Below are 52,616 nucleotides of genomic sequence, written 5' to 3'. Positions count from 1 at the left end.
AATTCGCTGGGGCGGCGGGAAACGTGATCTGGGCGATTTTCAAAAAATGGCGAGTCATTTCCTTGTTAGTGTCAAGCTGCGCGATCTGATCGAAGAGTTAGAACCGGGTGTTCACCAGTTTCAACCGATCGAACTCATTTGGAAAAAGGACGAGAGCCACGCCGCGGATTTCTTTTGGTTCAATCCGTGCAACCGTGTCGATGGTATTGATCGGACGCATTCCACTGCAAAGTTTGATGAAAAAACTGGCAAATGGAAATATGAGGGCGGGGAGTTTGTGGTGAACCTAGAGCAGGTTGCGGGTCATCACATTTGGGTCGATTCCCGGGCAAGTTTTGGCACCAACTGGGTTTCTGAAGCATTTTACAATGCAGCCCACCAAGCGGGCATCAAGGGTATTAAATTCACAATTCAAAAAGTGATCTAAGGGATCGCAGAATAAGTTTTTTACACGAGCATTTTCATTCAGCTCAAATTTCTAATTAAGGTATATTGTTATGGCATTTGATGGCGCCGGTAACGGGATAAATAGGCCCGAAACTTGGATGGGGATTGAAGAAATCCAACGTTCAAATGGCACACCTCGAACACCTTGGGACGCTGCGCACGGTGTCGGAGGTGCAATAAACAGGAGCCCCTAGATTTGTAGGCACTTCGTTTCTCAAAAGTCCGCACAGCCCACCTTCGGTTTCATAAGGCTCACCGCACCACCGTTATCTTCTCCGCCGCCCGCGTTACCGCCGTATACAAATGCCGGGCCCGGTCTTCGCGGAAAGCCCAGCTTTCGTCGAACAGGTAAACATTGTCCCATTGGCTGCCTTGGGATTTGTGCACGGTTAGAGCGTAGCCGAAATAAAACTCGTCATATTTTTGCGCTCGCCCCATCCCAATTCAGCTTCTTTGCCCTTGATAAAACATGAAACCATCCATAAGCTTTTTTTAGTTTAGAAAGTCAAATTATGGCATTTATATTCACGCTTGGTGTTTTAGCACTTATCCTGTTCATCATCGGCGTTTGGTTCATTTTTCGCCCTGCTTGGATGGGGTTCCGTGAACTAACTCTTTGGAGTTGGATTTCTATTTCGGTGAACTCAATCGGTCTTGGTATAGGAACGCTGGCCATTAGCATGACGGTAAATGCAGTTGAACTTCGGCGTTCAGAAGACATTCAAGTTCAAACATACATCGATCGCATCTCAGGAATTCTAACAAATAGCCAGGGTCAAACCCTCTCCCAAAGTGAACGTGCAATTGCCCGCGCGCACACAAATTCGGTCCTAAAATCAATTACTGGTGAACGTGCAGGGCGGGTGTTGAATTTTCTGAATGAACTCTCATTGATCCAAGGGTTGCAAGTTGAGCTGGAAGGTTTGAATTTGGCAGGTGTCACCCTCAAGGATGTGAATTTTGACGGCTTAGACTTTGAAGACAGTAACCTTGAGGGTGCCGACCTTGAAGGCAGTCAATTCAACAACGTCGATTTTGAGGGCACATTTTTGAAGAACGCTGACTTCAAACGCACAGATTTGCGCGGCGCAGATTTTACCGATTCAATCGGGTTGACCAAAAACCAACTGTCACTTGCGTGTGTCGATAAAACGACTGTGTTACCCACAAACATCTCGGGTTTTATTCCCGATGCAACACTTTGCGATGCAACTGATTAATCTGCCAAATGGCAGGTGTGCGCTCTGGTAAGAAATTATGTTTCCTGCCGCACAGTGCAGCCGCTCACCGCACCACCGTAATCTTCTCCGCCGCCCGTGTCACCGCCGTATAGAGATGCCGGGCCCGGTCTTCGCGGAAGGCCCAGCTTTCGTCGAACAGATACACATTGTCCCATTGGCTGCCTTGGGATTTGTGCACGGTTAGGGCATAGCCGAAATAGAACTCGTCATATTTTTTGCGCTCGCCCCAGCCCAGCTCTGCTTCTTTGCCGTGGAAGAATTTTTCGTGGGTGGTGACGTTGGCGCGGTTGAGGCGGTCGCCTGCATCGTCTGGGTTTAGCACCATGTCGAGCACGCCAAGGCCTTTATATTCAACGTCTTCTGCGATCCAGAGTTGACCATTCAGCAATTGCTTTTGATGGTTGTTGCGCAAGCAGATTAAGCGATCTCCCACAACTGGCGTTTGCGGCGGCAGGTTTTTCAGCGCCCGCACGCGGTCGTTATAGGAAATGCGGGTGGCGTTGGTGCCGCAAAGGATTTGCTCGGCCTCCAACACCTCTTCACGCGCCACCTGATTTTTGCGCACCACTTTGCTCTCGCCGTAGGTGCCATAATCTAGGCGGCCATTTTCACGGATTTCCAATGACAAGCGCACGATTGGGTTGTCTTCAGCTTGCCGATGGATTTCGGTCAGCATGAAATCTGGTTCTTGCTCGGTGAAGTAGCCCGTGTCGTGAATGGGGGGCAGTTGAAACGGATCACCCAGCACCAACACCTTTGTGCCAAACGACAATAGGTCTTCTGCCAATTGTTGGCCCACCATCGAAACTTCGTCGATTACGATCAGTTCGGCGTCACACACGTCGCTATCATCGTTCAGTTTGAATTGCGGGTCGCCTTGTTTGTCGTTCACAAACTTGTAAATCAGGCTGTGGATGGTCGATGCGCCTTCGCACCCGCGTCGGCGCATCACAAGGGCTGCTTTGCCCGTAAAAGCGGCAAACACAACGCTGCCCACCCCTTGCGCCAAATGCACCGCAAGGGTGGATTTTCCCGTGCCCGCCCAGCCAAAAAGCCGAAACACTTGCGGTCCGTTTTTGTCTTTTAACCAGGCATCAACAGCCAGTAGGGCTTTATCTTGTTGGGGTGACCATTGCATGAATGTTGGCTCAAGTTGGTGTTTAAGAAGCACCACCTTAGAGATGCAAAAGATTCGAGCCAACATTGGTTTTGCTATTTTGCTTCATCCGACAAACTTAAATCGCCAGATGCAACGTCAATACGCTGCGCGACGCAAATAATTTCAATGCGAATAAATGTTCCGTTGGCTTAGGAATTGACGCAAGGTGACCGCCAGACTCTGGTGAACTGCACGCAAGCCGACCAGATGATTGTTCAATTAAATGTAATAGATGTTGCGCATATTACAAAATTGTTAAGTAATATGTCCCATATGACACTACACGCATTGGCGCGGTAAAAGATTTGAAATTTGTAAAAGCTGTAAGTATCATGTTGCTCGGGCAAATCGGCCATACTGTCGATTGTTGGGCATCAAATTGGCGAAAGAGGGTGCCGACCAAACTTGCCATGAACATGAGTACGAGCCTTAATTATTGAAAGTATTTTATGAAGTTTACGACACCAGTAATGGGCCTATTTGTTGGAAAGGCCAAAGAACGTTGGCCGGGTAAGCCGCCGAGTGCGATCGCCAAGTTTGAAGCCAATGGCACGCAGCAGCTCATCGAAACGGGTTTTATGTCGGATGCTCAGGCGGATTTGCGTCTGCATGGGGGGCCAGACAAAGCGGTTCATCATTATCCGGCGGATCATTATTCAGCGTGGCAATCAGAAAAGTTTGAAACGTCATTTGCTTTTCGCGCTGGCAGTTTTGGCGAAAACATATCCACCGCAGGCATTGTGGAACACGATGTCTGTCTGGGAGACATTTTTGAACTCGGTACGGCCCGCGTTCAAATATCGCAAGGGCGGCAACCTTGTTGGAAACTCAACATGCATACCCGGGTGCCAGAAATCGCTCGCCATGTCCAACAAACCGGCAAGACGGGGTGGTATTATCGGGTATTGCAGCAAGGCGAGGTCAAGGTCGGGGATCAATTGAAGTTGATTGAACGGCCCGTCGAGCAATGGCCACTGGATCGCTTGATTAAGGCGCGGTTCGAACAAAATCTATCGCGAGATGTCGCCAAGGAATTGTCCAATATTCCAGAATTGGCAAAAAATTGGCGCCAGCATTTCTATAAACGTGCTTTCACAGAATTTGTGGAAGATCAGTCTCCTAGGCTGGTTGGTTAACACGACAAATGTTTGCCAAATTCCTACAAAATATTGGTGCCACTATGCCATATCGCATTGTAATAAAAAGATAAAATTGCATCCTCAAGTGTGATCAGTTTTCTCTTGGCAATTTCCAAAAGATATGCAAACCTAAAGGAGAACCACCATTTGGGCGGTCTTAGGTCGAGTTACCAAAACGTTTTGGAAATCCTTATTCAAGGTGAAAATCGGGTCTCGTGAGCTAGGACACAGCACAATGGAATGGTCGTGCAAATGAACTATTGAGTTATGCTCGACATGCGACGGGAGGAATGCATGAATAAAAATCTAATCACTGGTGTTTCAGCAGCGGTATTGTTGCTGGCAGGTGGCGCGGCAGCGTTTGCCGATAGCCACGTAATGGACCTGAAGGGTGAAACCATCAAAGTTTTTGGCCCGTGGCTAGGGGTCGATAAAGAACACATTCAAGCGGTGCTCGCGCCGTTTGAAGAGGCAACCGGCGCAGTAGTTGACTATGCCGGTTCCGACAGTTTTGAACAACAAATTGTAATTGATACGCAGGCCGGTTCTGCCCCTAATATTGCCATTTTCCCTCAACCCGGGTTGGCGGCAGATCTGGCATCTAAAGGGCTATTGGTGCCTTTGGGCACTCAGACTTCCGACTGGGTAAAAGAAAACTACGCAGCGGGCCAATCCTGGGTTGATCTTGGCACCTATGCCAATGCTGACGGAAACCCTGATTATTACGGGTTCTTCTATAAAGTCGACGTGAAAAGCCTTGTTTGGTATTCACCAGAAAACTTTGAAGATGCAGGCTATGCTGTTCCAGAAAGCATGGAAGACTTGTTGTCGTTGAGCGATCAAATTGTCGCTGATGGCGGCACACCTTGGTGTATCGGCTTGGGCTCGGGCGGCGCAACCGGTTGGCCAGCAACAGACTGGGTCGAAGATATGATGCTGCGCACCCAGCCACCTGAAGTTTACGACCAATGGGTGAAAAACGAAATTCCGTTTAACGATCCGCGTGTTGTGGCTGCAATCGACGAGTTCGGCAAATTTGCCCGAAACGACGCTTGGGTCGACGGTGGTTCAGCTGCGGTTTCTGCAACTGATTTCCGTGATAGCCCAAAAGGCCTCTTCTCAGTTCCGCCTAAATGCTACATGCACCGTCAGGCGTCCTTTATTCCGTCCTTCTTCCCTGAGGGTACTGAATTGGGCACAGACGCGGACTTCTTCTACTTCCCATCATATGCTGGGAAAGACTTGGGTAAGCCAGTTCTTGGTGCGGGCACATTGTTTGCCATTACCAAAGAATCAAAAGGCGCTCGTGCTTTGATCGACTACCTCAAAACACCTCAAGCCCATGAGATATGGATGGCGCGTGCAGGCTTCCTGACACCACACAAAGGTGTTGATTTGGACAAATATGCCAACGACACTCTTCGTGGCCAAGGCCAGATTTTGTTGAACGCAACAACATTCCGCTTTGACGGCTCTGATCTAATGCCAGGTGCTGTGGGTGCAGGATCATTCTGGACTGGTATGGTTGATTATGCCGGTGGTAAACCAGCTGCCGATGTCGCAAAAGACATTCAGGACAGCTGGGACTCGATCAAATAACTGATCCAAAGTAGATAGCCAGGTGGGTGCCAAAGCGGCTCCCTCCTGGCAACAAAGAAACTATCGGTGCACAATATTGGCGCATTTCGTGTTGATATTTTGGGGGGAGACCAAATGTTTGATCAAGTGCTGAGCGCACTCACCACAGTTGTCATTGGCGTTGGCGTCTGTATTTTTTATTTTTGGGGTGCAAACTGGGTCCTGGACCGTCTGCTGGGTGGAGACGATCAAACCTCTAAGCAAGACGGCCTTCGTACATCAATTCGCCCGTGGATATTTCTTTTCCCCGCGCTATTCTTTCTCTCACTCTATTTGATCTATCCGGTGTTCGCCACAGTGTGGCTGAGCCTGTTTGATTCAAGCGGAAAAGATTTTGTTGGCTTGGGTAATTTCATCTGGGCGATACAGGACGGCAACTTTTTGCAGTCGGTCTTTAACAACTTGCTCTGGCTCATTATCGTTCCGATTGGCGCCACTGTTTTTGGTCTTGTCGTCGCGGTGATGGCAGACAAGCTCTGGTGGGGAAACTTCGCCAAATCAATGATCTTCATGCCCATGGCCATCTCGTTTGTTGGGGCTTCGGTGATTTGGAAATTCGTTTACGACTATCGCTCAGGCGACAGCGAACAGATTGGCATATTAAACGCCATCGTCAACGGCATGGGGTTCGAGCCCCAAGTCTGGCTGCAAATTCCGATTTGGAACAGCTTCTTTTTGATGCTGATTTTAATCTGGATTCAAACAGGTTTCGCCATGGTGATCTTGTCCGCCGCTTTGCGCGGCATCCCGGAGGAAACGCTTGAGGCTGCGCGCATTGATGGCGCGAATGATCTGCAGATTTTCTTCTCCATCATGATCCCGCAAATCTTTGGCACCATCATCGTGGTATGGACCACCATCACCATCGTCGTGCTCAAGGTTTTCGATATTGTTTTGGCCATGACAAACGGCCAATGGGACACCCAAGTGCTAGCGAACCTTATGTTTGATTGGTTGACGCGCGGCGTGGATTTCGGGCGTTCTTCTACGATCGCATTGGTGATTATGATCGCCGTGTTGCCGATTATGATTTGGAATATTCGTGAAGCCAACAAAGAAGAGGGGACACGATAATGGCAAATGTCGCTGTTGCACAAATGCCGATTAACTCACCCTCCATATTGGCAAAAATTGATTGGTCAAAGCTGGCCACGCACATCGCACTTCTATTGCTGGTCATTGTCTGGACGCTGCCCACTGCAGGGCTGCTGGTTTCCTCCATCCGTGACAAAGATCAGCTTACCGTCTCCGGTTGGTGGTCAGCCCTTACAACCACCGAACGAACCGGAGGCGGCCGCACATTGGCAGCGGATGCTCAAATTGTTGAAAATGGCAAATTTGTCATTTTGGGCAACTTGCTGTCAGAAGATGAGCAGGGGCGCACAATTTCGGCGTTTGGCCTCACCAATAATAGTTTTGGCGACAACCCGGTTGGCACCAGCATCACGCCAAAAGATGGAGGCGAGCTGACGGTAAATGCCGACGGTTCCTACCGCTGGGTTTCTGACACAAAGTTTGATTTCTCGCGTGGCCAACGGGTGCTCTATATGGCGCAAATTCCACCGCGCTTCACGCTGGACAACTACTGGGAAGTGCTTGAATCTGAAGGCATCGATCGCTCTTTCATCAACTCGTTTACGGTGACCATTCCAGCGACCATTATCCCAATCCTTATCGCGGCATTCGCAGCCTATGCGTTGGCTTGGATGCAGTTCCCCGGGCGCGGCATAATTGTTGCGGTGGTTGTGGGCCTATTGGTTGTGCCACTGCAAATGTCCCTCATTCCGATCCTGCAACTCTACAATAATGTCGCGCCGTTCTTTGGTGTTGAAGCCAAATCCTATATCGGCATCTGGCTGGCACATACGGGCTTTGGTTTGCCCCTAGCGATCTACTTGTTGCGCAATTATATGGCCAGTTTGCCTAAAGAGATCATGGAGTCAGCGCGCATGGACGGCGCGTCGCATTTCAAGATTTTCACCACCATGGTGTTACCGCTTTCGTTCCCTGCGCTAGCAAGTTTTGCCATCTTCCAGTTCCTATGGACCTGGAATGACCTTTTGGTCGCAACGGTATTCTTGGGCGCTGGTGATAATGAACTGGTGCTCACAGGTCGCCTACGCGAACTGATCGGATCACGCGGCGACAATTGGGAAATCCTGACTTCTGGGGCATTCATTTCCATTATTGTGCCGTTGATCGTGTTCTTTTCCCTTCAACGCTATTTCGTGCGCGGCCTATTGGCCGGATCGGTCAAATAACATTGGATCAAATCAAACAAACCAAAAAGGCCCGGGAAATCTCCCGGGCCTTTCAATTGGTGTTTTGCGGGCAACTTAGTTAGCCCAAGTTGTATATCCCAACTTCATTGTGGTGCCAGTATAGCCGTTCAATCGGAACTGAGAGATGCGGCCTTGGTTGGTTTTCACACAAACATATGAGCCAACGGGCAGGGTCCAAATTGAGACCTGGGCAGTTGAGAATGCCTCAGTTTTACAGCCGGAAAATCCACGGTTTGATTTGTCGCCGACGGCCAGTTTCGCGCCATTGATCGGCTTGATGTACTTTTGTACAGCGGTTACTGCACGATACCAGATGTCTGCACCACCGCCACCAATTGCGCCATTGTCTAAGTTCGCAGTGTAAGTTTGCTGTAAGTTAATCGGACCGGTTGAAAAGGTCACCGGAGCAATTGGTAATACGGGAAAGACAGGTGGCACAACAATTCCAGTGAATACACGCACCGATGATGCCTTATTGCGAATAGTGTTCGGCAACACAGGTTTTGAACTCGTGTAGGTCTGGCATATACCTGTCAAATTTGCGTTTCGGCATAGTTTAGCCTTTGCGCTACCGTGTAATTTCACAGACGCAATATTGTCGTTAAATGTTGCGTCTAGTGTGTTCAGGGTAGCCGGACCATGGCAGAATTCGGAACCCGTAAAGTTTGTGCCAGTATAAAAGCACGCCACATTGCCGGCCGGTGGGGCTGGAGGTGGGGGCGTTGGTGTAGGCGTTGGTGTTGAAATTTCTGCATCACCGCATTTAAGCGTCAAGCTTGGACCTGACGGCGTAATGGTGAGTGCAAATGCGCAATCAGGGTCAGATGATCCGCCGCTACCGCTTGCCGGGGTCAAATAGTTTGAGCTCACCCAGCCATCAGGGCCTGTGTGCTCAATATAGCACCAGCCATTGGATACGCATTCATTCACTTCAACAGTCTCGCCCGGTAAAAGGGTGTCGACTACACCGTAAGATGTTCCCGGCCCTGAACGTACATTCAACGCAGCGGTCGATTGTGCTGAGGCGGCAAACGCTGCGCCACTTGTTGCGATAATGGCGGCTGCCACAATAACAGCGCTCATTGTAATTTTTAGAGTATTCATTTTCCTTGCTCCCAATCCAAATGTTTTGCCCGTTGTTGGGCTGCCCCGATGACAACTAGAAAAGCGAATTGCGCCTGAACGGTTTCTGAACGTGGGGTTCAGGCTTGTTCAGATAAACGATGTTGCTTCAATTTTGGGTGGAGAACTTGATGTAATCATTGGGAAAAATCGCTCGCCACACCCGCCATAGCAAAAGGCCATGTTGCTACTGTGTCGACAATTTCGACCACTTGAGGGGCGTTCTCTTTAATTAATTGGCGACGCAAGACCAGTTTGTCATGCAACAGAGGGTCCTGTCCACAAACGCTTTGTTAGTTTCTGGACGCATTATTTGTTCCATATGAAGGTGGCGGCGTGAACAATGAAACAACCAGCCAACTGTCCTGACACTTTGCCGCAAATGCCAATGTTTGGGCAGCTATTCTCTCACTTGTCAATTTCTTGATGGGTGACGAGACGGTGCAAATAGTGCTTATCGCGTTCATTATCGTACAATCTATTCTGGCGATTTTTTACACCAAAGCGCTAGAAATTCGATAAACAGCAAGTTCAGGTGTCTTCCACCACAAAGTGAGCGGGCACCAAGTTGCGTGGCAAGTTTGGCCGTAGACTGAAGCGGGCGGGGATCAGCTCACCTTCAGGTGGACCCTTTTTTTGAATCTGTTTCATCAACTGCCGCACCAAAGCGTGCCCGCTTTCATTCAGTGGTGAGCGTGCGAAACTGATTTGCCCTTCCAGCGAGGTGAGGTCCACATGGCGCAATTCGTCATCCATCGTGCCAACTTCTAAGTTTTTGCCGATTTCACGTCCCGAACTGGCGATGGCTGCTTGCCCTTCCACCGCCATAACGGCGGACGAGTACAGAATGGCGGTTACATGCGGGTCTTCCAGGGCCTTTTTTGTGAGTTGGTAGCCAGCATGAACCATCGGGTGCACGGCATTGAACACCGTTAAAGCGTCACGATTTTCCCCCATCATTTCAAGTCCATGCTCGGCTCCTAATCTGCGCTCAAGAGCAAATGTGTAATGTTCATCGCCATTGATGAAGGCGATTTTCTTATGCCCAGCACCAAGCATCAACCGGACGAATGTTTCAAAAATGCCAAAATTGTCGATGTCGACCCAGGCATATTGGTCAGCGCGTTGTTCGCTACCATGTACGACAAACGGCTGGCCCGCCTCCAATAAATAAGTGATGCGGTCGTCGTTTGGGCGGGGCAATTCAAGAATGAATCCATCAACACTCTGATCTTTGACGTACCGGTTGAAAAGTTGGGGGATCTCTTTGTGGCTGCCAGATGCGAACACCACATCATAATCGTAGTGCTTTACCTCGCGCAGCACCCCTGCAAATACTTCAACAAAATGCGGATCAACAAAATATTGTGCCCCATCTTCTTTTATCCACCCGATGGAATGGGACCGCTGCGTCACCAATCTCTGAGCATTCCGGTTGGGCGTATAGCCCATTTCTCTTGCAGTCTTTTGCACCCGTTCGCGCGTTTTTGCGCCCACATCGCTATAGCCATTTAGCGCGCGTGAAATGGTCGTTATTGACAAATCAAGCTTGCGGGCAAGGTCCTTTATTGTCACCTGATTTTGCTCTTTGTTGCTCAATTGACCTGCTTTGCGAATTTTTTCTCAAACGATTTTCCCAACTAATCCCGCCTCGGCGCGGTCTCTGGGGCAAAAACTCATTGCCAACTTCCAACAAATGGTTGACGAGGGCAATCCATGTTGGTTAGAAATAGTCTACCAAAACGTTTTGGAAGCCCTGAAACCAACGATAATCAACTTGGTGCAAAATGGCAAGAACGGCCATGTTCACCACAGGAAGTGGCAAGAAAGACCATTGATGAATCATATGACCCAGCCTGATTCTCACACCGCCGTCAGACTGACAAAACAAAAAGACTGGTGGCGCGGTGCTGTCATCTACCAGATTTACCCGCGTTCGTTCCAAGACAGTAGCGGCGACGGCATTGGCGATCTCAATGGCATTACCGCTCGTTTGGACTATGTCGCCAAATTGGGCGTTGATGCGATTTGGCTGTCTCCCTTTTTTACGTCGCCAATGAAAGACTTTGGCTATGACGTATCTGATTATCGTGGCGTTGATCCGATTTTCGGAACATTAGAGGATTTTGATGCGCTCTTGGCAGAGGCACATCGGCTTGGGTTGAAGGTCATGATCGACCAGGTCATCAGCCATACGTCTGATCAGCATGACTGGTTTAAGCAAAGCCGCACCTCGACAAACAATTCAAAATCGGATTGGTACGTGTGGGCAGATGCAAAGCCAGATGGGACGCCACCAAACAATTGGCTTTCGATTTTCGGTGGTTCGGCTTGGACGTGGGACCCGCGTCGCTGCCAATATTATTTGCACAATTTTCTGGTCAGTCAGCCTGATTTGAATTTCCACAATGAAGAGGTAACTGCTGCATTGCTCGACGAGGTGCGGTTCTGGCTTGACCGCGGGGTCGATGGTTTCCGGCTCGATACCGTGAATTTTTATGTGCACAATCAAAGCTTGGGCGACAATCCAGCTCTGCCAAAAGACCAGATTAACGCCACGATCGCGCCGGCGGTGAACCCCTATAATTGGCAAGATCATATCAACGATAAGAGCCGTCCTGAAAATATTGTTTTCCTAAAGCGCCTCCGCGCATTGCTCAACGAATATGACCACATCACCACTGTCGGTGAAATTGGTGACGCCCAGCGTCAGTTGGACATTATGGCAGCTTATACCTCTGGCGGGGATAAGTTGCACATGGCCTATACGTTTGATTTTTTAGGCGGCGATTTCAATGCCAAATATTTTGCCACTAAGATCACCGAACTCGAAGCCATTCTAACCGATGGTTGGCCGTGTTGGGCCTTTTCCAACCACGATGTGATGCGCCATATTTCGCGCTGGGGCATTGCGCCAGAACGCCAACGTGACTTTGCCAAACTCTCAGCCGAGTTGCTGCTTTCGTTGCGCGGGTCTGTTTGTCTATATCAAGGCGAAGAGCTGGCGCTGCCAGAAGCTGAGGTCGCTTTTGATGATTTGGTCGACCCATATGGCATTGAATTTTGGCCAAACTATAAGGGCCGCGATGGTTGTCGCACCCCAATGGTGTGGGAACATGAAGGTGGACAAGCCGGGTTTACCACCGCTAACCAGACTTGGTTGCCGATCCCGGTTGAACATCAACGCCGTGCTGTGAATGCGCAAGGCGATGGGTCGGTGCTTGAGCACTATCAATCATTCCTGCGCTTCCGCAGTGCGACACCTGCTTTACGCGAGGGCGATATACAAATTATCGAGGCGACAGAGCAGATATTGGCTTTTGAACGACAGCTCGGCAGCGTCAAAATATTGTGTATATTCAACATGAGTGACCAAACTGCCAGCATTGAATTGTCCGAACTTGCAGATTTTGCCAATGCGGCGCGCAGCACCAATGCAATAATTGATGGCAAGGTGATTTCTTTGCCGCCCTATTCATCCTATTTTGGCGAGAACGCCAGCTAATCCATCGTTTCAGGGGAGGGAACATGGCCGACATTAAGATCACAAATCTCAATAAGTCATATGGCAAAGTTCATGTGTTAAAGGACATCAATCTCGAAATCAATTCGGGTGAATTCATTGTGTTCGTGGGGCCTTCGGGTTGTGGCAAGTCGACGCTTTTGCGCACCATTTCGGGGCTTGAAACCATTACCGGCGGTGAGCTGGAAATTGACGGACGTGTCGTCAACGATGTTGCGCCATCCAAACGCGGCATCGCAATGGTCTTCCAGTCTTATGCGCTTTACCCGCACATGACGGTTTATGACAACATGGCTTATTCCCTCAAAATTCAGAAGCTGCCGAAGGCCGAAATTAAGGCAAAGGTCGAAGCCGCAGCGGCGAAACTGCAACTCACCGATTACCTCAAACGCCTCCCCAAAGCCTTGTCCGGCGGTCAGCGCCAGCGGGTCGCCATTGGCCGCGCCATTGTGCGGGATCCTAAAGTCTTCCTGTTCGACGAACCCCTTTCTAACCTTGATGCGGCGCTACGCGTGAAAATGCGTATGGAGATCGCTGGGCTTAAAGAGCAGCTGCCCGGCACCACCATGATTTACGTAACCCACGACCAAGTGGAAGCGATGACCATGGCCGACCGGATTGTGGTGCTGCGCGACGGCGTCGTTCAGCAAGTTGGCACCCCGATGGAGCTATATGAAACACCGCAAAGCCTGTTCGTCGCGGGCTTTATCGGCTCCCCGAAAATGAACCTTTTGACGGATCAACGTGCCGCCAAATTTGACTGCACCACTGTTGGTATCCGCTCTGAACATCTCGATATTGTTGAGAGTGGCGGCGATTGGGAAGGCGAAGTGGTTCATACTGAAATCCTTGGTTCTGATACATATATTTACCTCAATATTGGTGAGGAAGATTTGTTCGTAGTGCGCCAAGAGGGCAACGCACCTGTTAAGGTCCATACTAAAATCGGCGTCAAAGCGAAGGCGGGCCGCCTGCACCGATTTGATGCTGAGGGTAAGCCGATATAGGCTTGTCGCGCCCCGGACTCAATGCGGGGGTCTCATTGTAGTGAAGTACCCCCCCCACCCTTAATCCCTCCCCCTTGTGGGGAGGGATTAAGGGTGGGGGCTCTTAAGAAGATGGTCCCGCATCAAGTGCGGGACAGCCTATGGGTTTGGTAAACCTGTTGCTACAAACTCAGTGGCTTCCCCCGGGCTTGATCCGGGGCCAAACGGGGTCCCAGTGCGGCGACGGCGGCGCGAATTGTGCTCTAACTCACGGTTTTGGCAGCCGCTTCAAACAGCGTTTGCCAACCCACCCCAGCGGTAAAGATCGCCGCCAATTGCACCAAAATTGGTTTGTCTGGCGCGAAGCTGTTTTTGTAAACGCCGGGTAAAATCATGATGCCCATGACAATCGAAAACGCCAGCAGCGGGCCGAGCTGCCCTAAGTCCAAACCAAAGCTTTTGCTGGTAATATAGCTCTTAATAAACGGGTCCGCGACAATGCCCAATACAAGCGCAATATATTGCGGCCAAACGGGCGCAAATGTCGGCGGCGTTGACGCGGCTGGTGCACCGGGCGCTGCCGGATCAACCATGGTTTGCAACCCCAAATCTCGTGCTGTTTTTTGCTTTTTGCGTTCGTTGGATTGTAAATCAAAATACTCAAAAATTCCATTCATGGCGCCCTCCCAATGCTTAAATTATAGCTCAACTATAACAAGCGGGAATAAGTTCGCCAATGAGGTGCTTCAAATCCCGATATCGTAAAGCCCCAGCGCCGGGCCAACACTGTCCTCTTCATAGCCGAAGTGCGACAGTAGTAGTTTTTCAAGTCGTTCATGTGCCGCAACGGTGGTGTTGAACTGAGCTTCACCTGGATTGTTAATCAACTTTTCGGCTTCGTCCAACAGCGCCAGCAACAGGGCATGCACCACTTCATGCTCTTCGCGCAGGCGCGCAATCACTTTGTCCAGCGACCCATCTCGCCCTTCTAGCGCGGGGAACATGTGTGCGTCCTCAATTGAGTGGTGCCCATTGACCATTTGGCAATGCTGCCCGCACAGATTGCCGAACACACGATAGTTTTCAACAATTGGATTGTCCTTGATGTGTTTGTGCAATTCGCTGGCGCTGGTGTCGCCCTTTTGCACCCCTTCAAGCATGGTCCGCATCATGCGCATATTGCGCCGATGGTGTTCGTGAATAGCCCGCAAATGCCGCATCGGCTGGCGCTGCTGTTCGGTCAGGTCTGGCACTTCAGGAACGGCCGGGCGGGTGTTATCGTCAGGAATCATTATGTTGCTCATGGGTTGAGTTTAATGGGTTTGTTGCGCGCTTTCCATCTTTTCGCGCCGCCGGGGACGTGTCTTTATTTTGATCCCGGCTCGGGGCCGGGACGGCCCCAAAAGGAGTAGTGTAGCATTTCCTTCTGGCTTCCCCGGACTTGATCCGGGGTCTCATTGTAGTGAAGTACCCCCCACCCTTATTCCCTCCCCACAAATGGGGGAGGGAGACATTTCTGTTGTGCCGCTGGGTGATCGTGTCTTTGAACTGGTCCCGGATCAAGTCCGGGACAGCTGGAGGAGGGCCGACGCATGTCCGCGCGCTGAGCCTCTCCGGACAATTGGTTGGCGTTCGCGCTGCGCATACTGCCCGAGGGCGACGGGGGATGACGCTCGGATAGTGAGGTGGCGCAAGTGTGAAGGCCTATCCTCCCTCCCCCTTGTGGGGAAGGATTAAGGGTGGGGGCCAAGGCTGTCCTCACAGTGAGCTTGTTGAATCATGGAATTTGATCCCGGTTCGGGGCCGGGACGGTCAGATGAGGGGCGACGCTGCCCGCGCGCTGAGCCTCTCCGGACAACTGAATGGCGTTCGTGCCGCGCAGGCTGATCCGAGCCTATATATATAACCGTGCATCTAACAACCGCCGTGTGATTTCCGCCTGTGGCGCCTCAAACACATTGTCCACATCGCCTTGCTCGACGATCTTGCCTTTGTCCATCACCAACACTCGATCCGCCACGGCGCGGACCACGTCTAGGTCGTGGCTGACGAACAGGTAGGCAATGCCGTAGCGTTCGCGCAGGTCGGCCAGCAGTGCCAGCACATCACCGCGAATGGAGACGTCGAGAGCGGAGACGGGTTCGTCCAACACCACCAATTTTGGCCGCAGCACAAGGGCGCGGGCGATGGCGAGGCGTTGGCGTTGGCCGCCCGAAAAGGCGTGCGGGTGCCGGCCCAGCATGTCAGGGGCTAGGCCCACCCGTTCAAGCGCAATATGCACCCGTTCGCGTCGTTCAGTGTGGCCCAATTCGGGCATTAAATGCAGCGGTTCGTATAGTGATTGTGCCATGTTAAGGCGCGGGTCAAAGCTGCCAAACGGGTCTTGAAATACCATTGACAGTTCGCGCCGAGCCTTATTTGGCATGATGCCCAACTGGCGACCATAGGCGTGGCCATCAAAGGTGATCGTGCCGCGTTGTGCGGTTTGCAGCCCGGCAATAATCCGCGACAAGGTGGTTTTGCCACAGCCCGAAGGCCCCACTAGTCCCACGACTTCCGCTTCGCCAATTTCAAGGTTGATATCGTCCAAGGCTTGCACATATTGCTTTTGCGCCCAAAACGGGCTGGGCAGGCGGAACCGCCGCGAAATCCCGTTGAGCTGCAAAATCGGCTTGCCTGTTTGTAATGCGGTGGCGCGACGACGGGTAGGGCGGGCCGCCGCGATTAAGCGCTGCGTATAAGCTTGTTTTGGTGCACTGAGCAGCGTTTGGGTGGGGCCATCTTCCACATGTTTACCCTTCTCGAGCACGTACACATGTTCGCACAGGGCGGCCACCGCGCCCAAATCGTGCGAGATGAACAAAAGCGCCATATTGTGTTTGTCGCACACCCGGCGGATCAGCGCGATCACTTGCGCCTGGGTGATCATATCAAGGGCTGAGGTTGGCTCGTCCGCAATCAACAATTCAGGTTCGCCCGCCAAAGCAATCGCTAAGCCAATGCGCTGGCGTTGCCCGCCGCTGAGCTCGTGCGGATAGCGTTTGGCAACAGTTTGCGGCAGGTCAACTTCGGCCAATAGTTCGGCAATTCGCGCATCAAAATCCACGTTGGGCAGATGCAAATGCAGGGCCTCTTTGACTTGATCACCAACCCGCATCAAAGGATTGAGCGCTGTCATAGGTTCTTGAAACACCATACCGATATGCCTGCCGCGTACCATCTCCCCGGCGGGCCAAGTGCGCAGGATTTGACCGCGCATGCGCGCGCTATCAGGTAGCAGATCAATGATTGCCAGCGCGGTGAGGCTTTTGCCTGATCCGCTTTCACCCACCACGCCCACGCGCTGACCCGGCGCGATGGACAGGGAAATATTTTTCACTACCTCATAATCGCCGAATCTGACGACCAAGTTTTTCACCTCAACCAGCGACATCAATGCCTCCGGCTTTTGAGAGCTTCGGGTCCAGCGTGTCACGCAAACCATCGCCCAATAGGTTGAAACTGATCACCAACAGCACGATCGACATACCCGGAATAATCGCCTGCGTCGGGAAACCGAAAAAGAAGCTTTGCGCTTCTTTCAGCATCAGGCCCAAACTGGTGTCGGGCGGCTGGGTGCCCAAGCCGATATAGCTCAGCCCCGCTTCGGCCAATATGCCGAGTGAAAGTTGGATGGTCGCTTGCACAATCAACAAGCTTGCCACATTTGGCATGATATGCCGCATGCTGATCTGGGCGTTCGACAGGCCCGACAATTTGGCCGCGTCCACATATTCAAGCGTCCACAGGCTTAGCGCGCCGCCGCGGGCAACGCGGGCAAAAACGGGAATGTTGAATATGCCAATCGCCACCATCGCGTTGATCGCTGAGGGGCCGATTAGTGTGGTGATGATGATTGCGCTGATGATGGCAGGGAAGGCGAAAATGAAATCATTGAACCGCAAAATTATCGCTTCCAGCCATCCCCGGTGTGCCGCAGCGGCCAGCCCCAACGGCACACCGATTAACGCACCGATTGCTACGGCCAGCAAAGCGACTTTTAAGCTAGATGCGATGCCCCGCATCAATAGGGAGAGCTGATCGCGCCCCAGATAATCTGTGCCAAGCCAATTGGCAGCGTTGAAGGTGCTAAACCGATTGGGAATGTCCACAATGTCGGTTGGGTATGGTGTCCACATCAACGAGATTATCGCCAGTAGAATGAACGCCGCACTGCCGAACAAACCGAGCCGGAAACTGGGGTGGGCGAGGGCGCGGGAAAAGGTGGACTGTTCAGCCATCATCGCGCGATGCTCCTGTGCGAATGCGTGGATCAACCAACGCATAGGCCAAGTCGACCAAGAACATCACCAAAATCACCATCGCAACCAGCACCAATATTGCGCTGCGCACAACGATTAAATCGCGGGCGGAAATGGCGCTGAAAATCAACCGCCCAAGGCCGGGCAAATAGAATACGTTTTCAACAATGATGGTACCCGCGATCAGGAATGCAAATTGCAATCCCATAATGGTCAGCACCGGAAGTAAGGCATTGCGCACCCCATGTCGCCATATGGCTTGACCCTTTGTCAGCCCCTTAGCCCGCGCCGTGCGGATATAATCCGCCTGCATCACATCCACCAGCGCAGTGCGCATGACCCGCGCTAGGATTGCTGCTTGCGGCAGCGCCAAGGCAACAGCTGGTAGCACCAGCGACCTGATGGCGAGCAATGGGTTTTCGCCCCAAGGCACAAAGCCGCCGGGCGGGAATATCCGCCATGTCACCGCGAAGGCGATCACCAACAGCATGGCGAACCAGAAGTTGGGAATGGCGATGCCCACCTGTGCTAAAATCATCGCCAAACTATCGCTTAACTTGCCGCGATTTTGCGCTGCAAAAATACCGATGGGCAAACCGATCAATGTGGAAAGCACGAGCGCGCCAACCGCCAAGGGCAGGCTAACTTGCAAGCGCTCTGCCATGAGTTGCGATACGGGCATGCGTTGGGAAAAACTGATGCCAAGGTCGCCACGAAACAGGCCAAAAAGCCAGATGAAAAACCGATTAAAGGCGGATTGATCAAGACCCAATTCGGTGCGTAATGCGGCCACCGCGTCGTCGGTTGCGTTGATGCCCAGCATGAATCGCGCCGGATCACCGGGCAGAATATCCAGCAGAAAAAATATGATCGCCGCAGCCACCACCAAGGTCACCGCGACGCCAAATAAACGTTTTGCTGCAAAGCCAATCATAGGGGACAATCGGCCTTGCAATCAGATCAAAGTCAAGTTCAATTTGTCCAACGAACAGCGGTCAAATCATTGCCTTCCACAGGGGAGTTTGGCCACATGCCTTCAAGGTTGGCACTCCAAACACCCGTTTTGGCCAGTTGGAACAAATAGCCGTTCACAGCATCTTCAGCCAATATACGCTGAGCAGCCTGCGCTAGTTGCTTACGTTTGGTTTCGTCAGCGGTCACGTTGAGCTTCTCAATAATCGCTTGAAACACCACATTGTCATACTGGAAATAATAGTCTGGGTTCGCGTAAATCCCGATATCAAACGGCTCCACATGGCTGACAATTGAAAGATCATAGTTTTTGGTTTTGAACACGTCTTCTAGCCACTGGCCCCATTCCACGTTGATCAGTTCTAATTCAATACCGATCTCACGCAATTGCGCGGCAATGATTTGACCGCCACGACGCGCATATGTTGGCGGTGGCAGTTTGATCGTGGCTTTAAAGCCGTCAGGATATCCCGCCTCTGCCAACAAAGCTTTTGCTTTCTCAATGTCACGCGGATAGGTGTTAAGGAGATCGACATAAAACGGATGGTGCGGGGCAAAATGGCTGCCAATTGGCGTGCCATAGCCAAACATCGCGCCATCAATGATCGCTTGCCGATCGAGCACGTGGGCAATTGCTTGGCGCACTTTCAACTTGTTGAACGGCGCTTTGCCATTATTGGTTGATAAAATGGTTTCGCCTTCAGTTGAACCGCGCACCACTTGAAAGCGCGGATCCGCTTCAAAGATAGTCAGCGCCTCTGGTGCGGGGAAATTGGCAAAGCCGTCAACTTCCCCCGCCAACATGGCGTTCTGTGCGGCGTTCGGGTCTGAAATGAACACGAAAGTTGCCTTATCAAGTGCAACGGATTTGCCTTTGTAATTGGCGTTCTTTTCTAAAATTACGCGGCTGCCTTGGTCCCAACGCACAAATTTGAATGGGCCGGTGCCAACAGGGTTTGACTGGTTTGTGTCTGCGCTTTCGGGTGCAACAATAACCGCGTCGCCTCGACCAATGTTGAACAAGAAGTCGCCTTGTGGTTGGGCGATCTTGATCTCAACTGTTGCAGGGCCAACAGCGTTTACTGACGTGATCGGGGCAAAGATGCCCTTTTGCGCATTGGTACTGTCAGCTGCGCGGGCGCGGTTAAATGTGAACACCACATCGTCTGCGTCAAAGCCAGTGCCGTCGTGGAATGTTGCACCTGTTTTTAGCGAAAATATATAGGTCATTCCATCATCAGAAATGGTCCAGGACGTGGCAAGCGAAGGTTGCACCGCGCCATTTTGGTCAATGCGGGTAAGACCCTCAAATATATTGGCATAAACCACTTCATCAATCGCGGCGGCTGCGCCAGCGGTTGGATCAAGGTGTGGCGGTTCTAAAACCATGCCAACAGTAATTTCACTGGCGAACGCGCCAATGGTCGATAGTCCAATCACCATCGCTGCCAGCAGCGATTTTTTGAACGGTTTTTCAATAATTTGCACTGTCTTCGATCCTGATTTGTTGTGGGTCAGACCTAAGTCTAGTTCTATCGGAAATGTTAAGAAAAGCAAAAGCCAACTTTGGTTGGGGGCGGTGTGCCATGTGGACCCTCGGATCTCAATTGCGCGCTCGTGCCGCGCATGCTGGCCCGGGGGAGACAGGGGTGACGATAGCGGATGCGGAGTACGATGGGTGTTGGGGAGGGCCGCGAACCTACTTAGCTTCCCCGGACCTGATCCGGGGTCTCGTTGCGATGAATACCCCCCCTCCCTTAATCCCTCCCCACAGAGGGGGAGGGAAACATTTTTTGTGCCGCTGTCGGGTGTTGGTGCAATAGTTTTGGTCCCGGCTCGGGGGCCGGGACGGACAAAGTAGTGTTGTACATTGCGTTCACCATTGGCTTCCCCGGTTCATTTTTCGCGCTCGTGCCGCGCATGCTGGCCTGAGGGTCACGAGGAATGACGTTTAGATAGCGCGGCGGCGCAGTGCGAATGCCTATTTTCCCTCCCCCTCTGTGGGGAGGGACTAAGGGTGGGGGGCTTTAAAAAAGATGGTCCCGGCTCGGGGGCCGGGACGGCCAAGAACCATTTTGGCATCCCTAGACCTGATCCGGGGGCAGTCTGAATGAGTTAGGCTCAGCGTGAGGGGTGGTCAAACAATCGCCCCTACCGCTCACCGCTTTGCAATTTTCCACCCAAAATGGCGGGCACCAACCCGATAGCCACGATCAAAAGCGCGGGTACAGCGGCGGATTCAAAGTTCTCAAGGCTGGCTTCAGCGTAAACATAGGTCGACAACGTTTCCAAACCCAACGGCCGCAGCAGCAATGTTGCGGGTAATTCCTTGATGGATTCAACAAACACGAGCGTTAGTGCTGCAACAATCGCTGGGCGCAAAGTCGGTAAATCAATTTCAATGAGAGAGCGCCAGCGGCTTGACCCCAACACGTGCGCAGCCTCAAGTAAATTGACGCCGCGTTTTTTCATCGCGGATTCAAGCGAATTGTGGCTGACGGTTAAAAATCGCACCGAATAGGCATAAAGAATGGCGATGGGAGAGCCGGACAAGACCAAGCCGACAGTGACATTGAACCATGCGCGGGTCGCGTCGTTGATCACACCATCCAAAAATCCTAACGGCACCAAAACACCGATGGCCAGCACTGTACCTGGTACCGCATAACCAAAGGTCGCAAGATAGGACATGTTGCGGCTGCCGTCCGCATTGACCATGCGCCGGGCGGTGAAATAACCAATTGCCACACAAATTGTGGCGCCGACCAGGGCCAACCAAACAGTGGTCCAAAGTGCTTCAAATATTTCGACGCCAACCGCGCCGCGAATCACCCGCACCATGGCGGTGGAAAGCAGTTCAGCAACGGGGACCAGAAACCCAAGGCCGACGATGATGGCACAAAATGCTAACGCGCCGATCGCAACCATTGGCGGCAGTTTCAAACGTGAAGGGGGGACGCGGCTATCGCGTTTAGTCAGATAGTCAAGTTTGCGCCGCTCATGTTGTTCTAGCCAAATCAGGCCCGCAATAATCACCACCGTGGTGACCGCCAACTGTGCGGCACCGGGCAAGTTGGACTGGTTGAGCCAAGTGGCATAAACTATGGCGGTTATTGTGTTCACGCCGAAAAATTCCACCGCGCCTACGTCGTTGATCACTTCCATTAGGGCAAGTGAAACCCCAACGATTAAGGCCGGGCGCGCCAGCGGCAATATCACATCGCGGAACGTGCGCCATGGGCCGGCACCAAGGGTGCGACTGGCGGCAACCAGCACACCCGATTGCATCAAAAAGAACGCGCGGCAACTCAAATAGACATACGGATAAAGCACAAGGCTCATCACAAAGGCTGCGCCGCCAATGGTGCGAAAATCTGGAAACCAATAATCCTGCACAGACGTTGCCCCGGTCATCATGCGGATCGCGGTCTGCAGCGGGCCTGTAAAGTCCATCACTTCAACCCAGGCATAGGCAGAAATATATGTGGGAATGGCGATGGGGAGAATGAAAGCCCACTCGAACAATTTGCGGCCCGGAAACTCAAAATTGGACACAAGCCAAGCGCTAAATAGGCCGATGAAACCTGTGAAAACGCCGACCAGTAACAGCAAAAGGCCTGTCTCGCGCAAGGCGACGGGCAGCATGCGCGAGAAAAGGCCACCTTCGGTGCCAAAAGCACCAAGCGCTAACCAGCCAAGTGCAAGGGTGGGCAACGCCATCAAGAAAATGACCGCGAGCTCAACAAAAGACAGGCGCGAAAGCGCGCCTGTTAGAAAGTTGTGAGCTTTGTCGCTTTGACCAGCGATCATTCTTCTCCAATCAAATCCACATTTACGCTTCTTGGTATAGCGGATTTGGGGTTAGTGCAAAGCCTAGTTTTGTGGACCTTCGTCAAACTTGACTTCGTCCACCAATTTGCTGGCGTCGTCGCGCTTGTCTGCAATCGCCACCAAAGCCAGATCGTCAGCTTTCAGTTCACCCCAGCTTGCAACCAAGTCAGATGACGCAACGCCTGGTACAACAGGAAACTCAAAGTTAGTTTCTGCGTAGATTGACTGCGCCTGTTCCGACAACAAGAACGCTATGAATTTTTTGGCATTCTCAAGGTTAGGTGCATTTTTCGCCAATCCAGCACCGGTAATGTTGACATGGGTTTTGCTGTTTTCGGCATCAGGGTAAATTAGGCGTACAGATGCGGCCCAGTCTTTTTGCTCAGGTTCTTCCTCATTGGTGACCATTTTGCCCATATAATAGGTGTTGCCGATTGCAATGTCGCATTCGCCGGAAAAGATTGCTTTGACTTGCGCACGGTCATTGCCAGTTGGCTTGCGCGCGAGATTGTCACGAACCCCTTCAAGCCATGTTTTAGTTGTTTCTTCGCCATAATTAGCAATCTGTGCGGCAACCAAGCCAATGGTATAAGAATGTTGGCCTGAACGTGTGCACACGCGGCCTTTCCATTTTGGATCAGCAAGGTCTTCGTAGGTCATGGCAGTCTCATCGACACGGTCTCGCGACACATAGAAAATCCGCGCGCGCGCTGATAATGCAACCCAAGCCCCATCCGGATCAACAAAATTCGATGGCAAAACTGACGTCAAATCTGTAGGAATTGGTTGCCAAATGTCAGCCTTTTTCATCGCATCCAAACGCCCAACATCAACGGTGAGCAATATGTCAGCTGGCGAATTTTGACCCTCAGAACTCAACCGATCTACAAGACCATTTTTGGCAAACAAAACGTTTGTTTTAATGCCGGTTTGTGCTTCAAAAGCGTCTGTTAGTGGCTTTAAAAGTTCGGGCTGACGGTAGCTATACACATTGATTTCTTCGGCAACAGCAACCGCGCCAAAAAAAGATGTACCTGCAATCAAAGTGGCGGCAAGCGATTTGGAAAAGTTCATTTTATACTCCAGTGCTATGAGGAATTGTTTCCCTCCGTTGCAGCGGTTTTGTTGGTTTTTTGCGCGCCCGTCAACGGTAGTGGTCAAGTCAAAACGCCCATTTTGCGGGATGTTTTTGGAACTATTCTAAACTGGAGTAGAAAACTCTATATATTTAAGTAATTCGGCTTACCGCGTTAAAGTTGATGGGTGCGTCAAAATGTCGCAGTTAGTTTAGTGTTCCCGTAACCCGATCAGCGGGAATCGCAAGTTCCATCAACATGCCCGTGCGTCCAACTTGGTCAAGAGATAGTGAAAACGAATTGGCTTTGGCCAAGGCGTGAGTAAGCGAAAGTCCAACGCCAGAACGCACAAAGTCGGCCGGCATATGGTCGTTGCCTTCAGGCTCATGATAAACGATAAACTGTTCGTGCCTGTCTTGGCCGTGCTCTCCCATATCGCGCACATGGATCATCAAATCGTCCTTGTCATCACGCACAGCGCTCAACACCACATTGCCGCCCGCTGGGGTCAGGGTCACAGCACTCGCCAGCAAATTCATGATCGTCTGGGTGAGCAGTTTTTCGTCGGCCTCAACAAAATAACTTGTTTCGGGGATGGCGCTGCGCACGAAAACTTGTTGCGCGTTGGCTTGTCCCCGGATGCGCACGATGCAACGGCTCAGCAACAGGCCCAAGTCTATCTTGTTATTCGAGATTTCCATTTCGCCAATATTGAGGCGGCTAAGGTCGTCAATCTCACCAATCACTTGTTCAATTTGCCGGGTTGCTGTCTGAATGTCGCCAATATATTCCTTATATCGATCATTCTCCACCGGCCCATAAGCTTCATCCTTCATCAGGCTATTGAAGCCTGCAATGGAGGCCAAAGGTCGGCGAATTTCCCGACTTAAGATCGGCAAGACGCTGTTCAGCTCGTCTTTTTGGTGGTCGATTTGTGCTTGATCTGCTTTTTCAGCGGACAACAGGCCAAATACCGAACTGGATGGATCTTCTGCGTCTGACAAAAACAGCTTTATCTCGCAATGCTCGGCGCCAGCAAATACCCTGATGGTGCCAATGTCTGTCTCCCCGGCGAGCACATTAAGATATGCGCCGCGCGTGTCGGCTGAAACATATTCAAGGATTGGCCGATTGCGCAGCAGGTCAATGGACGGCCCAAACAAACGACTGCCCTCTGCGTCCATATCCAGAACATAACCCGCGCGATTAAACTGGATATAACCGTTGCCTAATGCAGCCGCAATTTTGGCGAATTCGATCCCAGCGCCGTCGCGCTCCTGCGCGATAATGCCATTATTGTTCCGCGATGTTTGCTCTTCACGAGCCGTGAGCATGTAGCAATTTTGGCCCTGCCATACCGTTGTTTGCAAGCGGGCAACAACATCAACGGTTTCGCCATCTTGGCGCTGAATTTTGGCAACTGGCCCAAAATTGTCACCAGCATCATCGGCACGTGGCAAAATCGCATCCAAACCAGCGTCACGCAAATCATTGGTGGTGTTGTATCCCGCAAGGTCTGCCATTGATCGATTGGCGAACAAAAGTTCTTGATCTCTGAAAATCAAAATACCCAAAGGCAACTTGTTTAACACAAGTGCTTCGTCGCTCAGCGCCACCAACGAAGATGTGCCCGTTGTTTTGAGTTGCTGTTTTGAATTCATTGAAACAACTTTGCCCGGTTCGATATTAGCCGGGGTCGGCTTTGTATCGCTCGCAACGCTGGTTGCGTCCTTTGACTTGCGGCTATCCTCTGTGTTTACGCGCTCGTGCAAAATGCGCGACAATTCATCAAAATTGTATTTTGTGGTTTTGTCCTGGGTGATTTTTTCCCCATCCAGCACGCCCTGGTCAGCCTCACGCATGACATGGCTTGCGCTGATGCTCCACAAACCCAAATTTGCATCCTGTTCGGCTTCGCCATCGTCAAGCGCTATCATTTCCTCGCGGACCGCGCCCAAAGGTTCGTCGGTCTGCTCTATATCGATATCCTTCAAATCAGTGTTTACAGTCTTGTCGACTTCAAAATCGTCTGGATCTGAAAAATCCTCGTCGGGATCGATCCTGTTTTCAGCCAAAAGATCAGGGTCTTCTAATTCTGAGGTGGTGATGTTGTCATTCGAATTGTATAAATGGTCGATCAGTTCAGTGAGGGCAGACGGCGCTGGATTGGCGTTTTCATTTACTTGTAGCGGCGTGTCGTCGGCCTCGATCGTTTGATCGCTGTCTGATTGATCAGTTGTCTCTTTAGCAACAATATCAAGCGTTTCCAGATGAGGTAAATCGTAAGTGTCGTCCTCGACCGTGTCCTCTTCTTGTGATGTAGTGTTATCCGAATGTGTGACATTCCCTGTATCAAGTTCGGTTACTTCCAAGACCTGAGGTGCAGGAGCAAGTGCGTGCAGATCAAGCATCAACAATGTCGCACCGGCTTTCAAACTGACTTCAAGCGAACTTGCTTTCGTCAGGTCTGCAAACGAAGTTGTCACAAGGGCTTGCAGTGCGTCCTGATCGCCCGAAGCTGTGCCACCAGCAACAATTTCGTTTTCAGCGTTTAGGATCACATAATCTTGCGCCGGAGTGAATAATTGCTCATTGGCAACCAGTGCAAACGCGTCGCCATCGAATAGCCCAAAATCTATCGCATCGGTGGAGATGACAAGGAGACCGATTGTGCCGTCCTGATTACTCAAAGGCACACAAGAGCAAGTTGCCGAAACTGGCTTTTTGCCCATTTGAAAACGCATACGCGAAATTGAAGCGCGGCCATCGTGACCAAGACGGATCAGGCGGGTCACTTGACCCTTCAGCGGCACCGGGCCTGGCAAAAATTTCAGACCCTTTTTCTTGAATTTGGAGCGGAACAATTTGGCCGCCAGATTGCGCCAAATGAGTTCGCTGCCGTCCTCGTTCCAGAACCAAACAGGACGCGGATCAAGCGCATAACTCAATACGCGTTGTCCAACATTGGTGTAAATCCAGTCCTGGTGCATAGCTACTCATACTTCCTTGTGCCAAATTGAAACAGATCGGCACACTTGTTTACCTATATTTAAATATCGCGCATGACAGGATTGGTCCATAAAAACCGTGTTTTGAACCCAAACAGTCCGGTTTCATGGTTAAGATGGTCAAGGTGTGGAAAAAAATGTAATTTGGCGCAAAAGCACTCTTGCAAACACGCCGGGTGCGCCGTATGTATCGGCGCACAAAATTGGTTATGCCGCCTTAGCTCAGTTGGTTAGAGCACTAGTTTGTGGAACTAGGGGTCCCCCGTTCAAACCGGGGAGGCGGTACCACTTCCCCGAAATACACATTGCAACAATGACCTATTTGGAAATCCGTAGATCGGAAAGCTGGTCCGCGATTGTCTCAAATGTGTCTTTGAGTTCGGTTGTGCTATTGGGGAAGAAATCGTGCGACGAACTTGTGGCGCACGCCGACAGCATCTTGCCGTTACTTGAGGTCGAGGAAATGCTTAGGCCGATTGTATAAACTTCGATACCAGCATCTTTGGCGCGCTCGCAAGAAAGTTTTGTGCGTTTGTCCATTTCCTTGATGGTACTGTAGTTTGACCAGCCGACGCCGCCCAATCGACCATTATAGGGCCATCCATACGCGCTATAGTAGTAGGCACCGTTGAAATTGCCCCATTGCGACGCATAGTTCGCCCCGTCGGTCATCAAAATCATGACTTTGCTGGCACCCTCATTATACCCAACACCCTCAGTAAACGGCGCGGTGGGCGAAAGGACACGCAATCCCCAAATTGCGCCTTGGTGGATGTTTGTGCCACCTTCTGCGACCATTGCGTTGATGCCGGATTTTACATCCGACATTTTGTTGGTGAGGGGTAAGACTTCCGCGTCGCCACAACCAGCGTTCGGGCCATCGCCGTTTTCTCCGCTGCCATAATCAACCCATTGGCCGTTATATTTGCACTCTTTTTCCTGCCGCACACGATCACTATTGTTCCAGCTGCACCCACCTTTGATGTCGCGCATGTAGCCACGTTGGTTCCAATAGCTCCAATCAGGCAAATCAGGTTCAAAAACCGGTACGAACAGGGTTTCGCCATAGTCATACCCGGGGACAGAACTATAACTTGGCTCAACATCATTCACATCAAGTCGACTAGCTTCAGGTTTGCTGGTGTCGTGGGAGCGCGCCTCAACACAGCCTTTCCAGCTGGCGTTTGGAATGGCGGCATATTTTGCCAGCCTGTTCAATCGATCACTTGGGTTCGTTGTGTCGTGCCCGGTTGAAGGATTGTTATCATCATCAAAATTGTCCCAACTCAAAGGGGATTGCCCGTTTGTGTCAACGCCTTTTGCCTTGCGATTGCTGTTGCCGATATTGACATATTGGGTGAAAGGAACAAGGCCAATAAAAACCTTGTCAGGGGTGCTCTCGCCGCCCGACAGAGTATCAACCGCAAGCGTGGCCGCGTCTTTTAGCGCGGTCATTCGACCGTAGGATTGCATCGACCCAGAATTATCGAGCACCATAACAACCTCAAGTAGGTTTTTTGCGCGGGTCGCCTCTGAAATAAGCAATGCGCTCATTTGATTGATGCCAACCAGTTTAACGAACAGGGTAGGGCGCGAAATACTTGCGCTAATATATAGCCGACCTGCATCCTTGTCGATTTGGACAGTTTCTATTGACATGGCAACGTCTGTGCCAGCAAGGCTCTCTTCAACCAAATCGTTTGCCCGGTTCTTAATCCATCCCATACTTTTCTTGTAGATTTCTGGCTGCAACGCCAATACAGTTGCATCAAGGCTAATCTGAGTGGTTTTTCGGGCTTGCTGGATATTGACAAAATCCACCGCAGAGCCGCCCGTGGCAATCAATACAATGGCTATTACGCCAAAAATCACCGCAAAAGCGCCACTTTCGTCGCGCCCAAACTGTTTAATTCGTGAGAGAATGAACTTCATTTGATTGGCCAAATTTGTTGAATATTCGACCGCAATTTTGCCCGTTAAAGGTAAATTAAGTCACAACCACGCGCGCACCAATTGAAACTCTTGTGTACAAATCCTTAATGTCTTCGTTCGTAAGCCGAATACATCCAGACGAGACTTTTTCACCTATCGTCCAAGGTTGTGCTGTGCCATGCAAACGATAAAGCGTGTTGCCGATATAAAGCGCCCGCGCGCCCAATGGATTGTCGATCCCCCCGGGCATATAGGCTGGCAAACTTGGGTCCCGTTTGCGCATCTCTGCGGGCGGCGTCCAGCCCGGCCATTCGCGTTTTGCCGTGATTTTATGCGTGCCGGACCATTCAAATCCCGATCTGGCGACACCCACGCCATAACGCAGGGCGCGACCGCCGCTCAGCACCAGATATAAAAAGCGCGCGTCGGTATCAACAACGATCGTGCCTTTTGCATATTCACTATTATATGCAACAACCTGCCGTAATAATTCGGGACGCTGGCCAAACTTATTTTGGACTTGGAGCATATTCTTGGGCGTGCCTTTGGTCACGCTCATGCCTTCAGGCGCAGCCACATATATTGTTTGGCCGAATCTGTTCTTGGATTTGACCAGCCCATCGCCTGCATTGGCAATCCCTGACATGGTCAAAACAAACGCACCAACAATGGCGGGCAACAGCATCAAGAACTTACGCATTACTTACACTCGCACTTTGCTTGCAAACAAATGCCTGCAGCTACAATTTGAGATAAATAATAGGCGATCACCAAGAATAAACGGTGAAAAAGCTTGGTAAGTAAGGGCTTAGCAAGAATGGTTTACGAACGATAAACGAATTGGCTAGAGGAGCGCGAAATCATCATTATCGTCATCATCCATTTGGCCAATTTCATCATTTGCTGGCGCGTCTGAATGCGGTTGTTTTCTTGTGAGGGCCTTGGCGATTGCCTTGCCAAGGTCCGTGCCGTTTGCAGGTTTGATCACCACTTCATCAGCGCCCAATGCCAGCGCACGTTCAATGTTGTCACTGCTGGCATAGGCGGTCATAACAACCACAGCAATGTTGCTGTTGCCCTTAAAGCGTTTGTCCCGCACAACGCCCAAAAGTCCGGCACCAGAAACATCAGGCATATACCAATCGGTCAGCAAAACATCATAGTCTTGCTCCATCAATTGCAGCAAAGCCTCGGCGCCTGAAGACACACTCTTGGTTTCGCCAATGCCGAGCTTTTTAAGTTGTGCTGTGGCCAACGCACATGCATATTGATTGTCATCGACAATCAATACTTTCAGTTGGTGTGGTGATTTGGTCGCTTGACTTGACAAAACTAAATCTCACTTAACGTGAATGTTAATGAACTGCCGTCAGAATTTAGCCAAAATCAAAAAGATTGCAACAGTTAAATATAACAATGAACGAATATGTTGGCCGTTGTTTCTGGGGAAGCAACGATGAAATGTACATGCAATACCATGACACCGAGTGGGGATATCCGGTCGACAACGATGTTCGGCTGTTCGAAAAAGTGTGCCTTGAAGGTTTCCAATCGGGCCTGTCTTGGCTGACCATCTTGCGCAAACGCGAGAATTTTCGCACAGCATTTGACGGGTTTGATTACCACAAAGTCGCCCAATTTGGCCCAGACGATGTAGATCGCTTGTTGCAAGATGCTGGCATTGTGCGCCATCGCGGCAAAATTGAAGCCACCATCAATAATGCGGCGCGCGCGATTGAACTTGAAAAAGAGTTCGGCACGTTAGCGGCTTATTTTTGGCAGTTTGAACCTGATGCATCCGCGCGGCCCGACAAAATGTCTGAGGCGGAAGTGCGCAAGCTCGCGCAAACCGAAATGTCCAAGAATTTGGCCAAAGACTTGAAAAAGCGCGGCTGGAAATTCTTCGGCCCCACAACTGCCTACGCTTTCATGCAAGCGATGGGTCTGGTCAATGACCATACGGAAGATTGCTTTTGCCGTGAAAAAGCATTGAACGCACGTGCCAAATTCACCCCCCCCAAAGCCAAAACTGTTTAGGGAATAAGCCTAGGCATAAGCATCGAATTTCGCCAATAGGCATGTCCCAACTTGTGTCCTATGGCATGATCGGCTAGGAACCCACTCGAAGCGCACAAAAAGCGCGCGAGTTTCTTTTCATTTCAGAGGCAATTATGGCCAAGAAAACCAAACGAATAGCACCAACTTTGCCCCGAGGCTTTGTCGACCGTGATGCGGTTGAAATCGCGAGCTTAGAGCAAATGTTCCATCGCATTCGTTCGGTCTATGAGCGCTATGGTTTTGACCCTGTTGAAACACCCTTGTTTGAATACACCGAAAGCTTGGGCAAATTCTTGCCAGATACTGACCGGCCAAACGCTGGCGTTTTCTCGCTGCAAGATGATGATGAAAAATGGCTGAGCCTACGCTATGATCTGACAGCGCCACTCGCACGTTACTTTGCGCAAAATTATGACGCATTGCCAAAGCCCTATCGCTCATACCGTCAAGGCTATGTGTTCCGCAATGAAAAACCAGGGCCGGGCCGTTTCCGCCAATTCATGCAGTTCGATGCGGATAGCGTTGGTGCGCCTGACCCGGCAGCGGATGCTGAAATGTGCATGATGATGGCCGATGTGATGGATGAATTGGGCCTAGGTGGCAAATTCATCATTCGTGTCAATAACCGCAAAGTGCTTGATGGTGTGTTGGCCGCTGCTGGTCTCGCCGATCAACCCGAAAAAGCGCTGATCGTATTGCGCGCAATCGACAAGATGGATCGTTTGGGCGAAGAGGGCGTAAAACTTTTGCTTGGCGCTGGACGTAAAGACGAAAGTGGTGATTTCACTGACGGCGCTGGTTTGGATGCGGTACAAATCGCGCGCATTCTCGCTTACGTGACTGCTGACGCAGACGCGGGTCAAATGTTTGACGTGCTGGCCAAGCAAGTTGAAGGCAACGAAGTTGGGGAAGCAGGGGTTGCAGAACTCAAAGAAATGCAAGCCCTGTTCGATGCCGCCGGATATGGCCGCGACAAGATCAACATCGACCCCTCCGTTGTGCGCGGACTTGAATATTATACCGGGCCGGTTTTTGAAGCTGAGTTGACCTTTCCCGTAACCAATGAAAAGGGCCAAACCGTTGTGTTTGGGTCTGTTGGCGGCGGTGGTCGTTATGATGGCCTTGTGTCGCGTTTCCGGCCAGAACCTGTTCCTGCGACAGGATTCTCGATTGGCGTAAGCCGTTTGGCCCATGCCTTGCAATTGGTCGGCGAATTGGATGTTACTGAAAAGCAAGGCCCAGTTGTCGTGCTGATTATGGACAAAGACCAAATCGCTTCTTACCAAGCCATGGTGTCAGATTTGCGCAAAGCTGGCATTCGCGCCGAGCTTTATCTGGGCGCGTCCAAGAACATGGCCAAGCAAATGAAATATGCGGACAAGCGCAACGCGCCAGCGGCGATCATTGAAGGTTCTCAAGAACGCGAAGCGGGCGTTGTGCAGGTCAAAGATTTGGTGGCGGGCAAGTTGGCCTCGCTTGAAATCACAGACAATGCTGAATGGCGCGCAGCGCGCCCGGCGCAGGTTAGCGTAAAGCGGGACGATTTGGTCGCGCATATCAAATCATTGCTTGAAACTGACAGTGCAGACGGGGCGTAATCCCGATGATGGATTTTACAAAGCAGCGCTCAGTGTTAGGCGCACGTATCGCGGCCGTTGCTGAACTTGTCTCGCCAGATATTTTGCAGCCCGCAGACCTGTTTTTTGATCTGGCGGGTGAAGATATTGGTCGACGTTTGATGTTGACCAACGGGCCGGACGGCACCACCTATTGTTTGCGACCAGATTTCACACTGCCAATTGCAGCGCAATATCTGGCGAGCAATGCGGTTGGGCAAACTCAAAGCTTTGGCTATCTTGGTCCTGTGTTTAGACAACGCGATCACGGGCCGTTTGAGTTTGATCAGGCAGGTTTGGAATTTCTTGCGCCAAAAGACAGCGACCAAACCTTTTCATCCATCATGCACTTCGCCATTGATGCTTGTGCGCTTTATGGCGAAACAGCGCCGCGCCTCCACCTGGGCGCAGTTGACCTGTTTGAAACTTTGCTCGCCAACTTAAAATTGCCCGAAGTTTGGCGCCCACGTGTGCGCGACCGTTTTGGCCATGACGCGGCAATGGGGCGGTTGCTGGACCGTCTAGCCGTGCCAGAACAGTTCAATGGCGAAAATGATCTGCCAACAGACGACAAAGAGCTAACGCAAAAAGTCGCCACCGATATGGAAGCGGCAGGGCTGTCGCCATATTCTGGTCGTCAAGCCGAAGAAATTGTGGCGCGCTATCGCGAAAAGCAAATGCTGGCGCAAGCCGCCGTATCACCCAAAACGGTGCGGGTACTGCGCGAGTTCTTGTCAATCTCCGGTCCCGCAGCAGAGCAAGCGTTTCTGGTCGCAGGTTTAGCGAAAAAAATCGGCATTAATCTGGACGCGCCGCTCGAAAAACTAATGTCTCGTTTGACTGAGCTCAAAGCGACAGCACCACAAATTGAAGTTGAGTTTGATGCTGGATTTAGCCCGCGCCTTGACTACTATACGGGCCATGTGTTCGAGCTGACCGCCAACAAAACGGGTGAAGTTTTAGCGTCTGGCGGTCAGTATGATCGCCTGTTGGAGCGCATGGGGGCGTCGGACCGAATATCAGCTGTTGGTTGTGCTATCTGGCTAGATCGGCTGGAACTGGGAGCAACGCGATGAGTTCGATATTGTTGGCAGTGCCCTCAAAAGGGCGATTGGAACAAGATACACGTAAGGCCTTTGAAAAGGCTGGTTTGACCATCGATCGCCCCGGCGGTGCGCGCTCATATTTGGGCACAATTGCGGCGCTGCCCGATGTTACGGTGCGGTTTTTGTCCGCAAGTGAGATTGCTCGCGAACTGATCAGCGGCAATATTGATTTAGGCGTGACGGGCGAAGATTTAATCCACGAAGTTGCGGCAAACGGGATCAATCAAGTGGTGATCGCCAAGCCGCTCAATTTCGGCCAAGCCGATGTGGTCGTAGCGCTTCCCAAATCGTGGATCGATGTGACTGCCATGCGTGATTTGGCAGATGTGGCCTCCGACTATCGCCATCGGCACGGCCAATGGCTGCGCGTGGCGACCAAGTACGTGAACCTAACGCGCCGCTATTTCGCGGCCCATGGCATTGCCGAATACCGGATTGTCGAAAGCTTAGGTGCAACCGAAGCCGCGCCCGCTTCAGGCGCCGCCGAACTGATCGTCGATATCACATCGTCAGGCTCCACGCTTGAAGCCAATCAGCTCAAAGTGCCAACCGACGGGGTGATCTTGAAATCTGAGGCAAATTTGGTGGTTTCAAAAACTGCCAACTGGTCTGTTGAAAAACAAGAGCACCTGAAGCGGCTGCTAGATCATTTCAAACCCGAACTGGGCGAACAAACGCTAGCGGCATTGAACGGATAAAAAGCCGCGTCCAAAACCAAATTTGGACGCGGCGAATTTGAAGCGGCGTCGGTTTAGTCTTTGTCGATCGCCATGCCGCTCGGACCATGAACCCACAACAACAAGAGCCCGCCTGCAAGCCCTAGATTTTTCAAGAACATAATCATCTGCGTCTGATCAGCAAAGTTAGTGTGTGCCAACAGTGCGCTGGCAATGCTGAATGCAGCGAGCAGCAACGCAGCATTGCGAGTTTGATAGCCAACAACAATTGCCAGCCCAGCGGCCAATTCAAAAATGCCAACCAAATAGACTGAGATGCCAGGCAACGGGATGCCGAGCGCGCCAAAATAGCCTGCCATGGCTTCGGCTCCAGTAAGCTTGCCGATGCCCGACATAATAAACAAAATTGCCAGAAGTACGCGTGCAATCAGCGGTGCCGCTTTTTTAAGTCCGTCCATTAATCTATCCTTATTGTTCGATGAAACGAAGCGCAACCTGCATTATTGTGGTCAATGTTTAAATATCGTGAATAATGACACCTTGTTTACCAATTCGATGCCAATCTGGTTGGGTTGAAAGCATCGCAAAGGATGTTTGCCGCATTGACGGATCAATGGGCTAGGACTAGCTTCCCAGCATCCTACCAATTTGAAAAAGCTAGACTACATTGGAACTTGATCTTTTCGCTTTGCTGTTTTTGGCTGGCGCCGGCTTTCTAGCTGCGTTTCTGGATGCAATCGCTGGTGGCGGTGGACTGATCAGTCTGCCTGCGCTTTTGTCGGTCGGTATACCGCCCATTGCAGCCCTTGCGACCAACAAGATGCAATCCGTAGTCGGCACCACTGTGGCCGCGATCACTTATTGGCGGCGCGGTTATATCAAATTCAAAGAACTGATTGTTCCGATCATTTTGACATTTGTGGGCAGTTTATTTGGTGCCGCCACCGCCAAGTCGTTGGATACAAACTTCCTGACGCTTTTGGTTCCAATTTTGCTGATCGGCGTATCGCTTTATTTTATGCTGTCACCCAAAATGACTGACGACGCGCGCGCTGAACGGTTGAAATTCGCCATTTTTGCGCCTGTGATGGGATTTGTCTTTGGGTTTTATGATGGGATTTTCGGACCGGGTACCGGGTCATTCTTTATTGCCGGTTTTGTCACACTATTCGGCCTCGGTTTAACCCGCGCGGTTGGAAACACAAAAGTTTTGAACGCCATTTCCAATCTCGCAGCACTTATGTTTTTCATACTCGGTGGCGACGTTGTTTGGTTGGCAGGCGGGGTCATGATTGTCGGTCAAATCGCTGGTGGCTATTTGGGAGCGCGAACTGGAATGTGCTTTGGCGCAAAACTCATCAAGCCGCTAATTGTGGTGATTTCTATGGCCATGGCCATTCGGTTGCTATGGCCGATTGTTTTTCCCGTTTAACAGGTTTTTGCCGCCTGAAAATGTTTATGGTTAATGCTGTCTTAAGCATGTTCTTCAATACTCGCGTTTGAATATATTCAGCTGATTCTGGCGTGCGCCGCTTCAGCAACGCCAGTTTGGAGTGTGGCATGCAGAACGATCAGGATCAAAAATCCGTCAATGAACGTCGCAGTTTAATGGAGTTAAGCGACGAGAGTTGTGATCGAATTGGAGCCGTAAAGTCCTCAATAATGGCGCACCTGCCCGCAGCGATGGATAAGCTTCATAGCAAAATCAGTGAGACGGATCATCTTGACCGCTTGTTTGCATCAAGCGAGCTGCGCAGCCATGCCAAAGAAAAACATCATGAACACTGGGGGTTAATCGCCAGTGGCAATATCGGGCAAGACTTTTTGCGCAGCAGCCGCCGTATCGGTGATGTGCATGCACAGATTGGTCTCGAGCCGAAATATCACATTTCCAGTTATGCGCTAATGGTTGGAACGCTTGTTGAAGGTGTAATCAAGGACCAATTCCAAGAAGCAAACCAGAAAAAAGGCATTTTCGGCCGTGGGAAATCTAGTGTTGATCCTGACGAATTGGCAAAGACCGTTTCTGCGATCATTAAAGCAACGTTCATGGATGTTGAACTTTCTGTTGGATCAATGTTCCACCACCGGCGTTTGGAAACCGAAAATGTGAATGCAGAGATTCAGCGCGTTGTCAAAGCAGCGCAATCTGGCGATTTCTCGCAGCGCGCAAAAGCTGAAGTTTCAAATGAATATTTGGTATCTTTGGTCGAGGGCACCAATGACTTAATGCGCACAGTGGGCGATGGCCTATCGCGTGCGGACGAAGTGTTGAGTGCGCTGGCCGAAGCCGACCTGACGAAGCGAATGGACGGCCAGTTTGAAGGCTCGTTTGGCCAATTGCAGGGCAACATCAACTCAGTTGCAGACCAGTTGTCCAAGCTTATCGTGCAAATCCAAGACACTTCTGGTTCGCTCAAAACGGCAACGCAAGAAATTCTAAGTGGTGCCAATGATTTGAGTGAACGCACCACGCGCCAAGCTTCAGCGATTGGCGAGACCTCTGAAACGATTAAGAGCCTGTCCGACACGGTTGGCGAAAACACAACTGAAGCCAACAAAGCCATGCAGCACGCCGACGATGTGCGCAAAACGGCTGAACAGGGCGGGGAAGTTATGGCCAATGCCAGTTCGGCAATGGAGCGCATTACAACATCATCGGAAAAGATATCCAACATCATTGGCATGATCGACGACATTGCCTTTCAGACCAATTTGCTTGCCCTAAACGCATCTGTGGAAGCCGCCAGAGCTGGCGAAGCGGGCAAGGGGTTTGCTGTGGTTGCTGTGGAAGTGCGCCGGCTAGCGCAATCTGCCGCTCAAGCCTCGTCTGAAGTCAAAGCCCTCATCGAACAATCAGCAACCGAAGTTGGTGAGGGTACGCGGCTCGTCACAGAAGCCTCACAAAAACTGCAAAAAATGGTCGAAGCAGCCCGCAAAAATAACGAGCTGATGGCTTCAATTGCGAAAAACTCAACCGCACAAACCAGCGCCATCGACGAGATTAAGGCCGCAGTGGCCGAGATTGACGAAATGACGCAGCACAATGTTGCGCTTGTGGAAGAAACCAACGCCGCAATTGAACAAACGGAACAACGCTCCACGGAATTGGATGGAATTGTTGAGGTGTTCAAAGTGGACGGCAACCAGATCAGCTACGCCAAACCCGTTAAAGTCAACGCCGCGCAACGCGCGCACGCACAAGACTTAAAAGCCAGCTACGGCGTTAGTGGCAATGCGGCCATAAAAGAAGAATGGTCTGAGTTTTAAGCGACAATCATTGAATAATTTTGGCAAGGGCGTAGTCAATTTGGCTGCGCCCTTTTTGTTTGTTCTTTGTGGTTCCCCCACAAGGGGGAGGGAAACTTGGTCCCGCATCACGTGCGGGACGGTGCAAGGGGCAAACCACGTTACAGCTGTACCGCCCCGCACTTGATGCGGGGTCTATCAAATACTCGTTTGATGCTCTTACTTGCTCAATATTCGCGTGGGCACCAACCGGCGGGGGTGCCGGGCCAGCCTGCGCGGCGTGAGCGCCAAAAGATGCCGAGCGCAGCGACCAACGGCGGCGCGAAAAAAAGCTGAAAAAGCTGGGAGAGTAGGCATAAGTTGGTCCCGGCTCGGAGGCCGGGAAGGCCGCAGAAAAGACGAGCACAAATTATCAATTGGGGCATCCCCGGACTTGATCCGGGGTCACTTCACAACTTAGCCTGACCGAGCCCCCCCACCCTTAATCCCTCCCCACCAGGGGGAGGGAGAAGCAGTCCGTGTTTTGTTCCGGCGAATATTTCACTCTTCACATACGCAGAATTACATATAAGTTTCGCCGCATTCCGGCATTGCAACTCTCCCTCTACCCATACTCAGCAAATCACATTAAAGTCGCTTTCAAGGTCAGCCCAATTGCTGACCCCGGGGTGTCGTAACTCCACCACTGGCGGCTGATGTCAGCCGAAATGATGTCTCTCCAATCCTTAGGGTCGGGGAGGCAATGGCGCATGTCCAAGGCTTCGGCCCAAAGGTCATTGCGGCTGTCCATCGACGGTCCATTAACTCCCCGGCTACCAGAGCTTTTTCGCTTTGGTGGCCGTTTTGTTTTTGACGCGCCGCCGTCGGCCCTATGGGCCTACCCCGGCATCCCCGCCGATTGGTGCCAAACATCGAGTTTGGTGAATTGGCAAAAACAAAAGGAGTTGCCAAATGGACACCGAAATCCTTAGAGAATTATTTAACGGCCCGTGGTTGCCCTATATTTTTGTTGGCGCCATCACCCTCGCCATATTCATTGCCCTTATCCCGTCGCTGATTGCCATTTGGACGGGACAGGTTTTGCTGCCAACCCAAAACCGTTCGCGGGGGGAAACACTTACAGATCAGCCAGAAGATACCCAAATGCGGGTGCTGTTCACCATTTACCAAGACGCAAAAGGCAAGGTGCGGGTGGTGAAGCATTAGCCCTGCCCACAGCCCTCATGGTGAGCTTGTCGAACCACGAGGGCGAGTGTTGTTGCGCCATCCTTCGACAAGCTCAGGATGAGGGTGGGGGAGTGGGCTTGGCTTGTATTTTTCTGCCTCACGGCTCGCACCGCAAATCGCATGACGCGCTAAACACACGAGTGTGTCCGCGCTAGTGTGTCCGCGCTATACGATTTACTGCACCTGCGCGGGTGCGGGCATTTTGTCCTCGTGCCGGGAGGCTGGAAATTGGCCGGGGTCCTCGGCATTATTGCGCTTCGCCTGTCCCTCACTTGCTCATAATTAATGCTGCTCCCCCACCCTTAATCCCTCCCCACAAGGGGGAGGGAAAAGAGGTCCCGCATCAAGTGCGGGAACAGCTACAAAGGTAGCGCATGCGAGGGACCTCCAATCGGCGGGGGTGCCGGGGAAGCGCTAAAGGCGCGACGGCGGCGCGTAAAATGCTCGGGGGTGCCGGGGAAGCGCCAAAGGCGCGACGGCGGCACGAAAAAGTGTTTAGGCACCTAAACAAGCCTTGGGCGGCTCAGCTCGAAACCTTTAGGTTTCGCGCCCGCGCAGGTGCAGTAATTTGCATTGACCGGACACACTAGTGTGTTTAGGTCGTCATGCAAAATTGCGGTACGCACCGTGAGCTAATACAAAAAAGGGCGACCCGAAAGCCGCCCTTAATTCAATAAACGTTAGAGTGCAGAGCTTAGAAGCCCATACCCCCCATGCCGCCCATGCCACCCATATCAGGTGCGCTGCCACCAGCAGATTTCTCTTGTGGAATTTCGGCAACCATTGCTTCTGTTGTGATCAGCAATGAAGATACAGACGCTGCATCTTGAAGTGCTGTGCGCACAACTTTAACAGGATCGATGATGCCCATTTGGATCATGTCGCCATATTCAGAAGTTTGCGCGTTGTAGCCGTAAGTTTCAGAAGAATTTTCCAAAACTTTGCCCACAACAACAGAGGCTTCGTCGCCAGAGTTGGTCGCGATTTGGCGAATTGGAGCTTGAAGCGCACGACGAACAATGCCGATACCAGCTTGTTGATCAGCGTTTGCGCCTTTAACAGTCAATGCAGATGAAGCGCGAAGCAAAGCAACGCCACCACCAGCAACAATGCCTTCTTCAACCGCAGCGCGTGTTGCGTTCAATGCATCGTCAACGCGGTCTTTGCGTTCTTTAACTTCAACTTCAGTAGCACCACCAACTTTGATAACAGCAACGCCGCCAGCAAGTTTGGCCAAACGCTCTTGAAGTTTCTCACGGTCATAATCAGAAGAAGTGTCTTCGATTTGCGCTTTGATCTGACCAACACGACCTTCGATGTCGTCTTTAGAACCAGCACCGTCAATGATTGTTGTTGTTTCTTTGGTGATGTCAACGCGCTTAGCAGTGCCCAACATGTCCAAAGTCACAGACTCAAGCTTAATGCCGAGATCGTCAGAAATCACTTGGCCGCCAGTCAAGATCGCGATGTCTTCAAGCATTGCTTTACGACGATCACCAAAACCAGGAGCTTTAACGGCAGCAACTTTGAGGCCACCGCGCAAACGGTTCACAACCAATGTTGCAAGCGCTTCGCCTTCAACATCTTCTGCAATGATGAGAAGCGGACGAGAAGACTGAACAACAGCTTCAAGGATCGGCAACATAGCTTGTAGGTTTGAGAGTTTTTTCTCGAACAACAAGATGTATGGATCTTCAAGTTCGGCTGTCATTTTTTCAGTGTTGGTCGCAAAATATGGTGAAAGGTAACCACGGTCGAACTGCATACCTTCAACAACTTCAACAGTTGTTTCAGACGTTTTAGCTTCTTCAACTGTGATAACGCCTTCGTTGCCGACTTTTTCCATTGCGCGTGCAATTTCTTCGCCGATAAAGACTTCGCCATTTGCAGAGATCGTGCCAACTTGAGCAACTTCTGCGCTTGTTGAGATGTTTTTCTTAGCTTTTGCAAGGTTTTCGATAACCTCAGAAACAGCCAAATCGATACCGCGCTTCAAATCCATTGGATTCATGCCAGCAGCAACCAGTTTCACGCCTTCAACCACGATTGATTGAGCCAAAACTGTAGCTGTTGTTGTGCCGTCACCAGCAACGTCATTGGTTTTTGACGCTACAGAACGCACCATTTGTGCGCCCATATTTTCGAACTTGTCTTGCAAGTCGATTTCTTTGGCTACAGTTACACCATCTTTTGTGATGCGTGGTGAGCCAAAAGATTTCTCAATAACAACGTTACGGCCCTTAGGACCAAGCGTTACTTTTACAGCATTGGCCAGAATGTTAACGCCGTTGAGCATTTTGTCGCGCGCGTCGGTGCCGAACTTTACTTCTTTAGCAGACATATTGTTTGCTCCTTAAGAATTTCAAAAAATGGGGGGTGAAAAAGGCTCGGATTAGCCTTCAACCACGCCCATGATGTCGCTTTCTTTCATGATCAACAGGTCTTCGCCGTCAATCTTAACTTCGGTGCCAGACCATTTGCCAAAAAGCACACGGTCATTGGCTTTCACGTCAGGCACAATGCGCTTGCCATCTTCGTCGCGGGCGCCTGGGCCTACTGAAACGATAACGCCTTCAGAAGGTTTTTCTTTAGCTGTGTCTGGAATAATGATGCCGCCTGAAGTTTTTTCTTCAGAATCGACACGACGTACGACTACTCGGTCGTGTAGTGGACGAAAGCTCATGCTCGTTCCCTCAATTTAGTTATTGTCTGTCAAAAACAAAGGCCATTAGCACTCTGTGATAGTGAGTGCTAACAACCAACGTTGAATAGATAGTAAGCCGACCCATTAGAGTCAAGGATAACTAAGTGAACTTTCTTCAGCCAAATTTGAAAAAACGATAATTTCCAGCCCAATACCACGTCATCGTGTCCACTTTGCCGAGGATAGAGTTAGCGAATTTGCCAATTCTTTGTGACAACAATTGCCTTTTTTTGCTCAGCCGCGTAAGCCTTTGCGCGATAAAAGAGGGATATGTCCTCTAAACGGCAAAACAATTGATCATGAGTATTGTGATGGACCGCACCAGCGAAACGCAAAGCCAACCTGACCACGTAAACACAGAGCCGCAACTCTCGCTTGTTGTGCCCACTTATAATGAGGCGGGCAACGTCGCTTTGCTAGTTGAAAAGCTTGAAGGTGTTCTGGCTAACATCCAATGGGAAATCACCTTTGTTGATGACAATAGCCCTGACGGTACCGCCGACGTGGTAAAACAGTTGGGCAAATCCAAGCCTTATGTGCATTGCATTAAGCGGATTGGGCGACGCGGGCTTTCCTCAGCCTGCATTGAGGGCATGGCGTCGAGCAACGCTGACATTGTTGCGGTGATGGACGGTGATCTACAGCATGACGAGACTGTTTTGCCGCAAATGTTCGCAATGGTTTCTGGTGGCAAAGATTTGGTGCTTGCATCGCGTTTTTATGGCGGTCAAACGGCGGAAGAAGGGCTGACAAAATTCCGTGAAATGGGATCAAACGCCGCCAATTGGATTGCAAATCTTGTCACCGGCACCAAAATTACTGACCCAATGACCGGCTTCTTTATGCTCAAACGCGAGCGGTTTGAGCATGTCGCGCCAAATCTGTCGAGCGAAGGGTTTAAGATCCTGCTCGATATTATTGCCACTGCCCGCAATATGGGTGCGCCGTTAGACATTGGCGAAGTTGGCTTTAAGTTCCGCGCGCGGCACGAGGGTGAAAGCAAAATGAGCCCGCTGGTGGCGTTTCAGTTTGTCGGCCTTGCGGCTTCAAAAATGACAGGCGGTCTGCTCCCGGTCAGTTTTTTACTCTTTGCCGCGGTTGGATCGCTTGGGGTTCTGGTGCATTTGGGCGCGCTAACGATTGCCAGCAGCTGGTTTGGGTTCAATTTCACCAACTCTCAATTGTTCGCAACAATTGTTGCAATGACGTCGAACTACCATCTCAACAACATTCTCACCTACGCGGATCGGCAGCTGCGGGGCGTAAAATACTGGCGCGGATTGTTAAGTTTTTACGCGGTGTGCGCAATACCAGCGATTGCCAACGTTTCGGTTGCCGCATTTTTGTTTGAGAAGAACTCGCTTTTCTATGTGGCCGCCATTGCCGGCATTCTGATTAGTATGGTGTTTAATTACGCCATGACCCGTATTTTTACATGGGGCGACTAATATGCAGCTAGACGTTGCAAATTTTCGGCATCGGCTATTGGCGCCCAAAGGGCAAATTCGGACCGCAGTGATCTGGTTGATCATAGTGACTGCGCTTTATCGGCTTTGGGGTGCGTGGGCCATCGATCTGGTGATTGGTGAAGCCTATTATCTAAGCTCTGCCCGTCAGCTCCATCTTGGCTATTTCGATCAGCCCCCGATTTTTATTTGGGTGATCTGGCTTACCAAAACCCTGACCGGCAGTGAAGCGCCGATTATTTTGCGCCTGCCGTTCATCTTGATGTTTTCGGGTGCCACATGGATGTTTTATCGCATCGGCGTGCGTTTTCATTCAGAGCGAGCCGGGTTGATGACGGCAATTATCGCGAACATCCCAATACTCTTTACACTTTCAATTGGCTCCTGGATGCAGCCTGAAGCGCCGTTGACATTGCTGTGGTTGGTCGTCGTCTGGCTGTTGATGGATATCTTTTGGACCCCTCAAAAACGCACACCGTTGCTGAGTTGGCTGTGGGTTGGGGCGGTGCTTGGTTTGACCTTCATGACCAAATATCAAGCGGTATTTTTGCTTTATGGGACGGGGTTGTTTGCACTTTTCAATAAGGACGCGCGCAAATGGATATTGCATCCTGGACCCTATTTGGCGATCGCGGTTTCTGTGGTCATATCGCTGCCCGTACTGATCTGGAACATGCAAAACGACATGGCATCTTTTGCTTTTCAAGGCAGCCGGGCTCTGGGCGATCAATTCAGACCTGACTGGTTGTTGCGTATGATCGTCGGGCAGATCATCTATATGACCCCGTGGATTGCGTTGCCTGCGCTTTGGGTTGGCGCAAAATCTCTGTTTAAAGGACCTGTCACCTCTTATCCGGAGAATACACCAGCAGGCATGGGCTTTTTCTTCGTGATGCTGGCCCATGGTCCAATCGTATTTTTCACCATGGTTGCTGCATGGTCAGACACGCAGTTTCATTTCCACTGGCAAGCCCCGGGCTATATGATGCTGTTCCCGATTTTGGGTGCCATATCGGCGATCCTTTGGGACAAACACCGTGCGGTCGTGTTGGGGTGGCTGGCCATAGGTGCATTTCTAAGCGCTTTGGTGATGACAGCCCTGATTTCCCACACCGTGACGGGTTGGGCGCGCGATTATTTTCCAGCAGGGGAAGACCCCACAAACGGCGCATTGCGCTGGACCGAGCTCGAGGATTTTTTCGTCAGTGAAGGCGTGTTCGAGCAAGAGAACACTTTTATCGCGGGCTACTTTTGGACCGAATGCGGGATGATCGATAATGTGGTGCGCGGCAAGCTGCCTCTGGCTTGTTTGAGCGATGATCCGCGCAATATTGCCTTCAATATCGATCTGGCTGCGCGCGAAGGCAATGACGCCTATGTTGCGGCTGTTATGCACAGCGACGCCGCAGTAATGGCAGGCCTATCAAAGGTTTTTGATAAAGTTGAGCGGGTGGGCGAAGTGACGCTGATGCGATATGGCGCAGCCGCGATGAAGCCGATTAGAATTTATAAGGGCAAGGGCCTCCGGGTTAATCGTCAGTTCACAGATTTGGACGCCAGCACTGTTGAATTGACATTGTTGCCCCGCACCCAAATTGCCAAACTCAGCGGCAAGATTTTGCAGACACCGGCCAGCACACCGCAAATTGTCGACGTGTTGATAGATGGCCGAGAAATTGGCAAGGTTGAATTGTCGGGTATTGAAACTGAATTTGAAATCACAGCCCCGCGCAATTGGGCTGTTGGCATGCGCGATGTGATGATTGAACTGAACTCACCAAGTGGTACGCCACTTGTTTTTGAACAGCTTAGCGTGACGATCAGCGACTAGTTTGCTTGCTGCCGGATCATTTTGTTTCGATCTCATCGATGCAATGTGTGCCTGCTGCGCAACTGCGGCCGTATGACTTGTGCGTTGCAGCCATCGCCTAAGCAGCGTGCTGGGCTTCAGCTTCCAGTTTTTCCCACGACAGTTTTTTGCGATAGATCGTTGATGGACTGATTTCCAGCGCGGCGGCGGCTTGCGATATGTTGCCCCCGAAGGCGGACAATGCATCCTCGATGATTTTTTGCTCTTGCCGCCACAAAGGCAACATTTGTTCGCCGGCAGACCGGGCGTGTCGATTGGGAATATGCGTATTTGGTACGGGCACGGAAGCGGGGGCTGCGTTCGATTCGACATCGGCAAGCCGCACCATGCGCGACGTCACCAATTCACCCTCGTGCATCACCACAATGCGCCGGATAAGGTTTTGGATTTGGCGCACATTGCCCGGCCATTCGCGGTCCATAAACTGATTAGCGGTTTCGCGATCAAACCCAATAAAGTGCTTGCCTTCTTCTTGCGCATAAAGGGTCAAGAATTTTTCTGCGATCGGCATAATATCAGCTGGGCGCTGGCGGAGTGGCGGTAAATGAATGGGCAAAACATGCAAACGATAGAACAGGTCCTCGCGGAACTGTTTTTCAGCAATCATTTGCATTGGGTTGCGGTTGGTGGCGCAAATAATGCGCACGTCAAGCTCGCGCGGCAACGCTTCGCCAACGCGCGTGATGGAACGGGTTTGCAAAAAACGCAACAATTTGGCTTGCAGGCTGAGGTCAAGTTCGCCGATCTCATCTAAAAACAACGTGCCGCCATTGGCCAGCTCAGCTGCCCCTTCACGATCTTCCATTGCGCCAGTAAACGCACCTTTGACCACGCCGAATAATTCGGTTTCCATTAGATCGCGCGGAATAGCGCCGCAATTGATAGCAATAAAACGACCGGCTTCTCGAGGTGAACGCGCATGCAACGCCTCAGCGCAAATTTCTTTGCCTGTGCCGCTTTCTCCCGTAATAAACACGGGTGCTGCGGATGGGGCAATCCGCCCGATTTGCTCGTAAATCACTTGCATTTCCGCAGATGCGCCAACAAATCCTTCAAAGTCCATCGTGTCGCCGCCTGATTTTGGCCGCGCAAACTGTCGACGCTTGCCGTGGCGAACCGATAATTCATCCAACCGCTCAAAAAGACTGGTGGCAGAAACAGGTTTTGCAAAATAGTCGTGCGCACCAGACCGCATGGCGGCAACGGCCATTGAAACCGACCCGCCCTCAGATAAGGCGAGCACCAAAGCGCCGGGCGCTTGACTGGTCACGCGCAATAAAGCCGCTTCAGCATTGGGGTCAATGTCAAAAATGGAACCCAAATCACAGATAACGATGTCAAATTCATTGGCTTTTAGGGCGCTAAGCGCAGCACGGCCATTGGTGACATGGGAACAAGGCACATCGTCTCCCCAGTCTTTGGAAAGGTGCGCAACGCATTCACTTTGAACCAAATTGTCCCGATCAATGACGAGGACTTGGGTAGGACACGACAAGCCATGTGCGACAGGCATTATGGCATTACTCCCGATTCTGGGTCTTCTTTTCGCATTCTTGCTTGTCCCAATTCTTTCGAAATAGGGTAAACAAAGTGTATGCAACTGACGCATAATTGAAAAATAGTTTGAGAAATAGTCGTTCATAGAACCAATTGCCCCTCTTTGAAGCAGGCGTATGAAATGCTAAGACTATGAAATGACGGATTCTCGTTGATAAGGGAACGAATAGCCTTGCGTGCAATCGTTTTGTTTTTTTTGGCTGTCGCTTGCCTGAGCGTAGGGATAACAACCTATTTTGCGCTGGGCTTCACGCTAATCGAATCGTTCCTTGTCACCATCGTGGCGTTGCTCAGCAGTTTTGTGTTCATTGAAGCGTTATTTAGACGCCGAACCGAGACCTATTTGGTCAAACAGACTGAGGAAATTGCGCGCCAACTCACGTCTGTTGCCAAAACCACAGAGCAATTGAGTGATCAGGTTTCTTATCTTGCGAACTTAAATCTGAAAGAGCGCACCGATAATATGGAAGCAGATGTTTCTGTTTTAGGCACGGTCGTGCGCCAACTCGCCGAAGCGGTCGCCGAAATGGAAGAAGCTCAAGCAGCGTTGCGGTCCAACAATTCACGCTCCGGCCATGCCTATGGCGTTGACGGTGATGCATCAGGCGGCGGCGGATTTGAAATTGTTGGCGATGAGCCCCTTGTGTCGATTGAAGACATTCAAAAAGCACTGGCAAACAACGAGGTCGAACAATATTTACAACCTATTGTCAGCCTTCCACAGCGGCGCACGCTGGGCTATGAACTCATGCCTAAGCTGAGGACCGATGATGGTGTGCTGCACGACGCGGAAGACTTCTTGCACCATGAGGATCAAACCGGCACAATTTCAGAACTCGAACAATTTTTGATCAAGCAAGCGGCGAGTATCATCCACCGCGCCAATATTACTGGTGATCCGACAAACTTATTTGTGCCAATATCTATGTCCCTATTAAGAGATAAGCAGAGATGTATCAGCGTCGCGTCTTTGCTGAATTCGAACCGCGCTGTGGCCGCGAGTTTGGTGCTGACACTACCTGAGGCAAGCTACGATGTGCTGAGTTCTGCGGACCGGTTGTCGCTTGATGAATTGGTTAAAAGCGGTGCAAAAATTTGTCTTGATCACGTACGCTCCCTGCGTTTGTCTTTCCAGCAAATGTCCGAGCGTGGCGTGAAATATGTTAAGGCTGACGCGCAAGCATTCATCAATAATCCGCTGGACTACACCGATTTCCACCGCGCTGACTTGGCCGACTATGTGGAGCGATTTGGTATTGGCTTGATCATGTACAATGTCACAAGCGAAGACCACGTGTTGGAACTACTCGACGATAAAATACCATACGCTCAAGGCAAACACATTGCTCAAGCCTCTCCAGTTCGACCTGACTTGGCATCAGAAAAACCGCCCAAACGCCGCGCCACGCAATAATTGAAAAGGGTTTGACCAACATGACAACGTCAATTCAACGGCGGGGCCTTGGTGCTGTGCGTGATAAATTTAACGTGGTCTTTTGTGATGTATGGGGTGTGCTTCACAATGGAGAACGGATTTATGGCGGCGCTGTTGAGGCATTGCAGAATTTCAGAAAAGCTGACGGCGCGGTCATTTTGGTCACCAATGCGCCCAGGCCCTCAGCTGAGATTGTTCAGGATCTGCTGGCAACGGGGGTGCCCAGCGATGCGTTTGATGGGTTGGTCAGCTCGGGCGAAGTCACCCGCGACCTGATTGCAGATTATGCAGGTCAAACCATTTATCGGCTTGGGCCGCAAAGTGACGATGGCTTGTTTGCGGGCATCGACGTGAAATTCGGACCGCTCGACAAGGCAGATGCGATCATTTGCTCAGATTTAGAGCTTGGCCGCGCGCCTAAAGATTATGCGCAAGAAGTTTTGGACTGGCAGGCGAGGGGCTTGCCTTTCATCTGTGCGAACCCGGACAAGTTTGTCGAAATTGGTGATCAGATGATTTATTGCGGTGGGGCGCTTGCAGATGTTTACGCACAAGCGGGCGGAAATGTCATCATGGCTGGGAAACCGTTCCCGCCAATCTACGAAAAAGCCAGCCAGTTGGTATTATCAGCCTGCAATATCGCTCTGAGCGATCAGCGTATAATTGCCATCGGCGATAGCGCCAGAACCGACGCCACTGGTGCCGCCAACATTGGAGCGGGTTTTTTGTTTATTTCCGGGTCAATTCACGCGCACGAATTGGGCGACATAAATGCACCAGATGAAGCGCAAATTGAAAAACTATTGGCACCAACTGGGGCAAATGTAGTGGGCTACAGCCCGTTTTTGGTGTGGTAACTCGAGCCCTAAAACATCGCGTCGACAGCATCTTGGTCGATGCCTTCGCCTTCTTTTGCGGGGCCTTTGACCAAACGCGTGCGATTGCGTTTTTCCGTTTCACTGACTTTGGCTGCGTTGGGTATGATTTGATTATTTTCAATCATCCGGCAAAGCACGCCAATTCTTTCTTCAATGACTTCCACGGTTTGAATTACCCGCGTTACCCGCTGCCCGGTCAGGTCTTGAAACCCACACGCTTCAAAAATTGCCATCATATGCTGCTCGACAAACTTGGCGTAGGCTTGGGGGTCGGACTTGTCTGCATCGACCACTTGTTCGGCAATGGTCATGATCGAGTTGGTTGCAACTTCAGTCGCCGAAACAATCGCGCCCAGTTCGCGACCCATTTCAGGAATGCGCCTTGAAAAAATGTCGTCCGGGTCCACTTTTGATAGGTCGCCGCGCAACTCTTCGATGCAATCAAGCATTTCCTTTAGCTCGCGATACATCGACTTATCAAGGCTACGCACCAGCGGTTTTAATGCCGACGTCACTTTCTCTGCCATAGCGATAACCTCGCGCAACGGTATTGCGTCGTCCGCCCGTGCGTCCAACTGCTCCGCTTGATCGGGGATATGATCTTCAATCACTTCAGCCGTGTTCATTTATGCCACCTGTTGCTGAAACACAGCTTCAATTTTGCCCAGCAAAATTTCCGAAGTGAATGGTTTGATAATGTAGTTGTTAACGCCCGCACGTTTTGCCGCAATAACGTTTTCTGTCGCGCTTTCTGCGGTGATCATGATGAATTTGGTTTGCGCTGTTTCGGGATTGGCCCGCACAGCACGTAACAATTCAAACCCGGTCATGGGCTCCATGTTCCAATCCGAAATCACTAAATCATATGTGTTGGTTTCGAACTGTCTTAGCGCGGCTTTGCCGTCCGATGCTTCATGGACATTTTCAAAGCCCAATTGTTTTAAGAGATTGCGCAAGATGCGCAACATGGTGGCGTAGTCATCAACAATGAGAATACGCATATTTCGATCTAATTGCATGGTTGGTCCCCAGTACATTTCCAACACGAACTGTCGGCCACAATAGCCCTCGACGCTGAAATCGCGGTAAACCACCGCTTGCGGGAAAACACCTATAACCCACTCGCTACGCTTTGCCGCTTGGAATACTCATTGAGCGTGCAGAGAAAAACAGCCATCATGCAAATAGGATCACACGCAAGAGGCCAAAAAATGCTGGAATATCAAATCACAGCCCATCGTATCGACGCTAATGGCAGCACAGCTCAGGCTGGGGCAGCGGAAATTGTGCTAGATACGTGCTTGGATGGACGGCCAGATGCGTTTAATCCAGCAGAGCTTTTTTTGGCGTCAATCGCAGCGTGCATGATCAAAGGAATCGAGCGAGTTTGTCCCATTCTTGGTTTTGAACTCAGCGGCGTAAAGGTGCAGCTACATGCAAAACGCCAAGACGCACCGCCGATGATTACTGCCGTTGATTATGAAATAGTCGTCACCACGCAAGAGAGTGAGGTAAGACTGGAATTGTTGCACAAAAATGTCAAAAAATATGGAACGATCTTCAATACAGTAAGCCAAGCGGTTGCCATTGAAGGGCGCTTGGTGCGTGGGTAAATCCAGATTGACCTAAAGCATGACTTTTGCGTTCGCTTTTGTGCCTTGCAAATGAACAATGAAAAGGGCAGGTTGCACCGCAACAAATTTGGTATTGCCAGTGATGGCGAAAAGGATCAACGCAACTATGGCGTTTTCACTTATTGAGGACCTTTCTCAATTCCCTAGCTCATTGCGTGGGGCCACCATTGCCATTGGCAATTTTGATGGCTGTCATCTTGGACACCAAAAAGTCTTTAGTGCGGCAAAAGAAAAAGCGCAAAAGTTGGGCAAGCCAGCGCTTGTGCTGACATTTGAGCCACATCCACGTGACGTTTTTGCGCCGCAACCGTTCATGTTCCGCTTGACGGAGCGCGATCAAAAAGCCCGGCTTGTGGAAGCGCTTGGGTTCGACGGGATCATTGTGATGCCGTTTAATAAAGACCTTGCGGGCAAAACGGCTGAGGAGTTCGTTTCGGACTTTCTCGTCGATTCGATTGATGTGAGCGCGGTGGCCGTTGGCGCAGATTTTCACTTTGGTAAGGCGCGCGCTGGTACGCCTGCGTTCTTAGCTAAATCCGGCGAATTGCACGGCTTTGATGTCAAAATTTGTGGCATGTTGGACGACAAAGAGGAAACAATTTCGTCGTCTCGCGTACGCGATGCGCTTCGGGAGGGCGATGTGCCTGCTGCAAACGCATTGCTCGGCTATCATTTCTTTATTGCAGGCGAAGTCAGCCACGGCGACAAGCGGGGCCGTGAGTTGGGTTATCCAACGGCAAACATTGCGCTTTCGCCTTTTGAAGGCTTGAAACTGGGCATATATGCGGTGCGGGTGCAGCACAATGGCAAAACATATGACGGTGTGGCCAGCTATGGTCGCCGCCCGATGTTTGATAATGGCAAAGCGCTGTTTGAAACGCACATCTTTGATTTTAAAGGCGAGATCTATGGCGACAAGCTAGAGGTCGCGATCACCAAATACCTGCGCGGTGAGAAGAAATTTGATGGTTTGGACGATTTGATTGCGGCGATGGACCACGACAGCATTGAAGCAAAAGAAAACCTTCTCGACGAAAAAGCGATCACAATTTTGGATGAAAAACTCGGCTTTTTCAAGCTATAGCAATGATGCTATCGCTACGGATAAGTTGACTTTAGAGCTGTTTGTGCATTATTCGATCTGGGACCAAAACCAAAGTTTTTGAGCAAATGAACCGCATGATTGCAATACACAATATCTATCCAGCTGGGCGCCGCATGGCTTGCGCTGTGATTATTGGTGCATTTGACCCCATACCACGAATTACCAGCCGGCCTTCGTGAACTGGCGCAATTTGCGCAGTGCGAAGTGTCGGATGACCTCATATATCGCCAAAATGCTCAACCAAAATGAACTGCCAAATGATAGTCCAGTTCAGAGTAAACGGCGTTTCAACTGAATTTCCAAAATATGGATTTGATCCAAAATGACCGATCATCAAGCGCCCGCAAGCGAAGCGCCACAAGCCGATAAAAAAGACTATTCTGCCACACTGAACCTGCCAAAAACCGACTTTCCAATGCGCGCTGGATTGCCCAAACGCGAGCCGGAATGGCTGAAACGTTGGCAAGACATGGACCTATATGGTCAATTGCGCGAAACCTCAAAAGACAAAGAGAAGTTTACGCTGCACGACGGCCCGCCCTATGCCAACGGCAATATCCACATTGGCCACGCGCTCAATAAAATCCTTAAAGACATTATTGTGCGTTCCATGCAAATGCAGGGTTTTAACGCGGCCTACGTGCCGGGCTGGGATTGCCATGGTTTGCCGATCGAATGGAAAATCGAAGAAAAATACCGCGCTAAAGGCAAAAACAAAGACGAAGTGCCGATCAACGAATTCCGCAAGGAATGCCGTGAGTTTGCGGGCCACTGGGTTGATGTGCAGCGCGAAGAGTTTAAACGCCTTGGCGTAAATGGTGACTGGGCCGACCCATACATCACCATGAGCTTTGACGCTGAAGCACAAATCGCCCGCGAACTGATGAAGTTTGCAACGTCCGGCCAACTTTATCGCGGCTCTAAGCCTGTGATGTGGTCTGTGGTTGAGCGTACTGCTTTGGCGGAAGCTGAAATCGAATATCACGATTATGAAAGCGATGCGATCTGGGTGAAGTTCCCGGTGAAGGCGACGACTGATATCGACACTGTCTTACGTCCAGGAGAAGAAGACACTCAAGTTCAAGCTGAATTAATTCGCAACGCGTCGGTTGTTATTTGGACGACGACGCCTTGGACAATCCCGTGTAACCGGGCAATTTCGTTCTCCAACAGCATTTCTTACGGTCTGTATGAGGTGACTGAAGCTCCAGAGGACAATTGGGTCAATGTGGGCGAGAAGTTGATTTTAGCCGACGCGCTGGCGGACGAAGTGTTGGCAAAAGCACGAGTCAATGGACGTAAACTGTTCGATGTGCTGCCTGACACCCTCGTTGGAATCGAATGTGAGCATCCACTCGCAGGTCATGCCGACGCCTA

44 protein-coding genes, 1 tRNA gene and 1 pseudogene are annotated in these 52,616 nt (G+C 51.0%); 23 read left to right on the top strand and 23 right to left on the bottom strand.

All coding sequences use genetic code 11. The features are described 5' to 3' along the window. On the top strand, positions 1-427 hold a 427-nt coding region (locus ACJAZW_RS06535), incomplete at its 5' end, for an imm11 family protein (RefSeq protein WP_415156263.1). A gap of 272 nt (positions 428-699) precedes the next feature. On the opposite strand, the pseudogene ACJAZW_RS06530 reads toward ACJAZW_RS06535, so the two are convergent. Further along, a pseudogene (locus tag ACJAZW_RS06530) lies at positions 700-884 on the bottom strand (ATP-binding domain-containing protein); the annotation flags it as partial. 75 nt (positions 885-959) lie between these two features. Between ACJAZW_RS06530 and ACJAZW_RS06525 the strand changes: the two are divergent. Then, the gene (locus ACJAZW_RS06525; RefSeq protein WP_415156261.1) at positions 960-1,667 is read left to right on the top strand and encodes a pentapeptide repeat-containing protein; all 708 of its coding nucleotides are present in this window, start codon (positions 960-962) and stop codon (positions 1,665-1,667) included. Between the two features lie 64 nt (positions 1,668-1,731). On the opposite strand, the gene ACJAZW_RS06520 is transcribed toward ACJAZW_RS06525, so the two are convergent. Continuing rightward, positions 1,732-2,826, bottom strand: coding sequence for an ATP-dependent DNA helicase (locus ACJAZW_RS06520; RefSeq protein ID WP_415156259.1), 1,095 nt, complete (start codon positions 2,824-2,826; stop codon positions 1,732-1,734). A 470-nt stretch (positions 2,827-3,296) separates the two neighbouring features. Here ACJAZW_RS06520 and ACJAZW_RS06515 point away from each other — a divergent pair, with 470 nt between their 5' ends. From ACJAZW_RS06515 to ACJAZW_RS06500, 4 genes are all read left to right on the top strand, one after another. Further along, positions 3,297-3,983, top strand: coding sequence for an MOSC domain-containing protein (locus ACJAZW_RS06515; RefSeq protein WP_415156257.1), 687 nt, complete (start codon positions 3,297-3,299; stop codon positions 3,981-3,983). A 297-nt stretch (positions 3,984-4,280) separates the two neighbouring features. After that, a complete protein-coding gene (locus ACJAZW_RS06510; RefSeq protein ID WP_415156255.1) occupies positions 4,281-5,585 on the top strand; it encodes an ABC transporter substrate-binding protein in 1,305 nt (434 codons plus the stop codon). 114 nt (positions 5,586-5,699) lie between these two features. After that, complete coding sequence (locus ACJAZW_RS06505) at positions 5,700-6,698, top strand: carbohydrate ABC transporter permease (RefSeq protein ID WP_415156253.1); 999 nt, start codon at positions 5,700-5,702, stop codon at positions 6,696-6,698. A 23-nt stretch (positions 6,699-6,721) separates the two neighbouring features. Next, positions 6,722-7,885: a carbohydrate ABC transporter permease gene (locus ACJAZW_RS06500; RefSeq protein ID WP_415156267.1), complete on the top strand. Its 1,164-nt coding sequence runs from the start codon at positions 6,722-6,724 to the stop codon at positions 7,883-7,885. A 75-nt stretch (positions 7,886-7,960) separates the two neighbouring features. Here ACJAZW_RS06500 and ACJAZW_RS06495 read toward each other — a convergent pair whose 3' ends face one another. After that, the gene (locus ACJAZW_RS06495; RefSeq protein ID WP_415156251.1) at positions 7,961-9,010 is read right to left on the bottom strand and encodes an SH3 domain-containing protein; all 1,050 of its coding nucleotides are present in this window, start codon (positions 9,008-9,010) and stop codon (positions 7,961-7,963) included. Between the two features lie 549 nt (positions 9,011-9,559). Further along, the gene (locus ACJAZW_RS06490) at positions 9,560-10,627 is read right to left on the bottom strand and encodes a LacI family DNA-binding transcriptional regulator (protein ID WP_415156249.1); all 1,068 of its coding nucleotides are present in this window, start codon (positions 10,625-10,627) and stop codon (positions 9,560-9,562) included. A 247-nt stretch (positions 10,628-10,874) separates the two neighbouring features. Here ACJAZW_RS06490 and ACJAZW_RS06485 point away from each other — a divergent pair, with 247 nt between their 5' ends. Next, entirely contained in the window at positions 10,875-12,533 is a 1,659-nt protein-coding gene (locus ACJAZW_RS06485; RefSeq protein WP_415156247.1) for an alpha-glucosidase family protein, read from the top strand. 23 nt (positions 12,534-12,556) lie between these two features. Further along, the gene (locus tag ACJAZW_RS06480) at positions 12,557-13,558 is read left to right on the top strand and encodes an ABC transporter ATP-binding protein (RefSeq protein WP_415156245.1); all 1,002 of its coding nucleotides are present in this window, start codon (positions 12,557-12,559) and stop codon (positions 13,556-13,558) included. A gap of 242 nt (positions 13,559-13,800) precedes the next feature. Here ACJAZW_RS06480 and ACJAZW_RS06475 read toward each other — a convergent pair whose 3' ends face one another. The 9 genes from ACJAZW_RS06475 to ACJAZW_RS06435 all read right to left on the bottom strand — a co-directional run bounded on the left by ACJAZW_RS06475 (position 13,801) and on the right by ACJAZW_RS06435 (position 26,707). After that, positions 13,801-14,214, bottom strand: coding sequence for a hypothetical protein (locus ACJAZW_RS06475; protein ID WP_415156243.1), 414 nt, complete (start codon positions 14,212-14,214; stop codon positions 13,801-13,803). Between the two features lie 69 nt (positions 14,215-14,283). Next, positions 14,284-14,829, bottom strand: coding sequence for a hemerythrin domain-containing protein (locus ACJAZW_RS06470; protein WP_415156241.1), 546 nt, complete (start codon positions 14,827-14,829; stop codon positions 14,284-14,286). A 602-nt stretch (positions 14,830-15,431) separates the two neighbouring features. After that, complete coding sequence (locus ACJAZW_RS06465) at positions 15,432-16,970, bottom strand: dipeptide ABC transporter ATP-binding protein (RefSeq protein WP_415156239.1); 1,539 nt, start codon at positions 16,968-16,970, stop codon at positions 15,432-15,434. Next, complete coding sequence (locus ACJAZW_RS06460; protein WP_415156237.1) at positions 16,957-17,820, bottom strand: ABC transporter permease; 864 nt, start codon at positions 17,818-17,820, stop codon at positions 16,957-16,959. Before ACJAZW_RS06460 ends, ACJAZW_RS06465 begins: the two co-directional genes overlap by 14 nt. Then, positions 17,810-18,772, bottom strand: a complete 963-nt coding sequence (locus ACJAZW_RS06455; RefSeq protein WP_415156235.1) for an ABC transporter permease — start codon at positions 18,770-18,772, stop codon at positions 17,810-17,812. The genes ACJAZW_RS06460 and ACJAZW_RS06455 overlap by 11 nt, the downstream gene beginning before the upstream one ends. A 38-nt stretch (positions 18,773-18,810) precedes the next feature. After that, positions 18,811-20,253: an ABC transporter substrate-binding protein gene (locus ACJAZW_RS06450; protein ID WP_415156265.1), complete on the bottom strand. Its 1,443-nt coding sequence runs from the start codon at positions 20,251-20,253 to the stop codon at positions 18,811-18,813. Between the two features lie 708 nt (positions 20,254-20,961). Continuing rightward, positions 20,962-22,620, bottom strand: coding sequence for an ABC transporter permease (locus ACJAZW_RS06445; protein ID WP_415156233.1), 1,659 nt, complete (start codon positions 22,618-22,620; stop codon positions 20,962-20,964). Between the two features lie 63 nt (positions 22,621-22,683). Beyond that, positions 22,684-23,715 carry an extracellular solute-binding protein gene (locus ACJAZW_RS06440; protein WP_415156231.1) on the bottom strand — a complete coding sequence of 344 codons (1,032 nt, stop codon included), beginning with the start codon at positions 23,713-23,715 and terminating at the stop codon, positions 22,684-22,686. A 208-nt stretch (positions 23,716-23,923) separates the two neighbouring features. Beyond that, positions 23,924-26,707 carry a sensor histidine kinase gene (locus ACJAZW_RS06435; RefSeq protein ID WP_415156229.1) on the bottom strand — a complete coding sequence of 928 codons (2,784 nt, stop codon included), beginning with the start codon at positions 26,705-26,707 and terminating at the stop codon, positions 23,924-23,926. 229 nt (positions 26,708-26,936) lie between these two features. Between ACJAZW_RS06435 and ACJAZW_RS06430 the strand changes: the two genes are divergently transcribed. Next, positions 26,937-27,013, top strand: a tRNA-His gene (locus ACJAZW_RS06430). Between the two features lie 30 nt (positions 27,014-27,043). Here the strand turns inward: ACJAZW_RS06430 and ACJAZW_RS06425 are convergent. The 3 genes from ACJAZW_RS06425 to ACJAZW_RS06415 all read right to left on the bottom strand — a co-directional run bounded on the left by ACJAZW_RS06425 (position 27,044) and on the right by ACJAZW_RS06415 (position 29,987). Beyond that, positions 27,044-28,657, bottom strand: coding sequence for a hypothetical protein (locus tag ACJAZW_RS06425; protein WP_415156227.1), 1,614 nt, complete (start codon positions 28,655-28,657; stop codon positions 27,044-27,046). 55 nt (positions 28,658-28,712) lie between these two features. Beyond that, entirely contained in the window at positions 28,713-29,357 is a 645-nt protein-coding gene (locus ACJAZW_RS06420) for a L,D-transpeptidase (RefSeq protein WP_415156225.1), read from the bottom strand. A 144-nt stretch (positions 29,358-29,501) separates the two neighbouring features. Continuing rightward, the gene (locus ACJAZW_RS06415) at positions 29,502-29,987 is read right to left on the bottom strand and encodes a response regulator (protein ID WP_415156223.1); all 486 of its coding nucleotides are present in this window, start codon (positions 29,985-29,987) and stop codon (positions 29,502-29,504) included. An 86-nt stretch (positions 29,988-30,073) separates the two neighbouring features. On the opposite strand from ACJAZW_RS06415, the gene ACJAZW_RS06410 reads away from it, so the two are divergent. From ACJAZW_RS06410 to hisG, 4 genes are all read left to right on the top strand, one after another. Then, positions 30,074-30,694: a DNA-3-methyladenine glycosylase I gene (locus ACJAZW_RS06410; RefSeq protein WP_415156221.1), complete on the top strand. Its 621-nt coding sequence runs from the start codon at positions 30,074-30,076 to the stop codon at positions 30,692-30,694. Positions 30,695-30,828: 134 nt separating this feature from the next. After that, entirely contained in the window at positions 30,829-32,313 is a 1,485-nt protein-coding gene (gene hisS / locus ACJAZW_RS06405; protein WP_415156219.1) for a histidine--tRNA ligase, read from the top strand. 5 nt (positions 32,314-32,318) lie between these two features. After that, positions 32,319-33,407, top strand: coding sequence for an ATP phosphoribosyltransferase regulatory subunit (locus tag ACJAZW_RS06400; protein ID WP_415156217.1), 1,089 nt, complete (start codon positions 32,319-32,321; stop codon positions 33,405-33,407). Beyond that, positions 33,404-34,135 (top strand): ATP phosphoribosyltransferase, encoded by a 732-nt coding sequence (gene hisG / locus ACJAZW_RS06395; RefSeq protein ID WP_415156215.1) that lies wholly within the window; start codon positions 33,404-33,406, stop codon positions 34,133-34,135. The genes ACJAZW_RS06400 and hisG overlap by 4 nt, the downstream gene beginning before the upstream one ends. 53 nt (positions 34,136-34,188) lie before the next feature. Here hisG and ACJAZW_RS06390 read toward each other — a convergent pair whose 3' ends face one another. Next, a complete protein-coding gene (locus ACJAZW_RS06390) occupies positions 34,189-34,572 on the bottom strand; it encodes a DoxX family protein (RefSeq protein ID WP_415156213.1) in 384 nt (127 codons plus the stop codon). A gap of 209 nt (positions 34,573-34,781) precedes the next feature. Between ACJAZW_RS06390 and ACJAZW_RS06385 the strand changes: the two genes are divergently transcribed. Both ACJAZW_RS06385 and ACJAZW_RS06380 read left to right on the top strand, forming a co-directional pair. Beyond that, a complete protein-coding gene (locus ACJAZW_RS06385; protein WP_415156211.1) occupies positions 34,782-35,546 on the top strand; it encodes a TSUP family transporter in 765 nt (254 codons plus the stop codon). Between the two features lie 128 nt (positions 35,547-35,674). Continuing rightward, positions 35,675-37,384 carry a methyl-accepting chemotaxis protein gene (locus ACJAZW_RS06380; RefSeq protein WP_415156209.1) on the top strand — a complete coding sequence of 570 codons (1,710 nt, stop codon included), beginning with the start codon at positions 35,675-35,677 and terminating at the stop codon, positions 37,382-37,384. Between the two features lie 601 nt (positions 37,385-37,985). On the opposite strand, the gene ACJAZW_RS06375 is transcribed toward ACJAZW_RS06380, so the two are convergent. Further along, positions 37,986-38,153: a hypothetical protein gene (locus ACJAZW_RS06375; protein ID WP_415156207.1), complete on the bottom strand. Its 168-nt coding sequence runs from the start codon at positions 38,151-38,153 to the stop codon at positions 37,986-37,988. Between the two features lie 161 nt (positions 38,154-38,314). On the opposite strand from ACJAZW_RS06375, the gene ACJAZW_RS06370 reads away from it, so the two are divergent. Beyond that, positions 38,315-38,569, top strand: a complete 255-nt coding sequence (locus ACJAZW_RS06370; protein WP_415156205.1) for a hypothetical protein — start codon at positions 38,315-38,317, stop codon at positions 38,567-38,569. Positions 38,570-39,284: 715 nt separating this feature from the next. Here ACJAZW_RS06370 and groL read toward each other — a convergent pair. Continuing rightward, entirely contained in the window at positions 39,285-40,931 is a 1,647-nt protein-coding gene (groL, locus tag ACJAZW_RS06365; protein WP_415156203.1) for a chaperonin GroEL, read from the bottom strand. Between the two features lie 51 nt (positions 40,932-40,982). Further along, a complete protein-coding gene (locus ACJAZW_RS06360) occupies positions 40,983-41,273 on the bottom strand; it encodes a co-chaperone GroES (protein WP_415156201.1) in 291 nt (96 codons plus the stop codon). A 320-nt stretch (positions 41,274-41,593) separates the two neighbouring features. Between ACJAZW_RS06360 and ACJAZW_RS06355 the strand changes: the two genes are divergently transcribed. Further along, complete coding sequence (locus tag ACJAZW_RS06355) at positions 41,594-42,742, top strand: glycosyltransferase (RefSeq protein WP_415156199.1); 1,149 nt, start codon at positions 41,594-41,596, stop codon at positions 42,740-42,742. Position 42,743: 1 nt separating this feature from the next. Then, positions 42,744-44,591: an ArnT family glycosyltransferase gene (locus ACJAZW_RS06350; RefSeq protein ID WP_415156197.1), complete on the top strand. Its 1,848-nt coding sequence runs from the start codon at positions 42,744-42,746 to the stop codon at positions 44,589-44,591. Between the two features lie 97 nt (positions 44,592-44,688). On the opposite strand, the gene ACJAZW_RS06345 is transcribed toward ACJAZW_RS06350, so the two are convergent. Continuing rightward, entirely contained in the window at positions 44,689-46,143 is a 1,455-nt protein-coding gene (locus tag ACJAZW_RS06345; RefSeq protein ID WP_415156195.1) for a sigma-54-dependent transcriptional regulator, read from the bottom strand. Positions 46,144-46,359: 216 nt separating this feature from the next. Here ACJAZW_RS06345 and ACJAZW_RS06340 point away from each other — a divergent pair, with 216 nt between their 5' ends. Both ACJAZW_RS06340 and ACJAZW_RS06335 read left to right on the top strand, forming a co-directional pair. After that, positions 46,360-47,601, top strand: coding sequence for an EAL domain-containing protein (locus tag ACJAZW_RS06340; protein ID WP_415156193.1), 1,242 nt, complete (start codon positions 46,360-46,362; stop codon positions 47,599-47,601). Positions 47,602-47,621: 20 nt separating this feature from the next. Then, the gene (locus tag ACJAZW_RS06335; RefSeq protein WP_415156191.1) at positions 47,622-48,479 is read left to right on the top strand and encodes a TIGR01459 family HAD-type hydrolase; all 858 of its coding nucleotides are present in this window, start codon (positions 47,622-47,624) and stop codon (positions 48,477-48,479) included. A gap of 8 nt (positions 48,480-48,487) precedes the next feature. Here ACJAZW_RS06335 and ACJAZW_RS06330 read toward each other — a convergent pair whose 3' ends face one another. Together ACJAZW_RS06330 and ACJAZW_RS06325 are read right to left on the bottom strand one after the other, a co-directional pair. After that, positions 48,488-49,126, bottom strand: coding sequence for a protein phosphatase CheZ (locus tag ACJAZW_RS06330; RefSeq protein ID WP_415156189.1), 639 nt, complete (start codon positions 49,124-49,126; stop codon positions 48,488-48,490). Continuing rightward, on the bottom strand, positions 49,127-49,519 hold the full coding sequence (locus tag ACJAZW_RS06325; RefSeq protein WP_415156187.1) for a response regulator: 393 nt from the start codon (positions 49,517-49,519) through the stop codon (positions 49,127-49,129). A 192-nt stretch (positions 49,520-49,711) separates the two neighbouring features. Here ACJAZW_RS06325 and ACJAZW_RS06320 point away from each other — a divergent pair, with 192 nt between their 5' ends. The 3 genes from ACJAZW_RS06320 to ACJAZW_RS06310 all read left to right on the top strand — a co-directional run. Further along, positions 49,712-50,113 (top strand): OsmC family protein, encoded by a 402-nt coding sequence (locus ACJAZW_RS06320; RefSeq protein ID WP_415156185.1) that lies wholly within the window; start codon positions 49,712-49,714, stop codon positions 50,111-50,113. A 127-nt stretch (positions 50,114-50,240) separates the two neighbouring features. Next, a complete protein-coding gene (locus ACJAZW_RS06315; RefSeq protein WP_415156183.1) occupies positions 50,241-51,218 on the top strand; it encodes a bifunctional riboflavin kinase/FAD synthetase in 978 nt (325 codons plus the stop codon). Positions 51,219-51,561: 343 nt separating this feature from the next. Continuing rightward, the coding region (locus ACJAZW_RS06310) for a class I tRNA ligase family protein (RefSeq protein WP_415156181.1) at positions 51,562-52,616 on the top strand (1,055 nt) is incomplete at its 3' end.

This window comes from Maritalea sp. (assembly GCF_047634455.1).
Classification (GTDB): domain Bacteria; phylum Pseudomonadota; class Alphaproteobacteria; order Rhizobiales; family Devosiaceae; genus Maritalea.
Note: the sequence above shows the minus strand (reverse complement) of the source record. Positions and strands in the feature narration are given on the sequence as shown.

Coding starts and splice junctions, on each gene's coding strand:
- ACJAZW_RS06325 (WP_415156187.1), bottom strand. CDS start 49,519: ATGCAATTAGATCGAAATATGCGTATTCTCATTGTTGATGACTACGCC.
- ACJAZW_RS06390 (WP_415156213.1), bottom strand. CDS start 34,572: ATGGACGGACTTAAAAAAGCGGCACCGCTGATTGCACGCGTACTTCTG.
- ACJAZW_RS06495 (WP_415156251.1), bottom strand. CDS start 9,010: ATGAATACTCTAAAAATTACAATGAGCGCTGTTATTGTGGCAGCCGCC.
- ACJAZW_RS06350 (WP_415156197.1), top strand. CDS start 42,744: ATGCAGCTAGACGTTGCAAATTTTCGGCATCGGCTATTGGCGCCCAAA.
- ACJAZW_RS06435 (WP_415156229.1), bottom strand. CDS start 26,707: ATGCACCAGGACTGGATTTACACCAATGTTGGACAACGCGTATTGAGT.
- ACJAZW_RS06440 (WP_415156231.1), bottom strand. CDS start 23,715: ATGAACTTTTCCAAATCGCTTGCCGCCACTTTGATTGCAGGTACATCT.
- hisS (WP_415156219.1), top strand. CDS start 30,829: ATGGCCAAGAAAACCAAACGAATAGCACCAACTTTGCCCCGAGGCTTT.
- ACJAZW_RS06460 (WP_415156237.1), bottom strand. CDS start 17,820: ATGATGGCTGAACAGTCCACCTTTTCCCGCGCCCTCGCCCACCCCAGT.
- ACJAZW_RS06330 (WP_415156189.1), bottom strand. CDS start 49,126: ATGAACACGGCTGAAGTGATTGAAGATCATATCCCCGATCAAGCGGAG.
- ACJAZW_RS06485 (WP_415156247.1), top strand. CDS start 10,875: ATGACCCAGCCTGATTCTCACACCGCCGTCAGACTGACAAAACAAAAA.
- hisG (WP_415156215.1), top strand. CDS start 33,404: ATGAGTTCGATATTGTTGGCAGTGCCCTCAAAAGGGCGATTGGAACAA.
- ACJAZW_RS06500 (WP_415156267.1), top strand. CDS start 6,722: ATGCCGATTAACTCACCCTCCATATTGGCAAAAATTGATTGGTCAAAG.
- ACJAZW_RS06455 (WP_415156235.1), bottom strand. CDS start 18,772: ATGATTGGCTTTGCAGCAAAACGTTTATTTGGCGTCGCGGTGACCTTG.
- ACJAZW_RS06380 (WP_415156209.1), top strand. CDS start 35,675: ATGCAGAACGATCAGGATCAAAAATCCGTCAATGAACGTCGCAGTTTA.
- ACJAZW_RS06335 (WP_415156191.1), top strand. CDS start 47,622: ATGACAACGTCAATTCAACGGCGGGGCCTTGGTGCTGTGCGTGATAAA.
- ACJAZW_RS06515 (WP_415156257.1), top strand. CDS start 3,297: ATGAAGTTTACGACACCAGTAATGGGCCTATTTGTTGGAAAGGCCAAA.
- ACJAZW_RS06370 (WP_415156205.1), top strand. CDS start 38,315: ATGGACACCGAAATCCTTAGAGAATTATTTAACGGCCCGTGGTTGCCC.
- ACJAZW_RS06410 (WP_415156221.1), top strand. CDS start 30,074: ATGAACGAATATGTTGGCCGTTGTTTCTGGGGAAGCAACGATGAAATG.
- ACJAZW_RS06425 (WP_415156227.1), bottom strand. CDS start 28,657: ATGAAGTTCATTCTCTCACGAATTAAACAGTTTGGGCGCGACGAAAGT.
- ACJAZW_RS06315 (WP_415156183.1), top strand. CDS start 50,241: ATGGCGTTTTCACTTATTGAGGACCTTTCTCAATTCCCTAGCTCATTG.
- ACJAZW_RS06450 (WP_415156265.1), bottom strand. CDS start 20,253: ATGGTGATTGGACTATCGACCATTGGCGCGTTCGCCAGTGAAATTACT.
- ACJAZW_RS06400 (WP_415156217.1), top strand. CDS start 32,319: ATGATGGATTTTACAAAGCAGCGCTCAGTGTTAGGCGCACGTATCGCG.
- ACJAZW_RS06525 (WP_415156261.1), top strand. CDS start 960: ATGGCATTTATATTCACGCTTGGTGTTTTAGCACTTATCCTGTTCATC.
- ACJAZW_RS06465 (WP_415156239.1), bottom strand. CDS start 16,970: ATGTCGCTGGTTGAGGTGAAAAACTTGGTCGTCAGATTCGGCGATTAT.
- ACJAZW_RS06520 (WP_415156259.1), bottom strand. CDS start 2,826: ATGCAATGGTCACCCCAACAAGATAAAGCCCTACTGGCTGTTGATGCC.
- ACJAZW_RS06345 (WP_415156195.1), bottom strand. CDS start 46,143: ATGCCTGTCGCACATGGCTTGTCGTGTCCTACCCAAGTCCTCGTCATT.
- groL (WP_415156203.1), bottom strand. CDS start 40,931: ATGTCTGCTAAAGAAGTAAAGTTCGGCACCGACGCGCGCGACAAAATG.
- ACJAZW_RS06355 (WP_415156199.1), top strand. CDS start 41,594: ATGAGTATTGTGATGGACCGCACCAGCGAAACGCAAAGCCAACCTGAC.
- ACJAZW_RS06445 (WP_415156233.1), bottom strand. CDS start 22,620: ATGATCGCTGGTCAAAGCGACAAAGCTCACAACTTTCTAACAGGCGCG.
- ACJAZW_RS06320 (WP_415156185.1), top strand. CDS start 49,712: ATGCTGGAATATCAAATCACAGCCCATCGTATCGACGCTAATGGCAGC.
- ACJAZW_RS06470 (WP_415156241.1), bottom strand. CDS start 14,829: ATGATTCCTGACGATAACACCCGCCCGGCCGTTCCTGAAGTGCCAGAC.
- ACJAZW_RS06510 (WP_415156255.1), top strand. CDS start 4,281: ATGAATAAAAATCTAATCACTGGTGTTTCAGCAGCGGTATTGTTGCTG.
- ACJAZW_RS06505 (WP_415156253.1), top strand. CDS start 5,700: ATGTTTGATCAAGTGCTGAGCGCACTCACCACAGTTGTCATTGGCGTT.
- ACJAZW_RS06480 (WP_415156245.1), top strand. CDS start 12,557: ATGGCCGACATTAAGATCACAAATCTCAATAAGTCATATGGCAAAGTT.
- ACJAZW_RS06360 (WP_415156201.1), bottom strand. CDS start 41,273: ATGAGCTTTCGTCCACTACACGACCGAGTAGTCGTACGTCGTGTCGAT.
- ACJAZW_RS06375 (WP_415156207.1), bottom strand. CDS start 38,153: ATGGACAGCCGCAATGACCTTTGGGCCGAAGCCTTGGACATGCGCCAT.
- ACJAZW_RS06420 (WP_415156225.1), bottom strand. CDS start 29,357: ATGCGTAAGTTCTTGATGCTGTTGCCCGCCATTGTTGGTGCGTTTGTT.
- ACJAZW_RS06475 (WP_415156243.1), bottom strand. CDS start 14,214: ATGAATGGAATTTTTGAGTATTTTGATTTACAATCCAACGAACGCAAA.